The 57,671-nt window shown below is 70.6% G+C and carries 51 protein-coding genes (1 of these 51 running past the window's edge); 18 read left to right on the top strand and 33 right to left on the bottom strand.

The genetic code is table 11. From position 1 onward, the window contains the following. The 7 genes from KSO98_RS17000 to KSO98_RS16970 form a co-directional block, all read right to left on the bottom strand. Window positions 1–2,014, bottom strand: partial view of an ATP-dependent helicase gene (locus tag KSO98_RS17000; protein ID WP_225286914.1) — the 5' portion only. 1,202 nt of this gene lie to the left of the window's left edge; 2,014 of the gene's 3,216 nt are visible here — the first part of the coding sequence; it begins with the start codon at window positions 2,012–2,014; its stop codon lies off the left edge, out of view. Beyond that, window positions 2,011–5,217 (bottom strand): ATP-dependent helicase, encoded by a 3,207-nt coding sequence (locus KSO98_RS16995; protein ID WP_225286912.1) that lies wholly within the window; start codon window positions 5,215–5,217, stop codon window positions 2,011–2,013. Before KSO98_RS16995 ends, KSO98_RS17000 begins: the two co-directional genes overlap by 4 nt. A gap of 30 nt (window positions 5,218–5,247) precedes the next feature. Further along, on the bottom strand, window positions 5,248–5,895 hold the full coding sequence (locus KSO98_RS16990; RefSeq protein ID WP_225286910.1) for a hypothetical protein: 648 nt from the start codon (window positions 5,893–5,895) through the stop codon (window positions 5,248–5,250). Window positions 5,896–5,967: 72 nt separating this feature from the next. After that, window positions 5,968–6,636 carry a lysophospholipid acyltransferase family protein gene (locus tag KSO98_RS16985; RefSeq protein ID WP_225286908.1) on the bottom strand — a complete coding sequence of 223 codons (669 nt, stop codon included), beginning with the start codon at window positions 6,634–6,636 and terminating at the stop codon, window positions 5,968–5,970. A gap of 97 nt (window positions 6,637–6,733) precedes the next feature. Continuing rightward, window positions 6,734–7,744 (bottom strand): ABC transporter substrate-binding protein, encoded by a 1,011-nt coding sequence (locus tag KSO98_RS16980; protein WP_225286906.1) that lies wholly within the window; start codon window positions 7,742–7,744, stop codon window positions 6,734–6,736. Between the two features lie 47 nt (window positions 7,745–7,791). After that, window positions 7,792–8,679 carry an ABC transporter permease gene (locus KSO98_RS16975; RefSeq protein ID WP_225286904.1) on the bottom strand — a complete coding sequence of 296 codons (888 nt, stop codon included), beginning with the start codon at window positions 8,677–8,679 and terminating at the stop codon, window positions 7,792–7,794. Further along, window positions 8,669–9,475: an ABC transporter ATP-binding protein gene (locus KSO98_RS16970; RefSeq protein ID WP_225286902.1), complete on the bottom strand. Its 807-nt coding sequence runs from the start codon at window positions 9,473–9,475 to the stop codon at window positions 8,669–8,671. The genes KSO98_RS16975 and KSO98_RS16970 overlap by 11 nt, the downstream gene beginning before the upstream one ends. Window positions 9,476–9,597: 122 nt before the next feature. Here KSO98_RS16970 and KSO98_RS16965 point away from each other — a divergent pair, with 122 nt between their 5' ends. Together KSO98_RS16965 and KSO98_RS16960 are read left to right on the top strand one after the other, a co-directional pair. Further along, a complete protein-coding gene (locus KSO98_RS16965; protein ID WP_225286901.1) occupies window positions 9,598–11,220 on the top strand; it encodes a sensor histidine kinase in 1,623 nt (540 codons plus the stop codon). Beyond that, on the top strand, window positions 11,217–11,879 hold the full coding sequence (locus KSO98_RS16960) for a response regulator (protein ID WP_225286899.1): 663 nt from the start codon (window positions 11,217–11,219) through the stop codon (window positions 11,877–11,879). The genes KSO98_RS16965 and KSO98_RS16960 overlap by 4 nt, the downstream gene beginning before the upstream one ends. A gap of 7 nt (window positions 11,880–11,886) precedes the next feature. Here the strand turns inward: KSO98_RS16960 and KSO98_RS16955 are convergent, their stop codons facing one another. Both KSO98_RS16955 and moeZ read right to left on the bottom strand, forming a co-directional pair. Beyond that, entirely contained in the window at window positions 11,887–12,213 is a 327-nt protein-coding gene (locus tag KSO98_RS16955; RefSeq protein WP_225286898.1) for an MGMT family protein, read from the bottom strand. 25 nt (window positions 12,214–12,238) lie between these two features. After that, a complete protein-coding gene (moeZ, locus tag KSO98_RS16950) occupies window positions 12,239–13,474 on the bottom strand; it encodes an adenylyltransferase/sulfurtransferase MoeZ (RefSeq protein ID WP_225286897.1) in 1,236 nt (411 codons plus the stop codon). A gap of 259 nt (window positions 13,475–13,733) precedes the next feature. On the opposite strand from moeZ, the gene KSO98_RS16945 reads away from it, so the two are divergent. The 3 genes from KSO98_RS16945 to KSO98_RS16935 all read left to right on the top strand — a co-directional run bounded on the left by KSO98_RS16945 (window position 13,734) and on the right by KSO98_RS16935 (window position 15,041). Further along, on the top strand, window positions 13,734–14,324 hold the full coding sequence (locus KSO98_RS16945; protein WP_263642929.1) for a TetR/AcrR family transcriptional regulator: 591 nt from the start codon (window positions 13,734–13,736) through the stop codon (window positions 14,322–14,324). An 11-nt stretch (window positions 14,325–14,335) separates the two neighbouring features. Beyond that, window positions 14,336–14,557, top strand: a complete 222-nt coding sequence (locus KSO98_RS16940) for a DUF3107 domain-containing protein (protein WP_225286895.1) — start codon at window positions 14,336–14,338, stop codon at window positions 14,555–14,557. Between the two features lie 148 nt (window positions 14,558–14,705). Further along, window positions 14,706–15,041, top strand: a complete 336-nt coding sequence (locus KSO98_RS16935; RefSeq protein ID WP_225286894.1) for a hypothetical protein — start codon at window positions 14,706–14,708, stop codon at window positions 15,039–15,041. 58 nt (window positions 15,042–15,099) lie between these two features. Here the strand turns inward: KSO98_RS16935 and KSO98_RS16930 are convergent, their stop codons facing one another. Beyond that, a complete protein-coding gene (locus KSO98_RS16930) occupies window positions 15,100–15,783 on the bottom strand; it encodes a ferritin-like fold-containing protein (RefSeq protein WP_225286893.1) in 684 nt (227 codons plus the stop codon). 128 nt (window positions 15,784–15,911) lie between these two features. On the opposite strand from KSO98_RS16930, the gene KSO98_RS16925 reads away from it, so the two are divergent. Then, window positions 15,912–17,402: a DEAD/DEAH box helicase gene (locus tag KSO98_RS16925; protein ID WP_225286892.1), complete on the top strand. Its 1,491-nt coding sequence runs from the start codon at window positions 15,912–15,914 to the stop codon at window positions 17,400–17,402. A 232-nt stretch (window positions 17,403–17,634) separates the two neighbouring features. On the opposite strand, the gene KSO98_RS16920 is transcribed toward KSO98_RS16925, so the two are convergent. Then, complete coding sequence (locus KSO98_RS16920; protein ID WP_225286891.1) at window positions 17,635–18,342, bottom strand: L,D-transpeptidase; 708 nt, start codon at window positions 18,340–18,342, stop codon at window positions 17,635–17,637. Window positions 18,343–18,355: 13 nt separating this feature from the next. Then, window positions 18,356–19,144 carry a ParA family protein gene (locus tag KSO98_RS16915; RefSeq protein ID WP_225286890.1) on the bottom strand — a complete coding sequence of 263 codons (789 nt, stop codon included), beginning with the start codon at window positions 19,142–19,144 and terminating at the stop codon, window positions 18,356–18,358. Window positions 19,145–19,194: 50 nt separating this feature from the next. Between KSO98_RS16915 and KSO98_RS16910 the strand changes: the two genes are divergently transcribed. Further along, entirely contained in the window at window positions 19,195–19,992 is a 798-nt protein-coding gene (locus KSO98_RS16910) for an SDR family NAD(P)-dependent oxidoreductase (RefSeq protein WP_225286888.1), read from the top strand. A 4-nt stretch (window positions 19,993–19,996) separates the two neighbouring features. Here KSO98_RS16910 and KSO98_RS16905 read toward each other — a convergent pair whose 3' ends face one another. The 4 genes from KSO98_RS16905 to KSO98_RS16890 are packed head-to-tail and all read right to left on the bottom strand — an operon-like array spanning window position 19,997 to window position 22,686. Continuing rightward, complete coding sequence (locus tag KSO98_RS16905) at window positions 19,997–20,602, bottom strand: MarC family protein (RefSeq protein WP_225286887.1); 606 nt, start codon at window positions 20,600–20,602, stop codon at window positions 19,997–19,999. Beyond that, complete coding sequence (locus tag KSO98_RS16900) at window positions 20,599–21,489, bottom strand: PHP domain-containing protein (RefSeq protein ID WP_225286886.1); 891 nt, start codon at window positions 21,487–21,489, stop codon at window positions 20,599–20,601. Before KSO98_RS16900 ends, KSO98_RS16905 begins: the two co-directional genes overlap by 4 nt. A gap of 38 nt (window positions 21,490–21,527) precedes the next feature. Then, entirely contained in the window at window positions 21,528–22,079 is a 552-nt protein-coding gene (locus tag KSO98_RS16895) for a DUF6758 family protein (RefSeq protein ID WP_225286885.1), read from the bottom strand. A gap of 52 nt (window positions 22,080–22,131) precedes the next feature. After that, entirely contained in the window at window positions 22,132–22,686 is a 555-nt protein-coding gene (locus KSO98_RS16890) for a histidine phosphatase family protein (protein WP_225286884.1), read from the bottom strand. A 27-nt stretch (window positions 22,687–22,713) separates the two neighbouring features. Here KSO98_RS16890 and KSO98_RS16885 point away from each other — a divergent pair, with 27 nt between their 5' ends. Further along, window positions 22,714–23,841: an MFS transporter gene (locus KSO98_RS16885; protein ID WP_225286883.1), complete on the top strand. Its 1,128-nt coding sequence runs from the start codon at window positions 22,714–22,716 to the stop codon at window positions 23,839–23,841. Here the strand turns inward: KSO98_RS16885 and KSO98_RS16880 are convergent. Continuing rightward, a complete protein-coding gene (locus KSO98_RS16880) occupies window positions 23,828–24,640 on the bottom strand; it encodes an SDR family oxidoreductase (protein WP_225286882.1) in 813 nt (270 codons plus the stop codon). The two genes, KSO98_RS16885 and KSO98_RS16880, sit on opposite strands and share 14 nt — an antisense overlap. Beyond that, window positions 24,637–25,680 (bottom strand): MaoC family dehydratase, encoded by a 1,044-nt coding sequence (locus tag KSO98_RS16875; protein ID WP_225286881.1) that lies wholly within the window; start codon window positions 25,678–25,680, stop codon window positions 24,637–24,639. The genes KSO98_RS16880 and KSO98_RS16875 overlap by 4 nt, the downstream gene beginning before the upstream one ends. Before the next feature lie 175 nt (window positions 25,681–25,855). On the opposite strand from KSO98_RS16875, the gene KSO98_RS16870 reads away from it, so the two are divergent. Both KSO98_RS16870 and KSO98_RS16865 read left to right on the top strand, forming a co-directional pair. Next, window positions 25,856–26,758 carry a capsular polysaccharide synthesis protein gene (locus tag KSO98_RS16870; RefSeq protein ID WP_225286880.1) on the top strand — a complete coding sequence of 301 codons (903 nt, stop codon included), beginning with the start codon at window positions 25,856–25,858 and terminating at the stop codon, window positions 26,756–26,758. Window positions 26,759–26,793: 35 nt separating this feature from the next. Continuing rightward, window positions 26,794–27,921, top strand: coding sequence for an endonuclease/exonuclease/phosphatase family protein (locus tag KSO98_RS16865; RefSeq protein ID WP_225286879.1), 1,128 nt, complete (start codon window positions 26,794–26,796; stop codon window positions 27,919–27,921). A gap of 79 nt (window positions 27,922–28,000) precedes the next feature. Here KSO98_RS16865 and KSO98_RS16860 read toward each other — a convergent pair whose 3' ends face one another. The 3 genes from KSO98_RS16860 to KSO98_RS16850 all read right to left on the bottom strand — a co-directional run bounded on the left by KSO98_RS16860 (window position 28,001) and on the right by KSO98_RS16850 (window position 32,421). Further along, complete coding sequence (locus tag KSO98_RS16860) at window positions 28,001–29,194, bottom strand: acyl-CoA dehydrogenase family protein (RefSeq protein WP_225286877.1); 1,194 nt, start codon at window positions 29,192–29,194, stop codon at window positions 28,001–28,003. 101 nt (window positions 29,195–29,295) lie between these two features. Beyond that, window positions 29,296–30,339, bottom strand: a complete 1,044-nt coding sequence (locus KSO98_RS16855; protein WP_225286876.1) for a hypothetical protein — start codon at window positions 30,337–30,339, stop codon at window positions 29,296–29,298. Window positions 30,340–30,369: 30 nt separating this feature from the next. Continuing rightward, window positions 30,370–32,421 (bottom strand): RCC1 domain-containing protein, encoded by a 2,052-nt coding sequence (locus KSO98_RS16850; RefSeq protein ID WP_225286875.1) that lies wholly within the window; start codon window positions 32,419–32,421, stop codon window positions 30,370–30,372. 117 nt (window positions 32,422–32,538) lie between these two features. On the opposite strand from KSO98_RS16850, the gene KSO98_RS16845 reads away from it, so the two are divergent. From KSO98_RS16845 to KSO98_RS16830, 4 genes are read left to right on the top strand one after another with little or no spacing between them, the layout of a single operon-like run. Beyond that, on the top strand, window positions 32,539–33,819 hold the full coding sequence (locus KSO98_RS16845; RefSeq protein ID WP_225286874.1) for a magnesium transporter MgtE N-terminal domain-containing protein: 1,281 nt from the start codon (window positions 32,539–32,541) through the stop codon (window positions 33,817–33,819). Continuing rightward, window positions 33,812–34,327 (top strand): DUF1003 domain-containing protein, encoded by a 516-nt coding sequence (locus KSO98_RS16840; RefSeq protein WP_225286873.1) that lies wholly within the window; start codon window positions 33,812–33,814, stop codon window positions 34,325–34,327. The genes KSO98_RS16845 and KSO98_RS16840 overlap by 8 nt, the downstream gene beginning before the upstream one ends. 35 nt (window positions 34,328–34,362) lie before the next feature. Next, a complete protein-coding gene (locus KSO98_RS16835) occupies window positions 34,363–35,523 on the top strand; it encodes an Mrp/NBP35 family ATP-binding protein (RefSeq protein ID WP_225286872.1) in 1,161 nt (386 codons plus the stop codon). A 7-nt stretch (window positions 35,524–35,530) separates the two neighbouring features. Beyond that, window positions 35,531–35,860: a sec-independent translocase gene (locus KSO98_RS16830; protein WP_225286871.1), complete on the top strand. Its 330-nt coding sequence runs from the start codon at window positions 35,531–35,533 to the stop codon at window positions 35,858–35,860. 33 nt (window positions 35,861–35,893) lie between these two features. Here KSO98_RS16830 and KSO98_RS16825 read toward each other — a convergent pair whose 3' ends face one another. Then, the gene (locus KSO98_RS16825) at window positions 35,894–36,433 is read right to left on the bottom strand and encodes a hypothetical protein (protein WP_225286870.1); all 540 of its coding nucleotides are present in this window, start codon (window positions 36,431–36,433) and stop codon (window positions 35,894–35,896) included. Between the two features lie 114 nt (window positions 36,434–36,547). Here KSO98_RS16825 and KSO98_RS16820 point away from each other — a divergent pair, with 114 nt between their 5' ends. Both KSO98_RS16820 and KSO98_RS16815 read left to right on the top strand, forming a co-directional pair. Beyond that, the gene (locus KSO98_RS16820; RefSeq protein WP_225286869.1) at window positions 36,548–37,183 is read left to right on the top strand and encodes a LysM peptidoglycan-binding domain-containing protein; all 636 of its coding nucleotides are present in this window, start codon (window positions 36,548–36,550) and stop codon (window positions 37,181–37,183) included. Window positions 37,184–37,188: 5 nt separating this feature from the next. Then, window positions 37,189–37,698 carry an Rv3235 family protein gene (locus tag KSO98_RS16815; RefSeq protein WP_225286930.1) on the top strand — a complete coding sequence of 170 codons (510 nt, stop codon included), beginning with the start codon at window positions 37,189–37,191 and terminating at the stop codon, window positions 37,696–37,698. A 63-nt stretch (window positions 37,699–37,761) separates the two neighbouring features. On the opposite strand, the gene secA is transcribed toward KSO98_RS16815, so the two are convergent. Continuing rightward, a complete protein-coding gene (gene secA / locus KSO98_RS16810) occupies window positions 37,762–40,623 on the bottom strand; it encodes a preprotein translocase subunit SecA (protein ID WP_225286868.1) in 2,862 nt (953 codons plus the stop codon). 63 nt (window positions 40,624–40,686) lie between these two features. Beyond that, on the bottom strand, window positions 40,687–41,901 hold the full coding sequence (locus KSO98_RS16805; protein ID WP_225286866.1) for a winged helix-turn-helix domain-containing protein: 1,215 nt from the start codon (window positions 41,899–41,901) through the stop codon (window positions 40,687–40,689). A gap of 183 nt (window positions 41,902–42,084) precedes the next feature. On the opposite strand from KSO98_RS16805, the gene KSO98_RS16800 reads away from it, so the two are divergent. Next, window positions 42,085–46,332, top strand: coding sequence for an Ig-like domain-containing protein (locus KSO98_RS16800; protein WP_225286865.1), 4,248 nt, complete (start codon window positions 42,085–42,087; stop codon window positions 46,330–46,332). A gap of 66 nt (window positions 46,333–46,398) precedes the next feature. Here the strand turns inward: KSO98_RS16800 and KSO98_RS16795 are convergent, their stop codons facing one another. The 6 genes from KSO98_RS16795 to mtrA form a co-directional block, all read right to left on the bottom strand. After that, a complete protein-coding gene (locus KSO98_RS16795) occupies window positions 46,399–47,076 on the bottom strand; it encodes a response regulator (RefSeq protein ID WP_225286864.1) in 678 nt (225 codons plus the stop codon). Window positions 47,077–47,196: 120 nt separating this feature from the next. Then, complete coding sequence (gene hpf / locus KSO98_RS16790; RefSeq protein WP_225286863.1) at window positions 47,197–47,814, bottom strand: ribosome hibernation-promoting factor, HPF/YfiA family; 618 nt, start codon at window positions 47,812–47,814, stop codon at window positions 47,197–47,199. A gap of 334 nt (window positions 47,815–48,148) precedes the next feature. Next, on the bottom strand, window positions 48,149–48,901 hold the full coding sequence (locus KSO98_RS16785) for a ComF family protein (RefSeq protein WP_225286862.1): 753 nt from the start codon (window positions 48,899–48,901) through the stop codon (window positions 48,149–48,151). Between the two features lie 63 nt (window positions 48,902–48,964). Beyond that, window positions 48,965–50,710: an LpqB family beta-propeller domain-containing protein gene (locus KSO98_RS16780; protein ID WP_225286861.1), complete on the bottom strand. Its 1,746-nt coding sequence runs from the start codon at window positions 50,708–50,710 to the stop codon at window positions 48,965–48,967. After that, entirely contained in the window at window positions 50,707–52,356 is a 1,650-nt protein-coding gene (mtrB, locus tag KSO98_RS16775; RefSeq protein WP_225286860.1) for an MtrAB system histidine kinase MtrB, read from the bottom strand. Before mtrB ends, KSO98_RS16780 begins: the two co-directional genes overlap by 4 nt. A 4-nt stretch (window positions 52,357–52,360) precedes the next feature. Next, the gene (gene mtrA / locus KSO98_RS16770) at window positions 52,361–53,053 is read right to left on the bottom strand and encodes an MtrAB system response regulator MtrA (protein WP_225286859.1); all 693 of its coding nucleotides are present in this window, start codon (window positions 53,051–53,053) and stop codon (window positions 52,361–52,363) included. A gap of 131 nt (window positions 53,054–53,184) precedes the next feature. On the opposite strand from mtrA, the gene KSO98_RS16765 reads away from it, so the two are divergent. Beyond that, entirely contained in the window at window positions 53,185–53,982 is a 798-nt protein-coding gene (locus KSO98_RS16765) for an SGNH/GDSL hydrolase family protein (RefSeq protein ID WP_225286858.1), read from the top strand. A 58-nt stretch (window positions 53,983–54,040) separates the two neighbouring features. On the opposite strand, the gene ahcY is transcribed toward KSO98_RS16765, so the two are convergent. The 3 genes from ahcY to KSO98_RS16750 all read right to left on the bottom strand — a co-directional run bounded on the left by ahcY (window position 54,041) and on the right by KSO98_RS16750 (window position 57,578). Further along, window positions 54,041–55,492, bottom strand: a complete 1,452-nt coding sequence (gene ahcY / locus KSO98_RS16760) for an adenosylhomocysteinase (protein ID WP_225286857.1) — start codon at window positions 55,490–55,492, stop codon at window positions 54,041–54,043. A 104-nt stretch (window positions 55,493–55,596) separates the two neighbouring features. Then, window positions 55,597–56,511, bottom strand: a complete 915-nt coding sequence (locus tag KSO98_RS16755) for a DUF808 domain-containing protein (protein WP_225286856.1) — start codon at window positions 56,509–56,511, stop codon at window positions 55,597–55,599. Beyond that, complete coding sequence (locus KSO98_RS16750; protein ID WP_225286854.1) at window positions 56,508–57,578, bottom strand: acyltransferase family protein; 1,071 nt, start codon at window positions 57,576–57,578, stop codon at window positions 56,508–56,510. Before KSO98_RS16750 ends, KSO98_RS16755 begins: the two co-directional genes overlap by 4 nt. Window positions 57,579–57,671: the final 93 nt, after the last annotated feature.

The following is a 57,671-nucleotide window of genomic DNA, read 5'->3' as shown; positions in this document are numbered from 1 at the left end:
CCCACTCGAGCCCCTTGGAGCGGTGGACCGTCAGGAGCTTGACCGAGTCGGCGGCTGACGGCGTGGCCAGCTCGAGCCCGCTGCCCTCTTCCTCCTCGGCGGTGAGGTAGGAGAGCAGCGCGGCCATCGAGACGTCGCCGTCGATGGCCTGGAAGTCGGCCACGGCCTTGACGAACAGGTCGACGTTGTCGCGGCGGGTGGCCGCGGCCGGCCCGGTCGCCGAGGCCAGTTCGACGTCGGTGCCGATGGTGTCGATGACCCGGCGCACCACGTCGAGCAGCGGGTCCCCGGCGTGGGAGCGCAGCTGTCGCAGCTCGGCCGCGAGTAGACCGAACCGCTCGCGCGCCTCGGTGGAGTAGGCCCAGTCCTCCGGGTCCCCCGGGTCCGCGAGGGCGTCGTCGAGGGCCGGCAGCTCGGCCGGGTCGACGCCGTCGGCGATCGCCACCATCGCCTCGTCGATCGAGCCGGCCTCGGCGCTGCGCCGGCCGCCGGCCAGCTCCTGGGCGCGGGCGGCGAGGAGCTTCTGGTCGCGCGGCCCGATCGCCCAGCGCGGCCCGTTGAGCAGAGTGAGCAGCGCGGCGTTGGCGGTGACGTCGTGGAGCAGATGCAGGACGGCGACGATCTCGGCGACCTCGGGCAGACGCAGCAGGCCCGCGAGCCCGACGATCTCGACCGGGATCTCGGCCGAGGTCAGCACGTCGAAGACCCGCTCGGCCGACGCGTTATCACGGGTCAGGACCGCCAGCCGAGCCCACGGCGCCTCGCCGTCGAGAGCGGCATGGGCGGCCTTGAGCTCCTCGGCCAGCCAGGCGAGCTCGTCGTCCTGGCGCTCGAAGACCCGGGCGGTGACCCGGCCCTCGCCCTTGCGCGGGTCGGCGACCAGCGGCAGGACGCCGGGCGTGGCGTCGTACAGCGGCTGGGCGAGGCGGTTGGCGACCGCCAGGATCTCGCTGCCCGAGCGTCGGTTGACGGTGAGGTGGTAGAGGCCGACCGATCCGCCGTCGCGGCGGGGGAAGGTCTGGGCGAAGCCCAGGATGTTGGAGACCGAGGCACCGCGCCAGCCGTAGATCGCCTGGTTGGGATCGCCGACCGCCATCACCGCGTGGCCGCCCCCGAAGAGCCGGGACAGCATGATGGCCTGCGCGGTGGAGGTGTCCTGGTACTCGTCGAGCATGACGACCTTGAAGCGCTCCCGCTCCGCCGCGCCGACCTCCGGCTGCTCGGCGGCCAGCCGCGCCGCGAGCGCGATCTGGTCGGAGAAGTCCATCAGTCGCAGGTCCGACTTCACCCGGCGGTAGGTCTCGACGAGCTGGAGCAGCTCCTCGCGGCGCTCGATCGCGTCCAGGGCCTTCGCGACCGGCTCGAGCCACGTCTTGCGGGCCTTGCCCGCCTCCTCCTCGGCGAGCGCCCGCTCGAACCCGGCGCGGACGTCGGCGTCGTGCTCGCGGACGTCGGCCGGCACCCGCAGGTGCTCGTTGAGGGAGCTGTCGAGGGCGAGCAGCCACTGGATCACCGTCGGCGGGTGATCGGAAAGCAGCCGGACCTCGCCGGTGTGGCGGTCGATGGCCCGTGCCCCGAGCTGATAGCGGGCGGCGTCGGTGATGACGCGGGTGTCGGGCTCGTGCCCGATCCGCAGGCCGTGGTCGTTGAGCAGGCCGGCGGCGTAGGCGTTGTACGTGGCCACCGTCGGCTCGAGGACCTCGCCCTCCTCGTCCTCGACGAGGACACCGGCGTTGTCGAGGGCCTGGCGGATCTTGGCGCGCAGCTGGGCGGTCGCCTTGGTGGTGAAGGTCAGGCCGAGGACCTCGTCGGGTCGGACCTGGCCGGTGACGACCAGGTAGACGACGCGCGCGGCCATGAGTGTGGTCTTGCCGGAGCCGGCGCCGGCGATGACCACGACCGGCTCGAGGGGCGCGGTGATGGCGGCCCACTGCTCCGGGGAGGCGGGGTGCTTCTCCCCCATCACGGCCTGCAGGTCCTCGGGCGTACGGATCTCCCGGGTCACGCTGCTCATGCCGTCACCGCCCCGGCGCCCTTGATCGGACAGAGGCTGATGTAGTCGCACCTCTTGCAGTGCTCCCCCGAGATGGCGGGGAGCTGCTCGGAGCGCAACCGCTTGGCCGCGACGGACAGCTGGCTGCGCAGCTCGATCCGCACGTCACTGGCGTCGTTGTGGGCCTCCTGGCGCTGCACCTTCACCGGCAGAGCCGGATCCGGCATGCCGAGCTGGACCAGCTCACCGCCACCGCTGGTGGCGCCGGGCACGAGCTCGGCGGTGGCGCCGCTGTCGACGGCCAGCTGGTAGACCGCCAGCTGGGCGTTGGACTCGACCGACCTGTCGCTGGGCGGGTTCTTGCCGGTCTTCAGGTCGACCACGACGACCCGGCCGTCGTGGTCGAGCTCGAGCCGGTCGGCGCGGCCGGTGAGGGTGACGGTCTCGCCGTCGGCCAGGACCACGTCGGCACGGAAGGGCACCTCGACGTCGACGAACCGGCGCGGGTTGCTGGTGTGCCACGCGACGTAGCGCTCGAGTGCGGAGCGGATCCGCGCCCGCTCGCGCTCGGCGGCCCACTGCACCCGGAAGCTGAGCCGGCCCCATACGGCGTCGACGTGCTCCATCAGCACCTCGACGTCGGGCGGCAGATCCTCGGTGGCCACCCGCTGGGCGAGCGCATGGACGATCTCGCCGACGTTGGCGGCCTGGCGTGAGGCGGCGATCCCGCCGGCCTCACGCGAGAGGAACCACTGCGCCGGGCACTGCAGCAGGCCGTCGAGCACGCTCGGCGAGATCGGCACCGGCTTGCCGGGGTCGCGCAGCGGGGCGACGGCCCGGGAGCTCGACCGGGTGCCCCACCAGGTGGACGGGTCGGCGGCCGGCACCAGCGGGCGCTCGCCGCGGGTCTCGGCCGCGAGCCGGGCGAGCCGGCGCGCAGCGGCGAGCCGCAGTGGCTCCTCGGTCTCGGGGTCGGCGACGACGCGACGCAGCTCGGCGACCAGACCGCCGAGGGACAGCGGTCGGCGGGGACGCCCGACCGTACGCTCGATGGTGACCCCGAGCTCGTCGAGGAAGCGGCTCGGCTGCTCGCCCTCGTCGTCGTCGGAGTGGACCGCGGTGACGATGAGCCGCTCGCGGGCGCGGGTGCACGCGACGTAGAAGAGCCGGCGCTCCTCGGCGAGCAGCTCGCGCGCGGTCAGCGGCGGGGTGAGGCCGTGCTCGCCGATCCGGTCGGGCTGGAGCAGGCTGCTGCGCCGGCGCAGGTCGGGCCAGGCCTCGGCCTGCACGTGGGCGACGACGACCAGGCGCCATTCGAGACCCTTGGAGCGGTGCGCGGTCAGGAGCCGCACCGCGGCCCCGCGGGCTCCCCGGTCGGCGAGGGTGTCGGCGGGGATCTGCTGGGCACCGAGCAGCTCGAGGAACGCCCGGGCACCGGCATGGTCGCGCTGCGCCTCGAGCCGCGCGGCCGCCTCGAAGAGCGCGAGCACGGCGTCGAGGTCGCGGTGCGCGCGACGGGCGGCCGCCCCGCCGAGCTCGACCGAGCGCTGCAATCGGGCCGGCCAGCGCGTCGAGGACCACAGCTCCCAGAGCAGCTCCTCGGGACTGGCGCCGTCGGACTCCATCGCGGCGACGCGATGGAGCAGGGCGACGGTCTCGCGGGCGCGGGTCACGTCGGTGCCGGCCGGGACGCCGGCGAGGAACCCGGGGTCGACGAGCGCGTCGCGCAGCAGCTCGTGCGAGGACCGCACGGGACGCTCCTCCGCGGCGGCCCGCAGCTTCTCGGTGGCGCGCAGCGCCCGCGCCAGGCGGCGTACATCCGGGGCGGTCAGGCCTCCGAGGGGGCCGGTGAGCAGGCTCTCCACCTGGGCGTGGTCGACGTAGTCGGCGTGCAGCGGGTCGTCGTTGGTGAGGTTGAGGGCTGCGCGCAGCGCCGCGAGCAGGGGCTCGACGGCCGGGTCGCGGACCAGCGGCACCTCGTCTCCGGCGACCTCGACCGGGACGCCGAGCGCACCGAGGGCACGGCGCAGCGGCGGGATGGTGTTGCGCCCGGAGCGGACCAGGACGGCCATCTCGTCCCATCCGATGCCGCCCTCGAGGTGGGCGCGGCGAAGCAGGTCGGCGAGGTGCTCGGCCTCGGCCCGCTCGCTGTCGAACGTCATCACCTGGACCTTGCCGGCCGGTCCCTCGGCGCGCGGGGCGAGGAACGCCTCGCGCGCGGCCTCGTCGATCGTGCCGGGCAGGCCGATGCGTCCGGCGACCCGCTGGGCGGCGGTCAGCACCCGGGGACCGAACCGGCGGGTGGTGCGCAGCGCGACCACCGGCGCCGGCGCGCCGCCGGCCTGCGGGAACTCGGTGGGGAACTCGAGGATCCCGCGGACCTCCGCGCCGCGGAAGCCGTAGATCGACTGGTGCGGGTCGCCGACCACGACCAGATCACGGCCGTCGCCGGCCAGCGCGCGCAGCAGCGCGACCTGGCCCGGGTCGGTGTCCTGGTACTCGTCCACGAAGATGTGCCGGTAGCGGGCGCGCAGCTCGTCGCGGTGGTACTCGGCCTCGATGGTCGCCCGCCGGATCAGGTCGGCGTAGTCGGTCGCGCCCTGGCTGTCGAGGTTGGTGAGGTAGGCGTCGAGGAAGAGGCCCGCGGCCGCGAACTCCGGGATGCCCTCACGCTCGCCGAGCAGCCGCAGCTCCTCGCCCTCGAGCCCCTTCTCACGGGCCCGGGAGAGCACCGCCTGCACCTCCCGCGCGAAGCCGCGGGTGCCCAGCGCGTGGCGCAGACCCTCGGGCCAGCGCACCGACTCGGGGTGGTCACTGAGCAGCTCACGCAGCACGACGTCGGCCTCCGGGGCGCTCAGCAGCCGCAGCGGCGCCTCGTAGAGCTCCTGGGGGGCGTAGGCGCGGATCAGGCCGTAGGCGAAGGAGTGGAACGTCGAGCAGGGCGTGCCGCTCATGGTCCGGCCGAGGCGCGCGGTGATCCGGTCGCGCAGCTCGTCAGCGGCCTTGCGGGAGAAGGTCAGCGCCAGCACCTCGTCGGGGCGCGCACCGCGCTGCTCGATCCGGTCGACGACCGCCTCGACGAGCGTGGTGGTCTTGCCCGTGCCGGGACCGGCGAGCACCAGCAGCGGCCCGCCGGGATGCTCGACGACGCGCCGCTGGTGCTCGTCGAGCGGCGGCACGCCGACACGCGCGGCCGGTTCCTCCAGTCGGTACGTCGTGGTCACGGGACCACTGAATCAGACCCCGCCGACAGTTCACTCCTCGTCGTCGAAACGCGGGTTGCCCATGAGGTACTGCTTGAGCGGCCCCGGCGCCTTGCGCGGTGCTCGCGGCGCGACCGGGACGTAGCGCCCGTCCGCCTCGTCCCAGAACCCGTCGACCACCCGCATCACCCTGCGCATCGCCTGTCCGGCGGCGCCGGTGTGCGGAAGGTACGGGTGCGGGCGGGTCGGCTCGCGCGGCTCGCGACGGGCCAGCTCGTCGGTCATCTTGACCAGCTCGCCATCGTCGAGCACGTCGCACAGCCGCGCGACCAGGGCCTCCTCCTCACGTTGGAGAGCCGTCATCGCGTCGCGCACGTCGTTCCACATGGCCGACCAGGAGAAGGTGTGCTCGTACGTGGATCCGAACTCGTGCGCCTTCACGTGCGCCAGCACCACCTCCACCTCGTGCTGCGCGGCACGGAAGTCATGGGTGTCGCGATGCATCGGCAGGCACGGCAGCAGCACCTCGTCGACGGCGTGCAGGTGCTGGGCGACACACGCGCACAGCATGTCGATCGGGGGGCTCCCCCGGTGGGAGTGCGACGCGCTGCCATGGATCTCGCAGGCAGCCTCGAGCCGGCCGTGCAGATCGTCGTAGGTGTGCTGGACGGATTCCCTCAAGCAGTCGGTCGTGCCCATGGACCTCACCTCGTTCATGACGGGCGTCACTCCCATGGTGCGCCTGTCTGGAGGCCTTCTCAAGAGCGCGCCTCAGGCGTCGGCGGCCCGCTCGTTGTAGATGCCGGCCTCGACCTGCCCCGACAGCTGCTGGATGGCGGTCATGATCTCGTCGGTGAGCAGCCGTCGGGCCTTGCCCAGCGGCATCCCGTCGAAGCGACCCGCGACCTGGATCGGCTCGCCGAAGGCGACCTCGACGCGGACCAGTCGCGGCAGGTTGGAGCCGACCGGCTGGAGCTGCTCGGTGCCCTTGAGCCCGACCGGCACCACCGGGACGCCGGCGGTCAGCGCCAGATGGGCGACGCCGGTGCGGCCCCGATACAGGAGGCCGTCGCGCGAGCGCGTGCCCTCGGGGTAGATCCCGAACGCCTCCCCGCGACGCAGCACCTCCAGCGCGGTGTCGAGCGAGCCGAGCGCGGCCTGCGGGTCGTCGCGGTCGACCGGCAGCATGCCGAGGCCCTTGAACCACAGCCGCATCACGGTGCCCTTGATCCCGGTGCCCGTGAAGTAGTCCGACTTGGCCAGGAAGCGCACCGGGCGCGGCGAGGTCGACGGGATCACGACCGAGTCGACGAAGCTGAGGTGGTTGCTGGCGATGAGCACCCCGCCCGTACGAGGCACGCGCTCGCGCCCGGTCACGCGCGGACGCCAGATCAGGCGGAGCAGCGGCGGGATGATCGCGTGCAGCAGTCGGTAGAGCACGCACCGATCATCGCGGTGACCGGTCAGTAAGGCGAACGAGGGCGGTCCGCGCTGGACCGCCCTCGTACCGCCGTGCCGCCCTCATCGGGCAGCGGACCTACTTCGCCGCGTCGACGAACGTCGTGGTGTAGGTCTTGGACAGGTCGAGCGAGTCCTTCTTGGGCTTGACCACCGGCGAGAAGGTCCCCAGGACGTCGAGCACCGTCTGCGGGCCGCCGTCGGGCATCACGCCGTCGGCGGTGAAGATCCCCTTCGAGCCGTCGATCGACTTGGTGTACGTCGCCATGTCGCCGCCCGCGTAGCCGGCCGGCATCTTCGCCGCGATGTCGGCGGCCGAGTGGCCGCCGATCCAGCCGAGGGTCTTCACGAAGGCGTTCGCGATCTTCTGCACCGTCTGCGGGTTCTTCTCGACGTAGTCGCAGTTCATGTACAGCGAGGCCGCGGGGTAGAGCCCGCCCAGCGCCTGCGTGGTGCCCTCCTCGGTGCGCATGTCGAGCAGGATCTTGCCTGCCCCCTGGTTGAGCACCGTCTCCACCGTCGGGTCGGTGGTCATGCCCGCGTCGATGCTGCCCTGCTGCAGACCGGCGAGGAAGGTCGAGCCGGCGCCGACCGCGACGGTGGTGTAGTCCTTGGTTTCCACTCCGGCCTTGGTGGCGAGGTACTGGGTCAGATAGTCGGTCGAGGAGCCGGCCGAGGTGACGCCGAGCTTCTTGCCCTGGAAGTCCGCGGGACCCGAGAGGCCGGAGGCCTTGGTCGAGACCATCTCGACCTCACCCGGCACCTTGGCCAGCTGGACCACGCTCTCCACGCACTTGCCCTGCGCCTGCAGGGTGACCGTGTGGTCGTAGAAGCCCACCACACCGTTGACCTTGTTGGCCACCAGCTCGGTCTCGGCGCTGGCGCCCGACGGCTCCGTCATCAGCTTGACGTCGAGGCCCTCGTCCTTGAAGTAGCCGAGCTGCTGGGTGAGCATCGCGGGCAGATAGATCACCTTGTCGATGCCGCCGACCATGATGGTGACCTCGCCGCCGGCGTCGCCGCCCGAGCTGTTGCCGCATGCGGCGAGCGTGGATGCGACCAGGGCGAGACCGGCTGCCGCGGCAGCCATGCGGGACGTACGGATCATTGTTCTTCCTGCTTTCGTGAGGGTCGGGCTCAGACGCCGGAGGCGTGGGTCGAGGTGGCCTGGGGGCGCCACGCGGTGAGGCGCTTCTCCAGGCGGGTGATGAGGGTCTCGGCGATCAGCGCGACAGCGGTGATGACGACCATCCCGGCGTAGACGCCGGCGGAGTCGAAGTTGCCCTGGGACTGCTGGATCAGCAGGCCCATGCCGCGGGAGGCGCCGATGACCTCACCGACGACGGCGCCGATGAGCGCGAACCCGAAGGCCACGTGCATCGAGGCGAGGATCCAGCTGGTGGCGCTGGGAAGGACGATCGTGCGCATCAGGGACCAGCGGCCGGCGCCCAGGATGCGGGCGTTGTCGATCAGCGTCTTGTCGACCTCGCGGGCGCCTTGGAATGCGTTGAAGAAGACGGCGAAGAAGACCAGCACGAAGGCGGTGGCGATCTTGGACTCCATGCCCAGGCCGAACCAGATCACGAAGAGCGACGCCAGCACGATGCGCGGGATCGCGTTGGCCGCCTTGATGAACGGCGCCAGCACATCCGCGGCGAACCGGGCCCGACCCAGGACGACACCGAGGACGACACCGCCGAGGACGCCGAGCACGAAGCCGCCCGCCGCCTCCTCGAGGGTCACCCAGATGTTCTCCCAGATGCTGCCCTGGGAGGTGCCGTCGGTGAACCAGGTCACCAGTCGCTGCCAGATCTGGCTCGGCATGGAGATCAGGAACGGGTCCATGAACGTACGGGCGGAGAGCTCCCATGCGCCCAGCCACACCGCCACCAGGAGCGTGCGGACGCCGTACACGGCCCAGGGGCCACGTGCCGTGGACCGGGCCCGGCGCTTGCTGGTGATCGCCGTGGGCGCGACCTCGGTCTCCAGGCCGACCCCGACGGGGACGGGGATCTCATGCGACATTGCCTGCTCCTCGGGCTCGGGTGATCTCGACCTCTTCGCGCAGCGAGTCCCAGACCCGGCGGTAGAGCTCGGTGAACTCCGGCGTCAGCCGGATCTCCTCGACCTTGCGCGGACGCGGCAGGTCGACGGTGACCACGTCCTTGACCGTCGCGGGACCGGCGGTCATCACGACCACGCGGTCGGCCAGCGCGATGGCCTCGGTGAGGTCATGGGTGACGAACACGACCGCGGCGCCGGTGCCCGACCACAGCCGCAACAGCTCGTCCTGCATCAGCTCGCGGGTCTGGACGTCGAGGGCGCCGAACGGCTCGTCCATCAGGAGCACGTTCGGCTCGGTGATGAGGGTCTGCGCCATGGCGACGCGCTTGCGCATGCCGCCGGACAGCTGGTGGGGATAGCGATCCTCGAAGCCGGCCAGGCCGACGCGCTCGATCCAGTCGCGCGCCTTGGCGTTGGCCTCGGCCTTGCCGATGCCTCGATAGCGCAGGCCGAGGGCCACGTTGTCGAGCACGTTCTTCCACGGCAGGGTCGCGTCCGTCTGGAACATGTAGCCGACACCGTCGGGGATGCCCTGCACCGGCCGGCCGTTGACGGTGACGGTGCCGTGGGTCGCCGGCTCGAGGCCGGACACGAGGGACAGCGTGGTGGACTTGCCGCAACCGGTCGGGCCGACGACGGTGACGAACTCGCCGGAGGCCACCTCGATGTCGACGTCGCGGATGGCGGTGAAGGTCCCACCCGCTCGGTGGGGGAACTGCTTGGTGGCGCCGCGTAAGGCGATGGCGTGATCACTCATGCCGCCGGACGCTAGGCAACGGGTGACCGCCGTCACAGTCTTGTGATCGATGCGGTCGTTGAACGCACAAGTGCCGTTGTGCTCATACTGCTCAACGGCATCCGGGCGCCTACACTCAGCGGGTGTTACCGACGCCACGCCCGCGGTGGACGTTCAGCACGAAGAACGTCCTGCTTCTGGTCGGGCTCCTGCTCGCGGTCGTGCTGCTGCTCCTGTCCGGGGCGGCCTACGTCCTGCGCCACGACCTCTCGCGGGAGTACGAGCAGCGAGCGCTCGCCATCGCCCGCAGCGTCGCCCAGCAACCCGGCCTGGCAGCCCAGGTGACCGGAGGCGCGCCGACGCCCGATGGGCCGGTCCAGCGCACCGCCGAGGACGTACGGCGCTCGACCGGTGCGCTCTACGTCGTCATCACCGACAAGCGCGGCATCCGGTACAGCCATCCCCGTCCGGCGAGCATCGGCGCCGTCGTCAGCACGAGCCCCGACGCGGTGCTGGCCGGGCGGCAGGTCGTCACCGTGGAGCGCGGGACGCTGGGACTCTCCGCCCGCGGCAAGGTGCCCCTGCGCGACGACACCGGAGCGGTGGTCGGCGAGGTGAGCGTCGGCATCTCGATGAACACGGTGAACGCCCGCACCTGGCAGCTGGTGCTCGTCCTGGGGCTGATCGCGGCCGGCGCGCTCGCGGTCGGCATCTCCGGGGCCGTCACGTTGGGCCGACGCCTGCGACGCACCACGCTGGGTCTGGAGCCGGAGGAGATGGCGGACCTGGTGCGCGAGCACGCCGCCGTCCTCGGCGGCGTGCGGGACGGGATCATCGCGGTCGACTCGCGCGACCGGGTCACGGTGGTCAATCGAGCGGCCCAGCTGCTCCTCGGCCGCTCCCCCGCGCGTGGCACCCGCCTGGCCGAGGCCGATCTGCCGGAGGAGATCAAGGAGATGCTCACCGCGGAGCCTGCACCGGTCGGCGCCGTGTGCGCCCTGGAAGGACGCGTCGTGGTGGCCGACCGGATCGCGGTCACCCGCGAGGGCCGCGACCTCGGGCGGGTGCTGACGCTGCGCGACCGCACCGACCTCGACGCCGCCTCTCGCGAGCTGGAGGCCACGCGCGCGCTCACCGACGCGCTGCGGGCGCAGTCGCACGAGTACCGCAACCGGATCCACGCACTCGGCGGCCTCCTGCATCTGGGTCACATCGAGCAGGCGCAGCACTACCTGGACGAGCTGAGCATCGATCTGAGCCCCGTCGCGGGTCTGGGCGACCCGTATCTCAGCGGGCTGGTCGCGGCGAAGCGCGCGATCGCCTCGGAGTCGGGCGTACGGCTCGACGTCGAGGCGTCCACCTACGTGGACGGCACCGTGGTCGCACCGCTCGACGTCGTCACCGTGCTGGGCAACCTGCTGGACAACGCGATCCGCGCCGCCGCCGGCGGCGAGCGGCGTCCCGCGTACGTCGAGCTCACCGTCGCCTCCGACGGTCCGGACCTCGTCATGCACGTCCTGGACAGCGGGCCCGGCGTCGCGCCGCTCGACGTGTCCCGCATCTTCGAGCGCGGCTTCACCACCCGGAGCCACGGTGCCACCGAGCACGGCTACGGGCTGGCCGTGGCCCGGCTGACCGCCCGCTCGCACCGCGGGGACGTCAGCCTGGCCGACCCCGGCGGCGGGGAGGTGGGCGCGACGTTCACCGCCCGGATGTGCGACGTCGTCGAGCCGCCGGCGGTCGCCGCGGGGGTGGAGACGCGATGATCCGCACGCTCGTCGTCGACGACGACTTCCGCGTGGCGCGCATCCATGCCGCCATCATCGGTCAGGTGCCCGGCTTCGAGGTGGTGGGACTCAGCCACACGGCGGCGGACGCGCTGGCGGCGGTCCGCGACCTGGCCCCCGACCTGGTGCTGCTCGACGAGTACCTGCCCGATCGACGCGGCACCGACATCGTCGGCGAGCTCGGCACCGCGGTGATCATGGTGACCGCGGCCGACGACGCGGCGACGCTGCGCCGTGCCCTGGCCGGGGGCGTGCTCAACCTGGTCGTCAAGCCCTTCTCGCCGGCCGTGCTGGCAGCCAAGCTGACCGCATTCGCACGGTGCTGGACCCTGTTGACCGGCGTGGGGCCGCTGAGCCAGGCCGACGTCGACCGTGCTCTCGCGACCCTGCGGGAGGGCGACGCCGCCGGCGCGCCGCTGCCGAAGGGACGCTCCGCGGTCACCGCCGAGGCGGTCGCCGACGCCCTGCGCCGAGCGGGCGAGCCGCTGACCGCGATCGCCGTGGCCGAGCTGACCGGCGTCTCGCGCGCGACCGCCCAGCGCTATCTGTCCGACCTGGCCCGCGCGGGGCGGGTGGAGCTGCGGCTGCGCTACGGCAGCACCGGGCGACCCGAACACGAGTACGCCTGGCGCGACTGACCCCGCGTCAGTCCACGACGGGCGGCAGCCACAGGGCGGCGCGCAGGTCGACCGCCCCCGAGGACCGCAGCGGTGTGCCCTCCTCGAGGTAGGCCTGCCGGGCCTCGTCGGCGAGGTGCGGCGGCAGGGTGCCGTCGGAGCGGACGATCCGCCACCAGGTGACGCCGTGGGCATGCCGGGCCATCACGGCCGCCGGCTGACGCGGGCCGCCGCCGTACTCGTCGAAGAGCGCGTCGGCGATCGCGCCGTACGTCGTGGCCCTCCCGCGCGGGACCTGGTCCACCAACGCAAGGACCGCCTCGACGTAGTCGTCGAGGCGGTCCTTGTCTGTCATGCGTCAGAGCGTAGAGACCCGGGGATCAGTACGCCGGCTGCGACGGGTCGATCTGGCTGACCCACGCCACCACGCCACCGCCGACGTGCACGGCGTCGGAGTAGCCGGCGCCCTTGGCGACCAGGAGGCACTCGGCCGAGCGCACGCCCGACTTGCAGTGCAGCACCAGCTGCTTGGAGCCGTTGTCGGTGAGCTTGCCGAGCTCCTCGAGGGCGTTGCCGTTGAGGAACTCGCCCTTCGGGATCAGCACGGAGCCCGGGATCTTGTTGATCTCGTACTCGTTGGGCTCGCGGACGTCGACGAGCACGAAGTCGTCGCGGTCCTTGATCCACTGGTCGAGCTGGTTCACCGAGATCGTCGAGCCGGCGGCGGCGTCGGCGGCCTCGTCGGAGATGTTGCCGCAGAAGTAGTCGTAGTCGATGAGACCCGTGACCTCCGGGTTCTCACCGCACAGCCGGCAGTTCGGGTCCTTGCGGACCTTCAGCTTGCGGTACTCCATCTCGAGCGCGTCGTAGACCATGAGCTTGCCGACCAGCGGCTCACCGATGCCCGCGAGGAGCTTGATGGCCTCGTTGACCTGGATGGAGCCGATGCTCGCGCACAGCACACCCAGGACGCCGCCCTCGGCGCAGGAGGGGACCATGCCCGGCGGCGGCGGCTCGGGGTAGAGGCAGCGGTAGCAGGGCGCGTCCGCGGCGGCCGCGGCCAGCTCCTCGTTCTTGCTGTTGCGCAGGCCGGCGGCGAAGACGGACGCCTGGCCGTCGAAGCGGTAGATCGAGCCCCAGACGTACGGGATGCCGAGGAAGTACGCGGCGTCGTTGACCAGGTAGCGGGTTGCGAAGTTGTCGGTGCCGTCGACGATGAGGTCGTAACCCTCGAAGATCCGGTAGACGTTGTCGTTGTCCAGCCGCTCCTCGTGCAGGACCACGTTCACCAGCGGGTTGACGTCGGCGACGGCCGCGGCGGCCGACTGGGCCTTCGGCTGGCCGATGGTCGACTGCTTGTGGATGATCTGGCGCTGCAGGTTCGACTCGTCGACCTCGTCGAACTCGACGATGCCGAGGGTGCCGACGCCGGCCGCGGCCAGGTAGAGCAGCGCGGGGCTGCCCAGTCCGCCGGCGCCGATGACCAGCACCTTCGCGTTCTTGAGCCGCTTCTGACCCGCCATGCCCACATCGGGGATGATCAGGTGGCGGCTGTAGCGACGGACCTCGTCGATGCTGAGGGACTCAGCAGGCTCCACGAGCGGTGCGAGCGGCACTGGGATGCTCCTTCGGTCTTGCGTGCGGTGTTGCCAGGTGATGCAGGCCCAACGTCGGGCCAGGCCACCATTGTTCCCCGCAGCGCCGGACGCGCCGTACCGGTCCCGGCATCCGAAACCGCCTACCGCCGGGTAGGCTGCGCGTTCAGGCAAAGCGCCAGCACCATCCACTGCCGATCGATCAGCCGGCATGACCAGCGGGAGCCCCGTGAGCACCGACCAGTACGACCTCGATGACCCCCGTCGCCGCGGGGCCCGGATGCCGCGCTCGGAGCGGCGCACCCAGCTGCTGGGCGCTGCCCTCGAGGTCTTCGTCGCCCAGGGCTACCACTCCGCCGCGATGGACGACATCGCCGAGCGTGCCGGCGTCTCCAAGCCGGTGCTCTACCAGCACTTCCCCGGCAAGCTCGAGCTCTACCTCGCGCTCCTGGAGCAGTCCTGCGACGCGATGATCAACAACGTGCGCGAGGCGCTGAACTCCACGCACGACAACAACGAGCGCGTCTCCCGCACGGTCCAGGCCTTCTACGACTACGTCGCCAGCGACTCCGGCGCGTACCGCCTGGTCTTCGAGTCCGACCTCACCAACGAGCCCGCCGTGCGCGAGCAGGTCGACCGCGTCACGAACGAGTGCACCGAGGCGATCGCCGAGGTCATCGCGGCCGACACCGACCTGCCGGAGCCCGCGGCGCTGCTGCTCGCGGTCTCGCTGGTGGGAATGGCGCAGGTCTCGTCCCGGTTCTGGCTGGACAGCCGTCGGCGGATGAGCAAGGACGAGGCGGCTACGTTTGTCGGCAACCTCGCCTGGCGGGGCATCGCCGGCTACCCGAAGATCGACGAGCAGCACTGAAGGAGCAAGACGTGGAGATCAAGATCGGCGTGCAGTACAGCGCCCGCGAGCTGGTCGTGGAGAGCGACGAGAGCGCGGAGGCGGTCCAGAAGCAGGTGGCCGACGCGATCGCCGCCGGCAGCCTGCTGAGCCTGACCGACCGCAAGGGCAAGCACGTCTTCGTCGCGGCCGACAAGATCACGTACGTCGAGATCGGCGCCGGCTCCGACCGCAAGGTCGGCTTCCTGAACTGACCGACCGCCTTTCCTGGCAGCACCACAGCACGCCGTCGCGACACGCGGCGGCGTGCTGCGTCGTCGGAGGGGTACATGCGTGGCCAGATAGGTGCAAGATCAGGACGGGAGCAGGTAGCTCCCGGCTGACAGTCTGAAGGGACCCATCATGCTCTGGACGATCATTGTCATCCTCGTCGGCGGCATCATCATCGGTGCGCTCGGCAAGCTCCTCGCGCCAGGCCACCGCGACAACATCCCGTTCTGGCTGACCATCGTGTGCGGCATCGTCGGCATGATCGTCGGCAGCCTGCTGTACTACGCGATCTTCGGCCTGTCCGGCCCGGCGCAGCGCGTGATGGACGCCAACCCCGACGGCCCGTACGGCTGGGACAACACCACCAAGGGCATCGACTGGTGGCGCCACATCTGGCAGGTCGTGGTGGCGTGCTTCGCCGTCATGGCGGCCTCCTTCATCACCGGTCGCGACACCACCCGCCGCTGACCCGCTCCTCGCACGACGCAGCAGCCCCCGTCCGCGCGGACGGGGGCTGCTCGCGTTCTCAGTGCTCGAGTCCGAGCTTGCCCATCCGCTCGATGTGGTGCTGGGTGATCCGGCCGAACATCTCCGCGATCGAGGCGAGGTCGAGCGTGCCGATCACGTCGCCGGCGAGGACGTCGGAGAGCGACTCGCGCTCGGCGGCGACGTGCTGGGTCTGGGTGAGGGCCTCCCCCATGATCCGGCGGCCCCACAGCGCGAGCCGACCGGCGATCAGGTGGTCGGCCTCGATGCCGGCGCGGACCCGGTCCACGACGAACTCGCTGCGGTCCTCCACCAGCGTCGACTCGATGATGCCGCGGGTCTTGGCGTCGAGGTGGACGGCGAACTCACGGTAGAAGTCGCGCACCAGGTTGTCGCCGACGTACGCCTTGACCAGCGACTCCCACCAGTCGGCGGGCGCGGTGTAGGCGTGGAACGCGTCGATCGGGATCTGGAACGGCGCCATCGCCTCGTCCGGGTCGGCGCCCAGAGCGCGCAGCGCGTCCATGATCGGGTCGACCTTCTTGAACTGGGCGTGGGCGAGCTGCAGCAGCTCTACCTTGTCGCCGAGCGAGGGCGCGCGACCGGCGTCCTCGGAGAGTCGCTCAGCAGCGGAGATCTCGCCGTACGCGATCGCACCGAGCAGATCGATGATCGCGGCGCGATAGCGCGGGTCGGTCAGGTCGGGAGCCACGGATGCAACCACGGCTGCACACTACCGATAAACTCGCGTGCGTATGTGCGCGGCACTGTGCTTTCCCTGACGGTTGAGACAAGACCCACGGTCGAGACGACAGAGCCGCTCCGGCCAAGTGAAAGCGACATCTGAACACCATGACAACCTTCCGTGACCTCGGCGTCATGCCCGAGATCTGCGACGCGCTCGAGTCCAAGGGCATCAGCAAGCCGTTCGCCATCCAGGAGATGACCCTCTCCGTCGCCCTCCAGGGCACCGACCTCATCGGCCAGGCCCGTACGGGCACCGGCAAGACCCTCGCCTTCGGCATCCCGGTCGTGCAGCGCACCGTCGCGCCGACCGACCCGGACTACCCGGAGATCCCGCAGGGCAAGCCGCAGGCCCTGATCGTCGCCCCGACCCGCGAGCTCGCGCTCCAGGTTTACGGCGACATCACCCTCGCCGGCTCCACCCGCGGCGTGCGCACCCTCGCCATCTACGGCGGCACCCCGTACGAGTCCCAGATCGAGGCGCTCGAGTCCGGCGTCGACATCGTCATCGGCACCCCGGGCCGACTGATCGACCTCGCGAACCGCAAGGTCCTCGACCTCTCCCACGTGCACGCGCTCGTGCTCGACGAGGCCGACGAGATGCTCGACCTGGGCTTCCTCGAGGACATCCAGAAGCTCATCAAGCTCACCCCCGAGACGCGCCAGACGATGCTGTTCTCGGCCACCATGCCGGGCCCGATCGTGGCCCTGGCGCGCACCTACATGCGCACCCCGATGAACATCCGCGCCGAGTCCTCGTACGACACCACGATGGTGCCGGCGACCGCGCAGTACGTGTACCAGGCCCACGACCTCGACAAGCCGGAGATGATCGGCCGCATCCTGGTCGGTTCCCCCGACGTCGACAAGGTCGTCGTCTTCGCCCGCACCAAGCGCCAGGCCCAGCGCGTCGCCGACGACCTCGTCGACCGCGGCTTCAACGCCGGCGCCCTGCACGGCGACATGGCGCAGGTCGCCCGCGAGAAGACCATGCAGCGCTTCCGCGACGGCAAGGTCCAGATCCTGGTCTGCACCGACGTCGCCGCCCGCGGCATCGACGTCACCGGCGTCTCCCACGTCATCAACTACACGACCCCGGACGACGAGAAGACCTACGTCCACCGCATCGGTCGTACGGGCCGCGCGGGTGCCTCCGGCATCGCCGTCACCCTGGTCGACTGGGCCGACCTGGTGAAGTGGAAGCTCATCAACAAGGCTCTCGACCTGCCGTTCGACGAGATCGTGGAGACCTACTCCTCCTCGGAGAACTTCCTGCACGACATGGGCATCGCCAAGGGCACCAAGGGCCGGCTGAAGAAGTCCGAGCCCACCCCGCGCGCCGAGCGCTCCGACCGCCCGGCCTCTAAGGACGGCGAGCGCTCCGAGCGCGCCCCGCGCAACCGCGACCGTACGCGTACCCGCTCGCGCGGCGGCGAGGTCGTCGCCGGTGCCGAGGGCACTGAGGCTCCCGCCGCCGTCGCGTCCGCTCCGGCGGCCGAGGGCGGCACGGACGGTGACGCCAAGAAGCCGGCCCGCCGTCGCCGTCGTCGCTCGTCGGGCTCCAAGCCGGCCGGCGAGGGCGCTCCCGCCGCCGAGTGACTCGGCCCTCAAGCACCGCCGACTCGGCCGTTAGACACGGCTGACCTGGCCCTGAGGCATCGCTGAGAGGCCGCTCCGTCACCGACGGAGCGGCCTTTCGCGTACCGGAGGGCCGACTCAGCGGTGCACGAGGGCCGAGTCGAGCGTGCCGGAGGGCCGAGTCAGCGGTGCGCGAGGGCCGAGTCGAGCGTGCCGGAGGGCCGAGTCAGCGGTGCGCGAGGGCCGAGTCGCGTCAGGCGACGACGACCACTTCGGTGCCGATGTCGGCGAAGTCCCACATCGCGATGGCATCCTCGGTCTTCTGCCGGATGCAGCCGTGCGAGAGCGGGGTGCCGAGCTGGGCGATGGTCTCCAGCGGCTTGCCGTCCTTGGTCGGGATCGAGTGGAAGCCGATCGAGGCGCCCGAGTCGGTGCCGTGCGCGAAGCGCACGAAGTACTGCATCACGCCGGAGTCCTCGATGCCCGTGGCCCAGCGCGACTTGCCGTAGACGTGGTAGGTGCCGGGGCGGAGGTTGTCCTCGACGCTCCCCGAGGCGAGGTACGTGCGCTCGACCTTGCCGTCGTCACCGACGATCCAGACGCGCTGCTCGGTCTGGGAGAAGACCGCGCGGCGGCCGGAGCCGGAGTCCGGGGGCAGCGCAGTGCTCTGGGCAGCGGCCGGGCTGTGGCTCGGGGACGCCGACGCTGACGCTGGCGCCGCCGTGCTCGGCGTCGCACTGACCGAGGCACTGGCGGACGGGCTCGTGGACGGCGTGTCCGCCATCACCTGTGCGACCGCGGCGGCCGCGTCGGCGGGGTCGTGCGCGACGGTCGGCCCGCCGCCGGAGCCTGAGATGACGCCGAAGCCGGCGAGCACCGCGACCAGGGTGACCAGCGCGGAGGTGCCGAGGAGCCCGATCCGCCCCCATCGGGGGCGGACGTCAGCGCGATGCCTGCTCACGTGTCTGGACCCACTACTTCCTGGGACCCTGCGCGGCGCGTGCGACCAGGTTGGCCGCGACCTCGCGGTAGGCCTGGGCGCCCTTGCTGGTGCGCGAGGTGACGAGGATCGAGCGTCCGGCGGCCGGGGCCTCGGCGAACTTGATCGTCTTGGGGATCGGCGGCTCGATCACGTCGAGCCCATACGTCTCGGAGATCGTCTCCAGCACGGTGCGCGCATGCGTCGTACGCCCGTCGTACAGGGTCGGAAGGACGCCCCACACGTCGAGCGAGCGGTTGGTGAAGCGGCGCACGTCGTGCACGGTGTCGAGCAGCTGGCCGACGCCACGGTGTGAGAGCGTCTCGCACTGCAGCGGGATCAGCACGCCGTTCGCGGCGGTCAGCGCGGCGACGGTGAGCACGCCGAGTGACGGCGGGCAGTCGAAGAGGACCCAGTCGTAGTCGGGCGCGGCGTCCTCGGCCATCGCCTCCAGCACGGCCTTGAGCACGTGCTCGCGGCCCGTACGGGTCAGCAGGTCGGCCTCGGCGCGCGCCAGCTCGATCGTGGCCGGCAGCAGGTGGACGCCGTCCTCGGTCTCGTAGATGACCTCACGCGGATCGGTGCCCTTGGTGAGCACGTGGTGCACCGAGAGCTCCAGGTCCTCCGGATCGATGCCGAGCGAGAACGTCAGGCAGGCCTGCGGGTCGAGGTCGACGAGCAGCACCGAGTGCCCGAGCTCGGCGAGCGCCGCGCCGAGGGACGCGACGGAGGTGGTCTTGGCGACGCCGCCCTTCTGGTTGGCGATCGCGAGCGTGGTGGTCATCGGGACCATCATGCCCGACGCGGGGTCACGAACAGTGCAAGAGTTGCGGTATGGCAACGACATCCGGCACACCGCGTCCCGCTTCGGGCACCGCTCTCATCACCGGCGCCACCGCCGGCATCGGTCTCACCTTCGCCCGTCAGCTCGCCGCGCAGGGGTACGACCTCGTACTCGTCGCCCGCGACAAGGGCCGGCTGGACGAGGTCGCGGGCGAGCTGAGCGCCCAGCACGGCGTCCGCACCGAGGTGCTCGCCGCCGACCTGAGCGACCGCGCGCAGCTCGCCACCGTCGAGGACCGCGTCGCCTCGGCCGAGCAGCCGATCGACCTGCTGGTCAACAACGCGGGCTTCGGCCTCAAGCACCGCTTCCTCGACAACTCCGCCGACCTCGAGGAGCAGATGCTCTCCGTGCTGGTCACCGCGGTCCTGCGCCTGTCCCACGCCGCGCTCGGCGCGATGACGGCACGGGGCTCGGGCGGCATCATCAACGTCTCCAGCGTGGCCGCGTTCCTGCCGCGCGGCACGTACAGCGCCGCGAAGGCGTGGGTGAACAGCTTCAGCGAGTGGGCGGCGACCGAGTACGGTCCGCGCGGTGTGCACGTGATGGCGCTGTGTCCGGGCTTCACCAAGACCGAGTTCCACGAGCGGATGGGCCTGGACGCCGAGCACGGGTCCGCGCCCGCCTGGATGTGGCTCGACGTCGAGGACCTGGTCTCCACCGCGCTCAAGGACTTCGGCAGGAAGAAGATCTACTCGGTGCCGTCCGCGCAGTACAAGGCGATCGTCGGCGTCACCCGCGCCATCCCGCGCGGCGTGCTGCAGCGCTTCCAGTCGCTCGGCCGCAAGTAGGCGGCTACGCGGACTCGATGAACGCGATCACGGCGTTCTCGATCATCTGCACCGCGATCGCGGCCAGCAGCAGACCGGAGATGCGCGTGACGAGCATGACGCCGCTCTCGTGGATCACCTTGAGGATCGGCAGCGAGAACCGCATCATCAGCCACAGGATCACGTGGACCCCGACGAAGCCGATCGAGACCGCGAGGAAGTCGTCCAGGCCGTGCACCTGGCGCGCGAAGACCATCGTCGCCGCGATCGCACCCGGCCCGGCGAGCAGCGGCGTGCCGAGGGGCACCAAGGCGATGTTGGTGTCGCCGACCGCCTTCTGCTCGCCGTGGGTGCCGGTCAGCAGCTGGAGCGCGACCAGCAGGAGCAGCAGCCCGCCGGCGCACTGGAGCGATGCGAGGGTGATGCCGAGGTAGTGCAGGATCGCCTGACCGAAGAAGGCGAAGACCGAGATCACGCCGAAGGAGACCAGCACCGACTGCCAGGCGGCCTTGCGGGTCGTCTCGACGGAGCGACCCGAGGTCAGGGACAGGAAGATCGGCACGGTGCCGACCGGGTCCATGATGACGAAGAGCGTCACGAACGAGGACGCCAGCAAGGCTCCGTTGATCACCGGAGCACCACCGGCGGCAGGCTCACCGGAGCGGGGCGACCACTGGCAGCGGACGCCGCTGCGGCCCGCTCCAGAAGTCGGTGCAGCTCGACGGCTGCGGTCGTGTTCACTCCGAGAGGGTGCCCGGTCTTCCCGGTCCCGTGGTAATCGCTGGACCCGGTCGCGACCAGGTCGAGCTCGGCGGCGACGGCGCGCAGCTCCGCACGGGTGGCGGCGTCGTGGTCCTGGTGATCCACCTCGACGCCCGCCAGACCGCGCGCCGCGAAGGTGGCGAGCTGCTCGACGGACGGCGTACGACGGGTGGTGCGACCCCACGGATGGGCGATCACGCTGACGCCCCCCGCACGGGCGATGAGGTCGATCATCCGCTCCAGCGGTGCCGCGTAGCGATCCACGTACGCCGGGCGACCCCACGCGAGGAACCGGTCGAAGGCCTCGTCGCGGTGGCCGACCACGCCGAGCGCGACCAGCGCGTCCGCGACGTGCGGACGCCCGGTGGCGGCCGCGTCCGTGGACTGGGCGTAGACGTCGGCCTCGGTGATCGCGATCCCCTCGGCCTGCAGCTGCGCGACCATCAACGGCACCCGGGCCGAGCGACCCGCGAGGATCTGCCCGAGCTCCTCGACCAGCGGCTCGTACGTCGGGTCGATGAGGTAGCCGAGCAGATGGACGCTGCGGCCGCCGTGCTCGGTGCTGATCTCGATCCCGGGGATGACGGTGACGCCGTGCTCCTCGCCGGCGGCGAGGGCCTCGTCCCAGCCGGCGGTGGTGTCGTGGTCGGTCAGGGCCACCACATCGAGCCCCGTCGCCGCGGCCGCGGCGACCAGCTCGGCCGGCGTATCGGTCCCGTCGCTCACCCGCGAGTGGGTGTGGAGGTCGATGCGCACGCGCCGAGACTATCGACGTGCGGCGGGCGGCGCGTATTTCACCAGCGCGGATGCGAGTCGTCGAAGGGCAGCTCGACCAGCGACGGTCCCAGGCCGGAGACGTCGCGCAGCTCCCAGCCGTCCTGGAACAGCAGCAGTGCCGCCGCGGGGCGCACCACCAGCCACAGCCAGCGTCCGCCCGCCTCGCCGGCGAGCACCGAGCGGTCCCACTCTCCTACGGCCGCGTGGATCGAGACCGGCCACAGCGAGACCAGCTGGCTGCCGATCCGGATCCTGGTCGCGGGCGGGCCGTCGCCGAGTCCGGGACCCGGGTCCGCGCCGGGGGTCCCGGCGAACCGCGCTCCGAGACCGACCCCGGCCTCCTCGGCGACCAGCAGCAGATCTACCGGGCCGTCGATCTCACTGGGCCCCGAGACGACGGACAGCGTCGCCCCAGGACCGATCCCGCTGCTGGCGACGCCGAAGTCCACCACCGACCAGCCGGGGCGCAGCGGCCAGGGCAGGTACGTCGGCAGCCCGTCGGCCAGCTCCAGATGACTGACGAAGCTGTCGTAGGACACCGCGTCGGGGCGCCACAGCTCGTGCGACATGCTCCCCACGGTGACCCGCGGGGGCCTACGGGTCAAGGGTTGCGGAGCGACCTCAGCTGTTCCAGGTGAGCACGGCCGCCTGGCCGCGGTCGTCGCCGAGGATCGAGAGCGTCGCGGTGCCGAGCATCAGGAAGCGGCCGAAGGAGACCGGCTCCTCGACCCAGCGAGCCGCGAGCGCGCGCAGGCAGTGGCCGTGGGCGAAGGCGAGGACGTCGCCGTCGCAGGCCCGCGCTCGGGCGATCACCCGATCCAGGCGCGCGGCGATCTCGTCTGCGGTCTCGCCACCGGGCGTGTAGCCCGTCCAGATCGACCAGCCCGGGTCGGTCTCGCGGATCTGCACCGTCGAGATGCCCTCGTACTCGCCGTAGCCCCACTCGACGAGGTCCTCGTCGACGACCGCGTCCGGGAAGCCGGCCAGCTCTGCCGTACGCCGGGCCCGCTGCCGCGGCGAGGTGATCACGGAGGCGAACTCGTGCCCGGCCAGGCGGCTCGCCATCCGGCGGGCGTCGTCCTCACCCTCGGGGAGCAGCGGGAGATCGGTGACGCCGGTATGGCGCCCGTTCTTGCTCCATTCGGTAGCGCCGTGTCGCACGAGATAAAGGACCATGGGGCCGGAGTCTGCCAGCATGCGTGCATGAGCCCACTCGCCCGGTCCCGTCGGGCGGCGCAGGTGGCGTTCGCGACCCAGGGGCTGATCTACATCAGCCTGACCGCGCGCCTGCCCCGCTTCCAGGACCACTGGGGGATCTCCGACCTGATCCTGTCGCTCCTCCTCCTGATGATGGTGGTGCTCGCCGGCGCGGGCTCCGTCCTCGCGGAGCGGCTGGCCGAGCGGCACCCCAGCGCGCGCCTGCTCCGGGCGGGGCTGCTGCTGATCGCGGTCGCGGTCCCGGTGATCACCACCGCGCCGCAGCTGTGGATCTTCGTGGCCGGGATGGCGGTGTACGGCATCGGGCTCGGCAGCGTCGACGCCGGCACCAACATGCAGGCGGTCGCTCTGGAGCACGTGTACGGGCGCACGATCCTGCCCTCGTTCTTCGGCGCCTGGACGCTCGGTGGCGTCATCGGCGGCGCGCTGGCCCTGGCGCTCGGCGACACCCCGCTGTGGACCGACGCCTTCCTGGTGGTCGTCCCGCTGACCGCGGCCACGCTGCCGCTGCTGCCGCGTGCGGGCGCCGTGGCCACCGCCGACCTGAGCGACGTGCCCTGGCGCCCGATCGTGCTGGTCGGGCTCGGGATGGTGCTCTTCTACATGGTCGACACGGCCGCACAGACCTGGGGCCCGACCTTCCTCGACGAGGTCTTCCCCACTCCGCACCACCTGGTCGCGCTGGCGACGTTCCCCTACCTGATCTCCTCACTGATCGTGCGGATGGCCGGGGACCGGCTGGTCGCGCGGTACGGCGCGGTGCCCGTCCTGCGGATCGGCGCGCTGGTGGCCTGCGCCGCGCTCGCGGTGGTCGTCTTCGCCCCCACCTGGCCGATCGCGGTGCTCGGGTTCACCGTCCTCGGCGCCGGCGTCGCCGTGATCGCACCGCTGAGCTTCTCCGCGGCGGCGCGGATCGCCGGCGGGGACCAGGCCAGGATCGACACCGTCATCGCCCGGTTCAACCAGTTCAATTACGTCGGCGCGCTCTTCGGTGCTGTCCTGACCGGCGTCGTCGGCTCGGGCAACCTGCGGATCGGGTTCGCCGTGCCGATGGTGCTGATCCTGGCGATGCTCCCCCTCGCGCGCGCCTTCGCGCCCGTCAGGACCGGGTGATCCGGCGGTTGACCTCGCGGGAGATGAAGGACGGCACCAGGTCGGCCGCGGTCGCCAGGGTCTTGGCCGGGAGACCGACCGCCGTGTGGACCTTGCGCGGCAGCGCCTTGCCGAGCAGGCCGCGGACGCCGCTCGGGCGGGCCGCCGCGTAGATCGCCTCCGCGACGTCGTCGACGGTGAGGTTGACGCCCAGGGTGTCGAGGCTGGAGGCCTCGGCACCGTCGAGCAGGCCGGTGTTGACCCACAGCGGCCAGACCGCCTGGACGCGGATGCCCTCCTTGCGCCATTCGAGCTCGAGCGCCTCGGTCAGCCCGCGGACGGCGAACTTCGAGGCGGAGTACGAGGCGATCTCCGCCTGCCCGTAGATCGCGGAGGCGCTGCACAGGTTGATCACGCCCGAGCCGGCGGTCGCCTTGAGGTACGGGTACGCAGCATGGCAGCCGTTGATGACGCCCTTGACGTTCACGTCGATGGTCAGGTGGTGCGCCGCGATCGGGACATCGGCGAGACGGCCCGAGCGCAGGATGCCGGCGTTGTTGATCAGCAGGTCGAGCCGGCCGCCGCTGGCCCGGGTGAACTCGGCGAGCACACGAGCCCAGTCGTCGGGCCGGGTGACGTCGAGGCTGCCGCCGATCGCGTCGCCCTCGCCCAGCTCGGCTGCGGTCCGCTCGGCGCCGGCGGCGTCGAGGTCGTACACCCCGACGAGCCAGCCCTCCCGTGCGAACCGGGCCGCGGTGGCGCGACCGATGCCGCCGGCGGCGCCGGAGATGAGGACCGAGGGCCTGGTGCCGGCGCTCATCGCGGGATCAGCGCCCAGACGTCGAGGTCGAGCAGCACGCCGGGGGCGTACTTCTGCTTGCCGTCCTCGTCGACCTTGAGCGTCATCGACTCGTCGCGGCCCTTGGTGGCCACGAGCCGCAGCCGGATCGCCCCGACGCCGGGCGCGGAGGTCTCGGCCTTGTCGAGGACCTCGCTCCAGGCGTAGATCGTGTCGCCGGCGAAGGCCGGCGCGACGTGGGAGCCGGCGTTGACCGCGGCGATGAGCTGGGCGTTCGCGAGGCCGTTGAAGGACAGCGCCCGCGCCAGCGAGATCACGTGGCCGCCGTAGACCAGGCGGTTGCCGTCGGGGCGGGCCTCAGAGTTGAAGTGCACCTTGGCGGTGTTCTGCCACAGGCGGGTGGCCATCATGTGCTCGGCGTCGGTGAGCGTGACGCCGTCGACGTGGTCGATCTTCTCGCCGACCACGTAGTCGTCGAAGCGGTGCGGCTCACCGGCCGCGCCGAAGTCGTAGGAGGAGAAGTCGAGCCCGGCGGGGATCACCAGGTCACCCGCGTCGACCGCGGGAGCGAGCGACGGCACGACGGCCTCCGGCGCGGGGGCATCGGCGTCCCGCTTGTGCACCATCACCCAGCGGCACCAGTCGATGGCGACCTCGCCGCGCTGGTTGGTGGCGGTCGAGCGGACGTAGACGACGCCGGACCTGCCGTTGGAGTTCTGCTTGAGGCCGATCACCTCGGAGCGGGTGGAGAGCGTGTCGCCCGGCACGACCGGGGCGTGGAAGCGGCACTCGGCGTACCCGAGGTTCGCGACCGCGTTGAGCGAGATGTCGGGCACGGTCTTGCCGAACGCGATGTGGAAGCCGATCAGCTCCTCGACCGGATGCGCACTGAGTCCCACCGAGGCGGCGAAGGCCGCCGAGGACGGGATGGCGAAGCGGGTCGGGTAGATCGCGCCGTACAACGCGCGGTCGCCCTCGGTGACCGTGCGCGGGGTGGCGTGCTCGATGACCTGGCCGATGGAGAAGTCCTCGAAGAAGTTGCCTGCGTTCGTCTTGCTCACGCCGGTCAGATTACCGGTCGGTAACTCACGCGGCCAGGGCGCTGGGCCGACGCGACGCAGGTCACATCGTCGGCTGCCCCCTAGGCGACCAGGCGAACGGCAATGCGAGCGAGGTACGAGCTCGGGCATTGGCCGCGAGCGCGGGAGCGAGACGCGGAGTGTCTAGGCTTGCGCCGTGCTCCCCCGGCAGATGTACGCGTACTGGCACCAGGGTGCCGACCAGGTCCCCGACCTGGTCGCGATGAACCTCGAGCGCTGGCGCACCCTCAACCCCGGCTGGCAGCTGACGCTGCTCGACGAGTCGGACGCCCGTCGCGTCCTGGCCGACAGTCCGATGGACCTGGGCTCGGTGCCGATCACGACGGTCGCCGACCTCCTGCGGGCGCACCTGCTCCGCGACCACGGCGGCGTCTGGCTCGACACCACGCTCTACCCCGTGATCCCCCTCGACCAGTGGCTGCCGCAGGTGACCGAGCCGGCCGGGTTCTTCACCTTCGACGGACCACAGCCCGACCGGCCGATCGTGAACTGGTTCCTCGCGGCCCACGCCGACAGCAGCGTGATGCGCCGGCTGTGCGAGGAGTTCGAGCGCTACTGGACGCGGCCCCATCACGTGGTGAAGCGGGTCGGGCTGTGGCCCGGCGACTCGATCGCGGCCGTCTCGCCCGGCACCGAGGCCGACCCGGCCCCGTACTTCTGGTTCCACTTCCTCTTCGGCCGCCTCATCGAGGTCGACGCCGACTTCGCCGCGTCGTGGGAGCGGATGCCCAAGTTCAGCGCCGGCCCGTGCTTCAAGGTGTGGCGCACGCTGCGCACCGAGGGCACCGTCGGACCCCAGCGGCTCCAGCGCCTCGCCGGGCGCGCGCCGGTGCAGAAGCTGACCCTGACCCAGGTCGAGTACCCGGTCGAGGCGCTGCGCGACCTGGTCTTCACCGAGGCGCCGCTCGTCCCCAGCGAGCGGGGCTGGACGCCCGCGATGGCGCACGCCGTCGTCGCCCTGCAGGAGACCGGGACGAGCCGCCCCGGCGGCCGGTGGGGCGCGCTGGCACAGCGCCTGCGGGGCGGACGCACGAAGTGAGCCGGCGCCCGTCCGGTCGTTAGACTTCCGGGACCATGACCGAGCCCGCCCCCCATCGCCCCGACGACACCGGGCGCGACTGGGCGACGATCCTCATCACCGCGGCGATCGTGCTGGTGTTCGTCGGCACCGGCGCCGCCCTGGTCCTGGCGCGGCAGGCGAGCCCGCGGACGGCGAGCGACCCGAGCAGCACCGGGCCCGCTCCGGTCTGGACCGACGAGGCGAGTCCGACCCTGTCGCCGACCGCCGCCCCGCCCTCGAGCACCGCGGCCCCCACGGTCGGCCCCACCGTCGGCCCTACCATCGGACCGGGCGGCGTCTCCGCGTCGGCGGTCGTCCCGCCGCAGCCGGCCTGCACGGCGCGCCCCGTCGTCCACCCGTTCCGGGTGGTCAGCTTCAACATCCACTCCGCGCTGCACGGCAACACGGTCATGATCGGCCAGATCGAGTCCGAGATCGCCGCCCTCACACCGGACATCGTGCTCCTCCAGGAGGTCGACGCCCACCGCGGCTACAGCGACTACGTCGACATGCCGACGGTGCTGTCGAATGCGCTGCACATGTACTACGCGTACGGGGTCAACAAGATCTGGGGCGTCGGCCGGGAGGGTCCCCAGCAGTACGGCACGCTGATCCTCACCCGCTTCCCGATCGTGGCGAAGTCGAACACGCCGCTGGTCAACGAGGGACGCCTCGAGCAGCGCGGGCTGCTGCACACGGTCCTCGACGTCGACGGGACGACGCTCAGCGTCTACAACACCCACCTGGAGAACAACACCCCCGGCCCGCACGGCGACCACCTCGCCCTGCGCGGCCGGCAGGCGGCGCAGGCGGCGGCGATCATCGCCAAGGACCCGTACCCGACGATCCTCGGCGGCGACATGAACTCCGGCCCCGGATCGGCGGCGATGAACTCCTTCGAGAGCGTGCTCTCCGACCCATGGAGCCAGGTCGGCGTCGGCAGCCCCAACTCGCACGGCAACCCGCCGAACGCGCGGATCGACTACCTGCTCCACCGTGGCACGAGCCTGACCCCGGTCCGGGCCCAGGTCGGACGGACGGCGGTCTCGGACCACTCCCCCGTCATCACCGACTATCAGCTCGCCGGCACCAAGCTGGTCGGCGCCTGCGCGACCGACCGCCGCGGGTCGAAGCACGGCTGACCCCGGCACGCCCTGGACGCAGAAGCGCCGGGCCCGCCTTCGCGGACCCGGCGCCTTCACGAGCGCGTGAGGACGAGCCTCAGATCTTGTACTCCTTGAGCAGCTGGCGACCGATGATCATCTTCTGGATGTCGGAGGTGCCCTCGCCGATCAGCATGAACTTGACCTCGCGCATGAGGCGCTCGATCTCGTACTCCTTGGAGTAGCCGTAGCCGCCGTGGATCCGGAAGGAGTCCTCGACGACCTCGTTGGCGTACTCGGAGGCGAGCATCTTGGCCATGCCGGCCTCGACGTCCATCCGCTTGCCGGTGTCCTTGAGGCGGGCCGCGCGGACCATCATGTTGTGGATGGTCTCGACCTTCGTCGCCATCTCCGCGAGGCGGAACAGGACGGCCTGGTGGTCGGCGATGATCTTGCCGAAGGTCTTCCGCTGCTGGGCGTAGTTGATGCCGAGCTCGAAGCCACGGATCGCGAGACCGCAGGCGCGGGCGGCGACGTTGACGCGGCCGACCTCGACGCCGTCCATCATCTGGAAGAAGCCCTTGCCCGGCTCGCCGCCGAGGATCTGCTCGGCGCCGATCTGGTGGCCCTCGAGGATGAGCTCGGTCGTCTCGACGCCCTTGTAGCCCATCTTGTCGATCTTGCCGGGGACGGTGACGCCCTGGGCGGTCTCCCCGAAGCCGGCCTCCTTCTCCACGAGGAAGGTGGTCATGTTCTTGTAGACCGAATCCGAGCCCTCGTCGGTCTTGGTGAGCAGAGCGACCAGGGTCGAGGAGGCGCCGTTGGTCAGCCACATCTTCTGGCCGGTGATCGAGTACGAGCCGTCGGACTGCTTGGTGGCCTTGGTCGAGACAGCAGAGACGTCGGAGCCGAGGCCCGGCTCGGACATCGAGAACGCGCCACGGACCTCACCGGTCGCCATCCGCGGCAGGTACTTCTGCTTCTGCTCCTCGGTGCCGTGCTGCATGAGCAGGTAGGCGACGATGAAGTGGGTGTTGATGACACCCGAGACGCTCATCCAGCCGCGGGCGATCTCCTCGACCACGAGCGCGTACGTCAGGAGCGACTCGCCCAGGCCACCGAACTCCTCGGGGATCGTCAGACCGAAGACGCCGAGCTCCTTGAGCCCGTCGACGATCTCCTGGGGGTAGGTGTCGGAGTGCTCGAGGTCCTGCGCCACCGGGATGATCTTGTCCTCGACGAACTGGTGCACCGCAGCCAGGATGTCCTGCTGGATGTCGGTGAGACCTTCGGTCTGGGCCAAGCGCGTCATGCTGTGTCCTCCTGGGCTGGATCGTTCCGGGCGATCCTACCCATCAGTACGGTCCCCGCTCCCGCGACGAACGTCACACTGCGGACCCGCGGGAGGCGCGGTCAGGACTGTTGCCGCCCGCGCCGGCGGGCGGAGCGCTCGGAGAGATCTCCGACGAGGAAGAGCAGACCGTCGAGCGCTGCCTCGAGCTGGTCCTGGCCGCTGACCTGCTTGGGCTGCACGCCTGCCACCCGCTGCGGGATGAGCTCGTCGAGGTCGCCGACGACGCGATAGCCCGCTGCGCGCAGGGCCTTGATCTGCTGCTCGCCCATCTTGCGTCCCCATCGCGTGTCGAAGCCGAGCTTCGGCTCACCCTCGCGGTGGACCAGGCCACCCTTGGCGAGCCGATGCTTGACCAGGCGCAGGTAGTCGCGGCCGGGGTCCCCCGGCGTCGCCGTGCCCTGGGTCGCGAGGTACTTCTCGTTGAACCGGCGCAGCACCAGGGCGCTGGCCAGTCCGAGGCCGAGGTTGGCCCGCACCTCGAGGTCGGCCTGCGAGCCGTCGATGCCCAGCACCGAGGTGAACCGCTCCCACAGCACGCGCGGGGAGGCGCCCGGCTGGGGCACGGTGACGATGACGAAGTTGTCCTTGCCGACGACCGCGGACCAGCGCTCGGCCAGGGCCGGGAGGTCCTGGTGGCGGTGGAAGTCGCGTCCCGCGCGGCCCTCCGCGCGGCGGACCTGGTCGAGGAACTCCTCCCAGGTCTCGATGGCTCCGTTCTGGGTGCTCTCCAGCCACATCGCGGGCACGGTGCGCCCCAGGTCGCGAGCCGTGACGATCACCGTGATCTCGGCGTCGCCGAAAGACGAGCAGATCAACGCGATCTCCTCCGGCGTGCGGGCGGCGAGGAACTCCATCGAGATCAGCGCCGTCTGGTCCCACGCCGCGATCTCGCGGACCAGGGTGTTCCACGGGCCGTCCTCGGCCAGCCCCCGCCCGGAGCTCTGCGCGACGTCGCGGACCGCCTCGACCTGGTCACGCCACCGCGTACCGGCGAACAGCACCCCCTGCTCGAGGAGTGCCTCCCTGTTCGCGCTGGCGACGTTCTGGATGAAGCTGGTCCCGGATTTCATCGCACCGATGTGCAGGACGACCCGTCGAGCCAAGATCGATTCCTTCGTGTGGGGAAGCGCCGATTATGGCAGATGGACGTGCGCGCGCTGGAGGAAGTGATCGGTGGCGTTCGCGACCAGCGGGGTGCGGGTCTTCTCGTAGCCGGACCACACCGTGCCGTTGGAGCCGAAGAGGTGGTCGAGGCGCTGGTCGTGCGGCGGCTTGCAGACGCCGTTGCGTCCGATCTTGCCGCCCTCCGGAGTGCGCAGCGAGGTCTTGGTCAGCACCGTGCAGAACGCCTTGGTCTTCTCGTTGAAGTCACCGATGTAGAAGACCGGGTAGCCCTTGGCCGTCAGCTTCTGCACCTTCGCGACCTGGATCGCCATCGCCTTGTTGCGCTTCTTCTGCTGCGCCTTGGTGCTCCACGGGGCGTTGTGGATGGCGAGCACCCACATCTGGCGGCCGGTCGCGCGGTTCTGCAGGAGGACCAGTGGGCGCGGCATCAGGGTCGCGATGTAGGGCGTCCAGAGCTGCTTGGTCTGGACCGCGGTGAAGGCGGACGTACGCCACAGCAGCGCCGCCTCGGTCCAGCGGCTGCCCTTGTCCGGCGTCGCGTACGAGGCGAGCTGGCCATGACTGGCCTTGAGGATCCAGGCGAGCTGCTGGGCCTGGGCCTCCTGGGTCGCGACGACGTCGAGGCCGAGGTAGTCGATCGCTTGGGCCGTCCACTCGGCGCGGATCCGCGCCGGGGCGCGGTAGTCCTCGTCGGTGCCGGGGGTGGTGTGCTGGTTGCCCAGGATGTTGAAGGTGCCGAGCTCGAAGTCGGTCGGTGCCCCGGGGGCCATCGTGTACGACGTGGGGTTGGGCGCCGTCGGCACCGGGGACGGCGCCACGGTCGGAGGCGTGCTCGTACTCGGAGCCGCCGTCGGGTCGGCGTCCGCACGGGCGCCGATGACGGCGCCGGGCGCCAGCGGGTAGGCGGTGTCGGTGACCGTGCCGTTGCCGAGCTGGCCGGCCTCGTTGTCGCCGTAGCAGGTCACGCTGCCGCCGGTCTTGAGGTCGCAGGTGTAGAGCCAGCCGGCGGAGATCGCGGCGACGCCGGTGCTGCGCACGACGGGGGCGGTGTGCACCAGGGTGGAGCGGTCACCGATCTGGCCGTAGCCGTTGTAACCCCAGCACAGCACCCGGCTGGCGGTGTCGAGCAGGCAGGACGTGCCCTCGCCGACGGCGACCTGGCGGGCGCGGGCGGTGGTGGCCACCCGGACCGGCAGGGCGCTGGAGGTGCGCCCGCCGTTGCCGAGTTGGCTCTCGTTGTTGTTGCCCCAGCACCAGACCTCGCCCGTACGGGTCACGGCGCAGGTGTGGCTCCAGGTGGCCGCGACCTGTGCCCAGTCGGAGCGGACGCCGACCCGGACGGGGTGGTTGGCACTGGTGTACGAGCCGTTGCCGAGCTGGCCCCACTGGTTGCCACCCCAGCACCACAGGGAGCCGTCGAGCTTCACGCCACAGGTGTTCCAGCCGCCGGCGGCCACCTGCGACCAGCCCTGGCTGCCCTTGACAGCGTGCGGCTTGGCGTAGCGCTTGGTGTTGCCGGTGCCGAGCTCGCCGGCGCGGTTGTCGCCCCAGCAGCGCATCTTGTGGTCGAGACGGATCGCGCACGTCTGGTACCACCCGGCGGCCACGGAGGCGTAGTGCTTGCCCTTCTTGACCTTCACCCGGGAGCTGGTCGCCTTGGTCTTGCCGTTGCCGAGCGCGCCGAAGTGGTTGAGGCCCCAGCACCGCAGCCGGTGCGTCGTGCTGACGCCGCACGTGTGCGAGCCACCGGCCGAGACCTGCGACCAGGTGGTGGTGCCGCCGGCCGCCACCGGCGTGGTGCGCGCCGATCCCCTCGGACCGTTGAGCTGGCCGTACGCGCCGTCGCCCCAGCAGCTCAGCCGGCCGCCGGTGAGCACGGCACAGCCGTGCTGGCCACCGGCGGAGAGCTGGCGGACCGGCGCGGAGACGACAACCCGGTGCTTCTGCGCCACCGTGATCCGGGTCTGGACATCGGCACCCGAGGAGGCGCTCTCGACGGCTACCAGCAGCCCGAGAGCGACCAGAAGACTCATCAGCATTGCGGCCGCGCGCTTGTTCACCAGTAGATCCTCATCCGAGGGGAGAAAGGGACAGCCACCATAACAGCAGTCACTCCTGTACCAGCCTGATGTGTGACCTGGCCATTCGCTATGGCAGGGAACCGATAGCGTGTCGCCGTGAGCACCACCCCCGCCCGCGTCTACGTCGCCCGCCTCGTCGGGCTGCCGATCTTCGACCCGCAAGGCGACCAGGTCGGCAAGGTCCGCGACGTCGTCGTCACGATGCGCGGCGATCGGTCCCAGCCGCGCGCGCTCGGGCTGGTCGCGGAGGTCTTCGGCCGGCGTCGGATCTTCGTGCCGATGACCCGGGTGACCACCATCGACAGCGGCCAGGTGTACACCACCGGGCTGCTCAACCTGCGCCGCTTCGAGCAGCGCGCGACCGAGACCCTCGTGATCGGGCAGATGATCGACCGGCAGGTCACCATCACCGCCTCCGGCCCGCTGAACGGCATCACGGGCACCGTCTACGACGTCGCCATGGAGCAGGGGCGCACCCGCGACTGGATGTTGTCGCGGGTCGCGATCCAGGAGGGCAGCAAGCGGGGCCCGGCCGCCCTGCGCCGTCGTGGGCAGACCCATGTCGTCGAGTGGCGCGACGTCGCCGGTCTGGGCGAGCGCTCCGCCACCCAGGGCGCCACCCACCTGCTCCAGGCCATCGCGGAGATGAAGGCCGCCGACGCGGCCACGATGATCCAGGACCTGCCCCCGGAGCGACGCGGCCAGGTGATCGCCGCGCTCGACGACGAGCGCCTCGCCGAGCTGCTCGAGGAGCTGCCCGAGGACTATCAGGTCGAGATCATGGCGCTGCTCGACTCCGAGCGCGCCGCGGACGTCCTGGAGGAGATGTCCCCCGAGGACGCCGCGGACCTGATCAACGACCTCCCGCCGGAGACCGCCGCCCAGCTGCTCGAGTTGATGGAGCCGGAGGAGGCCGAGGACGTGCGGCGCCTCATGTCGTACGCCGAGAACACCGCCGGCGCCATGATGACGCCCGAGCCGGTGATCCTCGGGCCCGATGCGACCGTGGCCGATGCTCTGGCGCACGTCCGCAACCCCGATCTCACCCCCGCCCAGGCCGCGGTGGTCTACGTCTGTCGTCCCCCGCTGGAGACGCCGACCGGCAAGTTCCTCGGCATCGCGCATATCCAGCGGCTGCTGCGCGAGCCGCCGTCGTCGCTGGTCGCCGGCTCGATCGACGACAGTCTCGAGCCGCTCAAGCCGACCTCGAGCCGTGATCAGGTGGCGGCCCTGATGGCGACGTACAACTTCGTGGCGCTGCCCGTGGTGGACGAGGACGGTCATCTCGTGGGCGCCGTCACCGTCGATGACCTGTTGGACCACATGCTGCCGGAGAACTGGCGCGACCGGGCGAAGGAGGAGGAGCGCGATGAGTGAGCCCCGTACCCGGCTGGACGTCCCGCAGGAGCAGCGCCGCAAGCTGATCCGCTGGCCGCAGTTCTCCAACGACGCCTTCGGCCGGTTCGCCGAGCAGTTCGCCCGCTACATGGGCACCGCCAGCTTCCTGCTCTTCATGACGATCTTCGTCGTGATCTGGGTCGTCGAGAACCTCACGCCGTGGCGGTTCGACGAGTACCCGTTCATCTTCCTGACGCTGATCCTGTCGCTGCAGGCCTCGTATGCCGCCCCCCTGATCCTGTTGGCCCAGAACCGGCAGGAGGCCCGTGACCGGGTCCTCGCCGAGCAGGATCGACGCGTCGCCTCGCAGGCCCAGGCGGACATGGAGTTCCTCGCCCGCGAGATCGCGGCGCTGCGGATGGCCCTCGGCGAGGTCGCCACCCGTGACTACCTGCGCTCCGAGCTGCGCTCGCTGCTCTCCGAGCTCGACGAGCGAGGCGGTACGAACGCTCAGTCCGCCGCGCTGTCCGAGGACGAGGCCGGGTAACGGCGGGGCTCGTACCGCCGCGTACCCTTGGCGCCGTGAGCACCCTTCTCGACCAGGTCAACGCCGCGCTGGCGACCGTCAACGACCCGGAGATCAAGCGTCCGATCACCGAGCTCGGCATGGTCGAGTCCGTCACCGTCTCCGACACCGGCGTCGTCGACACGAAGGTGCTGCTCACGGTCGCGGGCTGCCCGCTCAAGGACACCATCAACCGCGACGTCACCGCCGCGGTCTCCGCGGTCCCCGGCGTCACCGACGTGAGGCTCGAGCTCGGCGTGATGAGCGACGAGCAGCGCACCGAGATGCGGACCATGCTCACCGGCGGGGCGGCACAGCGCGAGATCCCGTTCGCCCAGCCCGGGTCCCTGACCAAGGTCTTCGCGATCGCCTCGGGCAAGGGCGGCGTCGGCAAGTCCTCGACCACCGTCAACCTCGCCGTCGCGATGGCCAAGCAGGGCCTCAAGGTCGGCCTGGTCGACGCCGACATCTACGGCCACTCCGTCCCGGCGATGCTGGGTGTGGCGGACTCCCGCCCGACGCAGGTCGACGACCTGATCATGCCTGTGCCGACCCCGTCGGGCGTCTCCGTGATCTCGATCGGCATGCTCAAGCCGCGCCGCGACCAGGTCGTCGCCTGGCGTGGCCCGATGCTCGACCGGGCGATCCGCCAGATGCTCGCCGACGTCTACTGGGGCGACCTCGACGTCCTGCTCCTCGACCTGCCGCCGGGCACCGGCGACGTGGCGATCTCGCTGGGCCAGTACCTCCCCAACGCCGAGTTCGTCGTCATCACCACCCCGCAGGAGGCCGCCGCCGAGGTCGCCGAGCGCGCCGGCACGATGGCAGAGATGATGCACCAGCGCGTCGTCGGCGTGGTCGAGAACATGTCGTACCTGCCGTGCCCGCACTGCACCGCCGAGGGCAAGGAGCACCGACTCGAGATCTTCGGGTCCGGCGGTGGCGAGCGGGTCGCCGAGACGCTCTCGCAGCGCTTCGGCACCACCATCCCGCTGCTGGGTCAGATCCCCCTCGACATCTCGCTGCGCGAGGGCGGTGACGCCGGCAAGCCGATCGTCGAGTCCGACCCGACCGCCCCGGCCGCCGTCGTCCTCAACGCGGTCGCGGAGAAGCTGTCCGGTCGCGGCCGTGGCCTGGCCGGCCTGCAGCTCGGCCTGACGCCGTCCAACAAGTTCTGAGCCTCCCGTGTTCGGGATCGGGTTCGCCGAGCTGATGGTGGTCGCCTTCGTGGCGATCCTCGTCTTCGGCCCGGACAGGCTGCCGGACGTGGCGCGGCAGGCCGCCGTCCTCGTCCGGCGCGGCCGAGCCCTGGCGAACAACGTCCGCGACGAGTTGCGCAGCGAGCTCGGCCCGGAGTACGCCGATCTCGAGCTGACCGATCTCGACCCGCGCCGGTTCGTGGCGCGGCAGGTGCGCGAGGCGATGCTGGAGGCCGACGCCGCCGAGTCCGCCCGGGAGCCCTCCCCGCGCCTCGGCGCCGGCGAGCTCCCCCCGTACGACCTGGATGCGACCTGACCCTCGAGAGGTCACTTCTCGCGGGTCGAGTGGTCAGTCCTCGCGGCTCTGCACCGCGGCGAGGGCGCTGAAGGCGACCAGCCACAGCCGGCCCGCGTCGTCGACGACCTCGACGAAGTCGGCACCCACCCGGCGCAGCACGCCGTCGTAGCGACTGCGATCGAGCAGGTGCAGCAGGCAGCGCTCACCGCTCTCAGCCAGCCGCCGCAGCGCCGAGCCGATCCCCAGCCTGGCGACCGCCTCCCAGGCGACCGCGGGCACCGCCCGCTCCGAGGCTCCGGCGACGGACGCGATCGCGGCCTCACGGACGATCCAGTCCTGGCCACCGGTCGAGGCCAGCAGCAGCCAGCCGCTCGCGACGCGCTCGATGCTCCCCTGGAGGAGCCCGACGCCGCGCACGTCCAGGGCGACCGCGCGGCCCACGCTCGCCATCAGCCGCCCGGCGAGCGCCACCTGCTGATACTCGGCGCGGCTGCGGTCGGCGATCTCGGCCTCGCGGTCGGCGGCGTAGGCGGCCGACGCCTGCGACTCGAGATCGTCGAAGAGCGCGAAGAGCTCCTCCTCCCAGGACATGCGAGCAGCGTAGAGGGGGCGGTGCCGCTTATCCACAGGTGCGATCAGACCGTTGACTCCCTACGCAAACAGGCGTGAACTAAGCAAACCAACGCAAACGCAAGGATACTCGGGATGATCACTTCGCCGCGTCACATCCGTCTCCGCGCCACTGCCCTGGCCCTCGCCGCGACCGGGACGCTCGCCACCCTCGCCGCCGGCCTCGTGCCCACGACCGACCTCGATCCGGGCCAACCGTTCGCCGACCTGCTCGGACAGTGGTGCACGGTCGTCCTCCTCGCCTGCGCTGCCTGGGCGTGGCTGGTCACCCTCGCGGTGCTCCTCGAGGCTGCCCGAGCCGGGGGCCCGGTCGCCGCGCACCGGCGTGGCCTGCCCGCCGCGTACCGGCGTCTCGTGCTCAGCGCCTGCGGGCTCGCCCTCACCGGCGCTGCCTTCTCCCCCGCGCTCGCGACGCCCGGCCCGATCCACCTGGTGCCGCCGCACGTCACGGCCGTCACGGCCGTGCACCCGGCCCCCTCACGGACGCCTGAGCCCGGTTCGACGCCCCCGCCGACGTCCCGGGGCGACATCGTCGTCCGGCCCGGCGACTCCCTGTGGCACCTCGCCGAGGAGCGCCTGCCCCGGCACGCGGACGACGGCACCATCGCCCACACCTGGCGCCGGCTCTACGCCGCCAACCACGATGTCGTCGGCGCCGACCCCGACCTCATCCTGCCCGGACAGCGCCTGACCCGTCCGCAGGCCTGGTGAGCACGATGAGCGTCACCCCGATCAACCCGCGACGTCGTGTCCCGGTCGCCGAGGTGCAGGGCACCCTCGCTCTCGACCTGCAGCCCCGCCGGGAGCCGCCCGCCGCCCTGACGCCAACGCCCGACGAGGGCGGCCCCCACGCGGACGTCGTCCCGATCGAGCGCAGCCAGCGCCGCCAGCTCGACGCGTGGGTCGGGCGCTTCGGCCAGGCCGCGGTCGAGATCGTCGGTGGCGATCGCCCGGTGACCCAGCTGCTGCGCTGGACCTCGGCGGCCGTCTATGCCGACCTCGAGCGTCGCGCCGAGGTCGTCGGCCGCGCCGGTCGGCACCGGGCCGGACAGGCCCGGGTCCAGCCGGTGCGCCCGAAGGTGGTCAGCGTCCACTCCTTCTTCGTGACCCCGCTGATCGTGGAGACCAGCGTCCACGTCCGGTACGGGATGCGCTCGCGCGCACTGGCCGCGCGCTTCGAGGCCAGCGACAACCGCTGGATCTGCACCGCCCTGCAGTTCGCCTGACGGCCCGGAAATGGCACGCGGGCCCCGTCCGGGAGGACGGGGCCCGCGTGGGCGATCAGCTGATCAGCGCTTGCCGGGAGCGCCGTGGCAGTTCTTGAACTTCTTGCCCGAGCCGCACGGGCACGGGTCATTGCGACCGACGCCCGCGTACGGGTCCTCGGCGACCTCGCTGACGACAGCCGCCTGGCCGTCCTCCCCCGGGGCGCTGAAGATGAGCTCCTGCGGCGCGTTGACGCGCTCCAGGCCCTTGGCCCGGAACGCCGGGGTGGCCGGCGTCGTGCCGTGGTCGTGGTCGTGCCCCTCGTGGTCGTGCCCCTCGTGGTCGTGGCCCTCGTGGGCGTCGACCTCGTCGTCCTCGTACTCCTCGTCATCGTCCTCGCCGACCTCGTCGGGCAGGCCGGTGATGGAGAGGTGCTGGTGGTCGCCGTGGTCCTCGACCTCGACCTCGAGGTTGAACAGGAAGCCGACCGCGTCCTCCTTGATGCCGTCCATCATCGTGGCGAACATCTCGAAGCCCTCCTTCTGGTACTCGACCAGCGGGTCGCGCTGGCTGTACGCACGAAGGCCGATGCCCTCGCGGAGGTAGTCCATCTCGTAGAGGTGCTCGCGCCACTTGCGGTCGAGCACGGAGAGCAGCACCTGCCGCTCGAGCTCGCGCATGACCTCCTCGCCGACCTGCTCCTCGCGACGGTCGTACGCGGCCTGGGCGTCGGCCTTGAGCGCGGCGATGATCTCGTCGCGGTCGAGGTTCGCCTTGTCGCCGACCTCGTCGATGAAGCGCTCGGGGCCGAAGGAGACCGGCCACAGCTGGCGCAGGTCGGTCCACAGCTGGTCGAGGTTCCACTCCTCGGCGAAGTCCTGGGTGGCGCCGGTGACGATGCTGGTGACGGTGTCGTCGAGGAACGAGCGGACCTGCTGCTCGATGTCGCGACCCTCGAGGACCTCGCGACGCTCGCCGTAGATCACCTTGCGCTGGCGGTCCATGACGTCGTCGTACTTGAGGACGTTCTTGCGGGACTCGAAGTTCTGTCCCTCGACCTGGGCCTGTGCCGACGCGATGGCGTTGGAGACCCGCTTGTTCTCGATGGGCATGTCGTCCGGGATCTTCAGCATCACCAGGATGCGGTCGACCCAGTCGGACTTGAAGAGCCGCATGAGCTCGTCCTGCAGCGACAGGTAGAAGCGGGACTCGCCCGGGTCACCCTGACGGCCGGAGCGACCACGCAGCTGGTTGTCGATGCGGCGCGACTCGTGGCGCTCGGTGCCGACGACGTACAGGCCGCCGAGCTCCTTGACCTCTTCGTGCTCCGCCGCGACCTGGGCCTTGAAAGAGTCGACGGTCGGCTGCCAGGCCGCCTGGTACTCGTCGGCGGTCTCGCCGATGGGCTCCAGGCCGCGCTTGCGCAGGGCCTGGTCGGCCAGGAACTCGACCGAGCCGCCGAGCATGATGTCGGTGCCTCGACCGGCCATGTTGGTGGCGACGGTGACAGCGCCCTTGTGGCCCGCGAGCGCGACGATCTTGGCCTCGTCGGCGTGGAACTTCGCGTTGAGGACGGTGTGCGCGACGCCGCGCTGCTTGAGCTTGGCGCCGAGGTACTCGGACTTCTCGACCGAGACCGTGCCGATCAGGACCGGCTGGCCCTTGGCGTTGCGCTCGACGATGTCGTCGATGACGGCGTCGTACTTGGCCTCCTCCGTGCGGTAGACCAGGTCGGGCTGGTCGATGCGCAGGGCCGGCTTGTTCGTCGGGATCTGGACGACGCCGAGGCCGTAGATCTTGTCGAACTCGCTCGCCTCGGTCATGGCCGTACCGGTCATGCCGGAGAGCTTCTCGTACAGGCGGAAGTAGTTCTGGAGGGTGATCGTGGCGAGGGTCTGGTACTCCTGCTGGACCTCCACGCCCTCCTTGGCCTCGATCGCCTGGTGCAGGCCGTCGTTGTAGCGACGACCGGCCAGGATGCGGCCGGTGTGCTCGTCGACGATGAGGACCTCGCCGTCCTGGACGACGTACTCCTTGTCGCGGCGGAACAGCTCCTTGGCCTTGATCGAGTTGTTCATGAAGGAGATCAGCGGGGTGTTCACGCTGTCGTACAGGTTCTCGATGCCGAGGTGGTCCTCGACGACGGTGATGCCGTCCTCGAGCACGGAGATGGTGCGCTTCTTCTCGTCCACCTCGTAGTGGACGTCCTTCTGCATGCCGGCGGCGATCCGCGCGAACTCGTCGTACCACTTCACGTCGTCCTCGGTGGGACCACTGATGATGAGCGGCGTACGGGCCTCGTCGATGAGGATCGAGTCGACCTCGTCGACACAGGCGTAGAAGTGACCGCGCTGCACGAGGTCGGCCATCGAGCCGGCCATGTTGTCTCGCAGGTAGTCGAAGCCGAGCTCGTTGTTCGTGCCGTACGTGATGTCGCAGTTGTACATCTCGCGGCGCTGGGCCGGATTGAGGTCGGGGGTGATGACACCGACGCTCATGCCGAGGAAGTGGAAGACACGACCCATCTGCTCGGACTGGTAGGTCGCGAGGTAGTCGTTGACCGTGACGACGTGGACACCCTCGCCGGCGAGTGCGTTGAGGTAGGCCGGCAGCGTCGCGACGAGGGTCTTGCCCTCACCGGTCTTCATCTCGGCGATGTTGCCGAGGTGCAGTGCCGCGCCGCCCATGATCTGGACGTCGAAGTGGCGCATGCCGAGGACGCGACGGGCGGCCTCGCGCACGGTGGCGAACGACTCCGGCATGAGGTCGTCGAGCGACTCGCCGTTGGCGTAGCGCTCCTTGAACTCGGCCGTCATGGCCTGGAGCTCCTCGTCGGTCATCTTCTCGAACTCGGGCTCGAGCGCGTTGACCTGCTTGGCGACCACTTCGAGCTGGCGGAGGATCTTGCCCTCGCCGATACGGAGGATCTTGTCGAGAATGGCCACGAGGGCTAGCTCCTTGAGTTCACGGTACGACCAGCGGCAGCGTCGGGACGTGCTGCAGCGCACTCACTCTACCGGTGGGACAAGTTTCTGTAGCCCCGGCGCCAGGTCTCCGCGCTCTTCGACCACGATCCCGGCGAGCTTCAGCCAGCCGGCGAGCCGGCCCAGCTCGGCCACGAGCTGCTCCGCGGTGTCGCTCGGCGCTCCCGGCTCGGCGTAGGCACCCTTGACGATCAGGCGGCCGGAGCCGCCTCCGTACTGCCGATCGGCCTTGAGATCGACACGCCCCACCACCCGGTCGCCGAGCAGGAACGGGAGCACGTAGTAGCCGTGCACCCGCTTGTGCGCCGGGGTGTAGATCTCGATCCGGTAGTGGAAGTCGAACAGCGCCTCGGTGCGGGCGCGCTCCCACACCACGGGATCGAAGGGACTGAGCAGCGCTCGCGCCCTGATACGCCGCGGGAGACGCGCGTCGCGATGCCGGTACGCGGTCCGGGTCCAGCCCTCGACCCGGACCGGCTCGAGCTCGCCGTCCTCGACCAGGGTGGTGACGGCGGCGACGGTGTCCGCGACGCCCATCCGGTAGTAGTCGGCCAGGTCCTTGACCGTCGCGACGCCGTGCGAGCGGGCGGCACGACGGATCAGCTCGCGATGCGCCTCGGGGAGCGGCGGCGTGGGCAGGTCGAGGATCGGCTTCGGGATGACCCGCTCGGGGACGTCGTACAGCACCTCGAACTGGCTGGTGCGCCCGGCGATCGCCAGGTCGCCCGTCGTGTAGAGCCAGTCGAGCACGCGGCGCGCGTTGGACCAGTTCCAGCCCCAGTGCTCCTTGGCGCGCGGGAGGCCGGCGTCGAGCTCGCGAGCGGTGGCGGCGCCGCGCTCACGGATCTCGGCGAGGAGGCTCTCGGCCAGGCCCGGCTCGGCCTCCACGATCGACCACTTGCCCTTCCGTTCGCGGTAGTGGTCCATCCGGTGGCGCATCACGGGCCACAGCTCGACCGGCATGTACGCCTGCACATGCGCCCAGTACTCGACGAGCCGACGGTCGCGCTGCCCGGTCGAGGCGCGGCGCAGCAGGTCGACGTCGTACGCGCCCATCCGCGAGTAGAGCGGCATGAAGTGTGCGCGCTGCAGGACGTTGACGCTGTCGACCTGGAGGACCCCGGTGCGCTCGATGGTGCGCTGGAGGGTCCGCATCGTCGGCGGGTGGTGCGGCTTGTCCAGGAAGCCCTGGGCGGCCAGCGCGATCCGGCGCGCCTGCGCGAGTGAGAGCGACTCCACGCGAGTGAGGGTAGAGCAGACCTCCGACAACCCCGCGGCGCTCCTGCGTGAGCACTCGTAACGTAAAGGACCAAAAGCACCGCACCGAAGAAACAGTTGAGAGATCTACTAGAAACACCTGACTCCTAGCGTCCTGCGGGCATGGCCGAACCCCACGGCCCTGCCAACAGAACAGGAGAACAGGTGAACCCCACTCCGCACCGCTGGCGCAGACTCGCGCTCGCTCCCGTGGCGGCACTGCTGGCGGCCCCATTGCTGCCCGCCACGGCCCAGGCCATCACCAGCAGCCCCTCACCGACGAGCCAGCTGGCCACCCCCACGGTCACCTCGGACGACCTGCCGGACCCCACCGCCACCGGACCATACGGCTTCCAGGTCGTCCAGGAGGTCAAGCTCGGTCTCGCCGACATCCAGGAGCCCAACTCCGGTGGCGCCGCTCCCACCGCCGGCACGGCCCAGGCCCCCGAGCAGCTCGAGATCCGCGGACAGCTGTACACCCCCGACTACACCAAGCGGACCGATCCGTCGCCGCTGATCTTCCTGGTGCACGGCAACCACGGGTCGTGCGACGTGGCGGCACCCAACGGCACGACTACGCCGACCTGCACCGTCTACAAGCACAACGAGTCGGGCTACGCCTACCTCGCGCAGAACCTCGCCACCTGGGGCTACACCACGTTCTCGCTGTCGCAGGACCAGCTGATGATGCGCCAGGACGGATCCATGGGCAAGGGCATGCACGCCCGCCGCATGTTGATGGCTGCCGCGCTGGACGCGCTCGGCAAGGCCGGCAAGCCCGGCGGCCTGCCGGACGACGCCCACACCACGGTCGGCACGCTCCTCTCCGGGCACCTCGACATGTCCCGGATCGGCATGATGGGCCACTCCCGGGGCGGTGACGCGGTGGCCAACTTCCTCGACTACAACCGCATTCGCACCGACGGTCCGCGCTACCCCATCCGGGGCGTCATCTCACTGGCGCCGGTCGACTACGAGCGCAAGGCACCGTACGGGATGCCGTTCATGTCGATCCTGCCCATGTGTGACGGTGACGTCTCCAACCTGCAGGGCGCCCGGCTCTTCGAGCGCAGCCAGTACATCAACCCGAACGACCCGTTCCCGCGCATCCAGGTCGAGCACCTCGGTGCGATCCACAACTGGTACAACTCGGTCTGGTACGCCGACGGCGGTGCCGACGGGCAGGCGAACAACGACGCGGCCTGCGGCAACTCGTACCCCTTCGCGGCGAACAACGTGCACCCGCACAACCTGCGCCTCAGCGGAGCGGCGTACTCCACCGCCGACCAGAGGAACGCGGTCGGCACCGCGAACCCCGACCCGTCGCTGACGGACGCCACCAAGAACTACCTCATCGACGACGCCAACCTGCTCGACCCCACCAAGGACACCAAGATCTCCGGCGACCCCGGTCTGATGGGTGACCAGGAGAAGCTCGGCCTCGCCACGATGGCCGCGTTCTTCCGCCGCTATGTCGGCGGCGAGGGCGCCTTCCAGCCGTACATGACCGGCGAGCTGTCTGATAGCTCCACCGGCCTCCAGGTGCCCTCCAGCGCCTGCCCCACCAGCACGAGCGGCACGGCGATCCCGTGCAGCGAGCGCGTCAACACCACCTACTTCGGTGCACCCGGCGAGCGTGTGGACGTGATCCGGCCCGACATCCAGAACCCGCTGACCGAGAATGCACTGGGCGGTTCGCTCACCGGGAGCGGCTTCAGCCGCTACGACTGGTGCAACCCCGAGCCGACCGACTTCGCGCCGGCGCAGCTCGGTATGGGTGGTCTGCCCACCGCCGCCAAGCCCTGTCCCCTTCCCGACCCCAACGCGCTGGGCGGCCAGAGCAACGGGATGCGGGAGAACTCCCCGGTCAACGAGTCCTACGGACGTCAGCTGACCCTGGGGTGGGACAACGGCAAGCCGGCGACCCTCGACGCCCAGCTCCCGTCGACCTCGCAGGACATGAGCGGCTACAAGGCGCTCGCCATGGACGCCTCCGTCAACTTCTTCGACCGCGCGAACCCCGGCGCGGACAACCGCGGCGACGGCACCAAGGACACCACCTCGTCCGGCTGCTCCACGGCGCTGCCCTGCTGGCCGAACGAGAAGCCCACCTCATACGATCCGGCCGCGACGACGCAGGACTTCAAGATCGTCCTGACCGACACGGCCGGTCACACCGGCTCGGTGGACGCCAGCGACCCGCGCTGGGACAACGCCCTGCACATGTCGACGGGCACCAACACGCCGAACACGCACATCGTGCTCGACCAGATCCGGGTGCCCCTCACCGCGTTCGCCGCCCAGGGTGTCGACCTCAGCAAGATCGAGGGCCTGTCCCTGCGGTTCGGTGTCGACGGCACCCCGTCGTCCGGCTCGATCGAGCTGGCCGACGTTCGGTTCCAGGAGACCGACGCGGGTGCGCAGCTGCTCTCCGACGGTCCCGCCAAGGCAGACGGCGCCGGCTATGGCACGGATAAGCACACCGACCCGGCGACGTACCTCAACGCGTACGACGCCGCGCCCGGCCACGAGACGCTGATCGACGTGGTCGGCAACCCGCAGGGCAACACCACCTGGACTGTCGACGACGACCGTCAGCAGTGCCCGAACGCCCAGTTCACGCACATCCAGGACGCGGTGAATCACGCCCAGCCCTGGGACACGATCGTGGTCTGCGCCGGCATCTACCAGGAGTCCTCGACGCCCAGCTCCAGCACCGCGAGCCCCTCGGCCACCGGTGCGACCAACGGTCTGACGATCAACAAGCCGCTGAAGATCAAGGGCGCCGGAGCCGACAAGGTGACCATCGAGCCCGATCAGTCGATCGACTCGCTGGCCGGGCAGGTTCCGGACCTGCGCGACGGTGGCGGCAACGTCATCACGATCTCGCGGCAGTCGCTCGGTTCGACCGACACCAACGAGCTCTTCGTCGACATCTCCGGCGTGACGGTCACCGCGGGCGACACCTGGGCCGAGGCCGGCATCGCCTACTTCGGTGCCGCCGGTCGCGTCTCCAACTCGGTCGTCGGCCCGATGAAGGTCGCGACCACCGCCGATGAGCTGGCGGACCACCCGCACGGCTGGGGCATCGTCAAGACCGGCTGGGTCCAGGGCGCCGGTCCGGGCACCGTGGAGAGCGAGCTCACCGTCGCGAACAGCGTCGTCAAGGGCTACCAGTCCGGCGGCGTCCTGTTCGACGGCGCACGCGGCAAGGACGGCAGCCCGGACAACCTGGTCCGCACGGGCATCCGCAACCACGGCTACGTCAGCTCGACGGTGGTCAAGGGCAGCTCGAGCAGGCTGTTCCCGCAGGTCGGCGTGCAGTACACCTCCGGGGTCACCGGCTACGTCAACGGCTCCCAGATCACCGGGAACTTCTACAAGACCGACCCGTCGAAGTCGGTTGGCCTGCTGCTGACCGACGCCGGTACCGACGTCACCGGAGCGCTCACCGGATCGGGTGACTCGATCACCAACAACGGGTTCGCGGTCTACAACGCCACCGCCGACAGGAGCGCCGTGCGATCGGGCGCACCGTTCGTCCTCAGCGGCAGCTTCCTCGGCACTGCGGCCCCGGTGTCGGGCGGTCCCGCCGACCCGACGACGGGCGCGGAGGCGATCTCCGGCACGGGTACGGACAACAAGGCGTCCGTCACCCTGAGCAGCCGCTCCTCGCTGCCGCTCCCGACGGTGCCGACGACGTACGGCCCGACCAGTGACCAGGCTCCGACGGCGATCCTCGCCGACGTGACCGACGGCGCGCACGTCCCGGTCGGCGGGGCTCTCGCCCCGCTGGCGATCGCCTCGGACGACTTCGCCGTCTCCTCGGCCACGCTGGTGGTCGACGGCAAGGTCGTCGGGACCGCGAAGGTCGCGCCGTACGCGTTCGGATGGACGCCCGATGCGACGTACGCGGGCCGGACCGTCACGCTGGCCGCGGTGGTGACCGACTCCTCAGGGCAGGCCACCACCTCGCTCCCGGTCACGCTGCGGGTCGACGCCGGGGCCACCTCGCCGGGCGGCACCCCGACCGGTACGCCCACCGGCGCACCCACGGGTACGCCGACCGGCACCCCGACCGGCACTCCGACGGGGGCGCCGACCACCGGCACCACCCCGCCGGTCCCGACCGTGCACATCGGCGGGATCACCCGGCACACCAAGCGGGGCACGGCGAGCATCGTGGTGGCCGTGAACGGCCCGGGCACCGTGGTCGTGCGGGGCCGACACGTGGTCAGCCAGACCGTCGCCGCGACGGGCACCGTGTCGGTCCCGGTCAGGCTCAAGGGCAAGCTGCGGGCCAGCCTCGCCACGCACCACCGGGTGACGGTGACGGTGACGGTCACCTTCATCGCCGCAGACGGCACCCGGGTGACCACGAAGCAGGTGATCCACCTGAAGCGTCGGAAGTAGCGGTCAGCACGACGTGAGAAGGGCCCCCGCCGGGTGGCGGGGGCCCTTCTTCAGGTCTGGTGTCGCTCAGGGGATGTCGAGCAGCTTCTCGCGGACGGCGTACATGACGGCCTCCATCCGGGAGTGCAGCTGCAGCTTCTCCAAGATGTTGCGCACGTGGTTCTTCACCGTGTTCTCGGAGATGAAGAGCTGCTTGGCGACCTCGCGGTTGTTGAGGCCCTTGGCCACCAGGCGCAGCACCTCCAGCTCGCGCTCGGTGAGGCGCAGGCCGCCGGGCGCCTCGCGCTCAGGGCGCGACATCTGCTTGAACTCGTCGATCAGCTTGACCGCCATCGACGGGCTGATCAGCGACTGGCCGTCGGCGACGACGCGTACGGCCTGCGCGACCTCCTCGATCGAGGAGTCCTTGAGAAGGTAGCCCGATGCGCCCGACTTCACCGCCTCGTACAGGTCGGCCTCCTCGTCGGAGACGGTGAGCATGATGATCTTGGCCGACGGGACGGCCTCCTTGATGGCGGTGCAGGCCTCCAGGCCGGTGCGCTTCGGCATCCGGATGTCGAGCAGCACCACGTCCGGCGCGCAGGCCGCGGCCAGCGCCGCTCCCTCGTCACCGTCGCCGGCCTCACCGACGACCTCGATGCCCGACTCGACGCCGAGCAGCATCGTCAGACCACGACGGAAGAGCTCCTGATCGTCTACGACCAGGACGCGGACGGGTTCGCCGGAGGAAGTGGTGGGAGGCACCCCCGCATCATGACACGTTCCGGCCGGTCGGGACCCCCCGACTGTGCCGTGTGGACAGCGAGACGGGGTGGCCCACCAGGGCCACCCCGCTCCCACATGTCTACCCTGTTCGGACTAGGACTACTTCCCCAGGTCCAGGGTGATCACGCCGTAGTCGTAGCCGCGGCGTCGGTAGACGACCGAGGGTCGCTCGGTCTCCTTGTCCACGAACAAGAAGAAGTCATGACCGACCAGTTCCATCTCGTACAGAGCCTGGTCGAGGGTCATCGGCTCGGCGGAGTGCGACTTCTCGCGCACCACGAGGGGGCCATCGCCGAGGACGGAGATCGGTCCGACCATCCGCTCCTGCGGCTCGTCCTCCTCCGAGGTCGCATCGATGTCGACGGGGACGTCGGCGAGGGCCTGGCCGACGGAGACCGGCGCGTGCCGGCCGCGGTGGACTCGGCGACGATCGGCCGCCTTGCGCATCTGTGAGGCCATCTTGTCGAGCGCCAGGTCGAGGGCGCCCATCTTGTCCTCCGCGCAGGCCTCGGCGCGGATCACCGGACCCTTGGAGAAAGCCGTCAGCTCAACGTGCACCGCGCCCTTGTTCTGACGCGGATTGGGTTCGCAGTCGACCTCCACGTGCACCCGGATGATGCGGTGGTCGTGCTTCTCCAATCGCGCCAGCTTGTCGGTGACGTGTTCCCGATAACGGTCGTTGATCTCGCAGTTGCGAGCCGTGATGACAACTTCCATGTGAACCTCCTGTAGCCCGGCATCAGGCCGGATTGGGATCGAGGTCTCGCAGACCTCGAAGGAGAGGAGTCCGCCCGGCCGACCTGGTCTTCGACCCCACACTCGCCTGCAGCGGTTTGGCGGCTTGGTGCCACGCCACCGTCTCCCGGGGCCTCGCCGTATCTGACGACGAGGCCGGGGCAGGACTTACGACTAAGCCGCACCGTGCTCCCCCATCACTGGGGTTACGTGGACCGTTTCGCCTGCGACTGGCATCGGCTTGCCGCTCACGCGCCCGGAACCCGGGCGTCTGAGCGACGCAACCACGGACCCGGACGGACTCCATACACAGACGTTAGTGCGCAACGTCGGTGAACGAAAGACAAACACGGCGAGTGTCCAGATGTCGGCGCCGCTCGGTCGCCGCGACGGCCGCGATGCCGGCGATCGGCAGCCCGGCGACGGCGAGCGCGCGCTGCGCCTCGCGGGCGGTCGCACCCGTGGTGATGACGTCGTCGCACACGATCACGACCGCCTCGCGGTGCCGCCGGGCGAGCCGTCGCAGGGCGGGCGCCGGGCAGGTCAGGGCGCCGGCGAGGTTGGCAGCACGCTGCATCGCGTCGAGTCCCGCCTGGTCCTGCAGACCGGGCCGGGTGCGGAGCAGGGCGGCGACCGTGACGTCGGCGCCGCGCGACGCCCCGGTGGCGCGCAGCGAGACCGCGGCACGGCTCGCCAGTGCACGGGTGCTGTCGAGGCCACGGCTGCGCACGCTGGCGGCGCGCGACGGCACCGGGACCAGGACCACGGCCGCCGGAGGCAGCGCGTCCACGTGACGCGCCACCGCGAGCGCGAGCAGGTCGCCCAACGGTCGGGCCAGGGCGAGCAGCTGCCGCTCCTTGAGGCCGATCACCATCTCCTTGACCAGCCCGTCGTACGCGGCGGCCGCCGTGCTCGGCGCGAGCCCCGGCGGGCACGGCACCGGGCGCACCTCCCGTGCGCTGTCGGGCAGCATGCCGCGGCAGGCAGCGCACAGCATCCGTCCGGGCACGCCGCACCCCAGGCACGACGAGCCGAGCACCAGATCCGCGTACGCGTCGCGCAGGCTCATCCCCCGATCAGAGCAGCCCCGGGCGAGCCGGGCAACCGCCGTCCGCGGGCCTGTGGAGAAGCGTCAGCCGACGTATCCGAAGGTCTCCACCGGCGACGACAGGACGGTGTCCTGCGCGTTGCCGGAGAGGTTGACGAGCGCGTTCGGGGTGACGCCGAAGAGTGCCTGGCGGGCCACCGGCGAGGACGCGAGGGACAGGAGCCGGTCGCCGACCGTCAGCGTCACCGCCGGGAACCCGGCGATGGCGCCGTCCACCGAGACCGTACGGATGAGCGCGGTCCCGGAGAGCTGCTGCAGCGTCACCACCGAGGTGGGCGTGTGCCAGCCGATGTCGCGGATCCGCGCACCGTCGCCGAGATCGGAGATCACCTGCGAGCCGACCGCGCCCAGGACCCGGCCCTGGTCGCTGCTCACGATCCGGCTGGCGACGACCCGGTCGCCCTCCGGGCGCCGCACGAGCGCCACCAGTCGCGAGCCGTCGCGTGCGACGAGGAAGCGCCGGACGTCCTGCCCGGTCACGCCCGGGACGACCACGCGGCGCATCGGAGCACCGGTGCCCGCCTCGCCGACGTGGACGACCGCGCCCCGCGAGGTGCGGTCGATCTCCCAGAGCCGGTCGGCGAAGTCCCAGGCGGGCTGGAGCAGGTCCGTGCCGGTCATCCGGGAGTGACTGGGCTCGCCGGGCTGCAGCTTCACCTCGTGCAGCTCGTGGCCGTCGGCGGTGACCGCGGCGCCGATGGTCGCCGTGAAGTTCACGGCCACGCTGCGGATCGGCGGGACGCCCTTGCCCAGCTCGCTCGGGAGCGGGTCGACATGGGCCGCGCCCCGGCTCGGATCGATGATCGTCTCGACGCCGGCGCCGTCGGCGACCCCGAAGAGGTGGTCGCTGGTGGCGTAGCCGGCCGGGTCGTACTGGCTGCCCGCGCCGATCTGGATGGTGCCGTTGGACAGCTCCTCGACGGGCCGCCCGTCGACGACGAGCCGGATCGCCCGGATGTCCGCGTCCTGACGCAGGGTCCAGGTGAGCTGGGCCGTCATCAGCCGCAGCGCATGCTCGCTCTGCTGGCCGACATCGCCCTTGAGGTCCACCGAGGCGACGCCGTCGGCGTCGACCGGGACGGAGAGCCCCGCACTGACGCCCGAGGGGAGGAAGGTACGCACCACCCCGGCCAGCAGGTCGCTGGGGCCGGCCACGAGCGCGCGGACGAGCGCGGTGGGCAGCTGGGTGCCCAGCGGCACGAAGACCGGCTCGGGCACGAGGATGCGGCCGGTCGGATCGAAGTAGTAGAGCGAGACCTGGGTGAAGCGGTCGTCGAACCAGGACTGCGGCACGATCAGCGCGTTGGGAGCCGAGGAGATCCGCCACTGACCCTGCTCGCGCACCATCGCGAAGTGGAGCTGCGAGTCCGGGACGCCGACCTCGCCCTGCCAGCTCCCCTGGGCGTCGAGCCGGTTGGCGCCCTGGAGGTCGACGGCCACGACCGAGGAGCCGTGCGGCGGGCTCACGTCGCCGTACGTGATGGTCTGACGCTGAGGATCCCAGGACTCCGCGAGATCGGCGGAGAGGAACTTCCGGGCCGTCGTCGTCTGGATCGGGGTCGCCTGCATCGCGTCCAGGAAGCCCTGCACGACCTCGGCCGGCGAGGCGCCCTTCTGCGGCGCCCGCGGAGCGATCGCGAAGCCGGTGTCGGGGGTCGCGCCGTTGATCTGGCCGATCTCCACGACCGGGCCGGCGGTCGGCATCGAGGGGCCGCAGCCGGTGAGCAGCAGGGCCACGAGGGTGAGCCCCACGAGGAGGAGGCGTCTCATCGCTCCCCCTCGCTCGCTCCGGTGGCGGCCTCGCGTCGCGCGTCGGGGCCCGCGTCGCGCGGGACCAGTGGGATCGGGCTGCGGCGCAGCGGAGCGCCGGTACGACGCGGGAGGGTCAGGCGGAACTGTGCGCCCTCGCCGGGCTTGCCCCACGCCTGCAGCCAGCCGCCGTGCAGCTGGCTGTCCTCCAGCGAGATCGAGAGGCCCAGTCCGGTGCCGCCGGTAGTCCGGGCGCGGGCCGGGTCGGCCCGCCAGAAGCGGTTGAAGACCATCGCCGACTCCCCCGGCGCGAGGCCCACGCCGTGGTCGCGGACCGCGACGGCGGCGCTGTGCTCGTCGCCGTCGACGTAGATGTCGATGTGGTCGGAGGTGCCGGCGTGGTCGATCGCGTTGCCGACCAGGTTGCGCACGATCCGCTCCACGCGGCGTACGTCCGCCTCGGCCAGGCAGGGATGCCCAGGCTCGTGGATGCGCAGCGCCACCTGCCGCTGCTCGGCGAGCCGGACGGAGTCCTCGATGACGCGGCGCACGACGGTGACCAGGTCGACACTGTCGGTCTCGAGCCGGGCCGCGCCGGCGTCGAAGCGGCTGATCTCGAGCAGGTCGACCAGCAACCGCTCGAACCGGTCCAGCTCGCTCTGCAGCAGTTCGGCGGCACGTGCGGTGGCGGGGTCGAAGGTGTCACGCGCGTCGTAGAGCACCTCGCTCGCCATCCGCACCGTCGTGAGCGGCGTGCGCAGCTCGTGGGAGACGTCGGAGGTGAAGCGCCGCTGGACGCCGGAGAGCTCCTCGAGCTGGCGGATCTGCGTCTGCAGCGAGGTCGCCATCTGGTTGAAGGAGACCGCCAGGCGGGCGAGGTCGTCCTCGCCGGTGACGCGGAGCCGCTCGGTGAGCTGCCCGGCCGCGAGGCGCTCCGCGACCTGACGAGCCAGCCGGATCGGGGTGACGACCTGGCGAGCGACCAGCCAGGCGACCCCGGCGACGAGCAGGACGAGCAGCACGGCCGCGAACGCCATCGCGCGCAGCACCAGCTGCAGGGTGTCCTGCTCGTTCTGCAGCGGGAAGAGGAAGTAGAGCGTGTACGTGTGGCCGTCGGCCGGCAGCACGACCTGGGAGCCGACCGCGATCCCCGGCACCGCCGAGGTGATCTGCCCGAAGGACTCGCTGCGGATCTGGGCGTAGGTCCACGCGGTCGCCGCCCCGGGGTCGGCGAAGTGCCTCTCGAGGCTCAGCGGGATGCTGCTGATGTCGAGCGACGGGGTGAACTCCGCGCCACCGTCGACGATGCGGCCGTCGCTGCTCGGCTCGATCGGGCCGGCGAGCACGACGTCGAAGCCGCGGGTGAGGCCGCGCTGGATGATCGGGCCGACCAGGTCTCGCCGCTCCCCCGAGGCGTCCACGTCGATGCCCGGTGTCGCACTGAGCCGGCTGCGGGCGTCGCGGACCTCGTTGGCGGCTTCGGCGGTGACCAGGGAGACCCGGTGCTCGAGCAGGCCGGAGCGGACCTGCTGGCTGAGGAACCAGCCGACCGCACCGACCGCGAGGATCGACAGCAGCACCGTCGCGACGACGACGCGGGCCTGGATGGAGCGGCGCCAGAAGGTCCAGGTGTGTCGCAGGGCGCCTCGTCCGCGGGAGCGGAACATGGGCCTAGACGCTGCCGGCCTTGTAGCCGACGCCGCGCACGGTCACGACGATCTCCGGCGCCTCGGGGTCGTGCTCCACCTTCGAGCGCAGGCGCTGGACATGGACGTTGACGAGCCGGGTGTCGGCCGCGTGCCGGTAGCCCCAGACCTGCTCCAGGAGCACGTCACGGGAGAAGACCTGGTTCGGCTTGCGGGCCAGGCAGACCAGCAGGTCGAACTCGAGCGGGGTCAGGTTGATCGCCACCCCGCCGCGGGAGACGGTATGGCCGGTGACGTCGATGGTGAGGTCGCCGATGGTGAGCGGCTCGGTGTCCACGGCGTCGAACCGGCGTACGCGCGCCTTGATCCGGGCGATGAGCTCCTTGGGCTTGAACGGCTTGACGACGTAGTCGTCGGCGCCGGCCTCGAGCCCGACCACGACGTCGCCGGTGTCGCCCTTCGCGGTGAGCATCACGATCGGGACACCGGACTCGCGCCGGATCTGGCGGCACACCTCGATGCCGTCGATGCCGGGCAGCATGAGGTCGAGCAGCACCACGTCCGGCTTGTAGCGGTGGAACGCCTCGAGCGCCTGGTCGCCGCGGTGGACGACCGTGGAGTCGAAGCCCTCCTGCCCCAGGACGATCGAGAGCATCTCGGCGAGCGAGGCATCGTCGTCGACGACGAGGATGCGTCCTCGGGTGTTCTCGTTCGGCACGGTCCGATTGTGCCTCAGGGATCGCTCCAGGACCGCACTACGCCGCAATGCCGTACGTTGTAGGCCGATCTGCCGAAAAGTTGGACTGTGATCCTTCCCACACGGCCGTCCGCCCTGCCATCGTTCGAGCCATGACCCGCCTGCGCCTCGGAGCGCCTCTCGTCATCACCGCCGTCATCGCGTTGCTCATGGGGCTCCTCGCCTCCCCGGCCTCGGCCGCCACCATCAACTACGTCGCGCTCGGCGACTCGTACTCCGCCGGCGTGGGCGCCGGCTCGGAGAGCGGGTCATGTGATCGCAGCCCCAACGCCTACCCGCAGCTGTGGGCGAACGCGCATGCGCCGTCGTCGTTCTCCTTCGTCGCCTGCTCAGGCGCGACCACGGCGAGCGTGAACTCCTCCCAGCTCTCCTCGCTCACCTCGTCGACGACGCTGGTCTCGATCTCGGTCGGCGGCAACGACGCCGGCTTCGCCAGCACCATGGAGGACTGCATCCTCGGCTCGACCGCGACCTGCGTGAGCGAGCTGAGCGCCGCCGAGACGTACATGCGCAACACCCTGCCCGGCCTGCTGAACACGACGTACAACAACATCCGGGCGAAGGCCCCGAACGCGCACGTGGTGGTGCTCGGCTACCCGCGGTTCTACGACCTCGCGAAGTCGTCGACCTGCGTCGGCCTCTCGACCGATGACCGGACGAAGATCAACGAGGCGGCCGACGTGCTCGACAGCGTCATCTCGACCGCGGTCGGCGCGCACAGCAACTTCAGGTTCGCCGATGTGCGCGCGGCCTTCGCCAATGCGCACGAGATCTGCGACAGCGACTCCTGGCTGCACTCGACGAACTTCCTGACCCCGCACGTCAGCTACCACCCGTTCGCCGCCGGCCAGTCGGGCGCCTACCTGCCCGCGATGACCGCCGCCGCCTGAGCCTCCACCGACGCAGAACGGCCCCGACGCATCGCGTCGGGGCCGTTCTCGCGATCGCTCAGTAGCGGTAGTGGTCCGACTTGAACGGGCCCTCCACGGGCACGCCGAGGTAGTCGGCCTGCGCCTGGGTGAGCGTGGTCAGCTCGACACCGATCGCGTCGAGGTGCAGACGGGCGACCTCCTCGTCGAGGTGCTTGGGCAGCACGTAGACGCCGATCGGGTACTCCTCGAGCTTGGTGAAGAGCTCGATCTGCGCCAGCACCTGGTTGGTGAACGAGTTCGACATGACGAAGCTCGGGTGACCGGTGGCGTTGCCCAGGTTGAGCAGGCGGCCCTCGGACAGCACGATGACCTTCTTGCCGTCCGGGAAGATCCACTGGTGGACCTGCGGCTTGATCTCGTCCTTGACGATGCCCGGGATCTTGGCCAGGCCGGCCATGTCGATCTCGTTGTCGAAGTGGCCGATGTTGCCGACGATGGCCTGGTTCTTCATCCGCTCGAAGTGCTCGACGCGGATGATGTTGAAGTTGCCGGTCGTGGTGATGAAGATGTCGGCGAAGTCGACCACGGACTCGAGGCGCTTGACCTCGAAGCCGTCCATCGCAGCCTGCAGCGCACAGATCGGGTCGATCTCGGTGATGATCACCCGAGCACCCTGGCCGCGCAGCGACTCCGCGGAGCCCTTGCCGACGTCACCGTAGCCACAGATGACCGCGGTCTTACCGGCGATCATCACGTCGGTGCCGCGGTTGATGCCATCGATCAGCGAGTGGCGGCAGCCGTACTTGTTGTCGAACTTCGACTTGGTGACCGAGTCGTTGACGTTGATCGCCGGGAAGAGGAGCGAGCCCTCCTTGAAGCGGTCGTAGAGGCGGAGCACACCAGTGGTGGTCTCCTCCGTGACGCCCTTGATCCCGTTGGCGATGTTGGTCCACTTCTGGGGGTCGGCCTGCAGCGACCGGTCGAGGACCCGCAGGACCTCCTTGAACTCCTCGTTGTCGGTGGAGTCCTGGCCCGGCACGGCACCGGCCTTCTCGAACTCCACACCCTTGTGGACGAGCAGCGTGATGTCGCCGCCGTCATCGAGGAGCATGTTCGGTCCGACCCGGTTGCCGTCCTCGTCGGTGAAGTCGAAGACCTTCTCGGCCTCGTCCCAGTACTCCGCCAGCGTCTCGCCCTTCCAGGCGAAGACCGGCGTGCCCTTGGGGTCCTCCGGGGTGCCGCCGGTCTCCGGGCGGCCGACGACGATCGCGGCAGCGGCGTGGTCCTGGGTGGAGAAGATGTTGCAGGTGGCCCAGCGCACGTCGGCGCCGAGCGCGACCAGCGTCTCGATGAGCACGCCGGTCTGGATCGTCATGTGCAGCGAGCCGGCGACGCGGGCGCCCTTGAGCGGCTGGTCCTTGCCGTAGCGCTCGCGCATGGCCATCAGGCCCGGCATCTCGTGCTCAGCGAGCGTGAGCTCCTTGCGGCCGTACTCGGCCAGGGAAAGGTCAGCGACCTTGAAGTCCATGAGTGTTCTCCTTGGACACGGAGGGCGTCTGCGTCGCGCATCTGCGCTCTGGCGGGATCTCCCACGCGGACCTGCCAAGCGTAGATGCCAGGGTCAGTGGCGTCTCAATCTTCGGAGCCGGCACGCTCGGGGAGCAGGTGCATCGCGCCGAGCACCACCGCGCCCACGACGAGGCCGACGAGCGCGGAGAGGAAGGTCTCGACGAGCCAGCCCTGGATCCCCCCGTGGACGCTGTGCTTGACGTCGTGGATCACGTCGTGCGGCCAGTGCCAGCCGATCTCGTGCACGCTGCTGATCATGATGTGGCCGCCGACCCAGATCATCGCCGCGATGCCGACCACCGAGATCACCTCGAGCAGCTTGGGCATCGCGAGCACCAGACCGCGGCCGACCTTCTGGGTGAGCGCTCCCCCGCGCTCGGCGAGCGCAAGACCGGCATCGTCCATCTTGACGATCAGGCCGACGACGCCGTAGACGCCGATGGTCAGGGCGATCGCCACGACGATGAGGATCGCGAGGCGTGCCCAGAAGGACTCGTCGGCGACCGAGTCGAGCGCGATCAGCATGATCTCGGTCGAGAGGATCAGGTCCGTACGTATCGCGCCGGCGATCAGCTCCTTCTCCGAGGGCTGCTCCTTGACGGCGTGGCCGTGCTCGTCATGGCCGGTGAGACGCTCGGCGACCTTCTCGGCCCCCTCGTATGCGAGGTAGCAGCCACCGACGAGCAGGATCGGGGCGAGCGCCCAATCGGCCCACTGGCTGAGGATCAGCGCCACCGGCAGGATGATGAGCAGCTTGTTGCGCATCGATCCCCAGGCGATCTTCTTCACGATCGGGATCTCACGCGCGGCGGTGACGCCGTGGACGTACTGCGGGGTCACCGCGGTGTCATCGATGACGACACCGGCGGCCTTCGCCGTGGCTCGACCCGCGGCTGCGCCGATGTCGTCCACACTCGCGGCCGCCAGCTTGGCCAGCACGGCGATGTCATCCAATAGGCCGAAGAACCCTGCGCTCACGCAGGGACTCTCTCATAGCCTCCCGCCATGCGCGCAGGCCGCGTGCGCGTCATCTGCGCTGCGCGGAACTGGAGGTCGCGCGCGGCGTCGAAGCGCTGCTCGGCATACGTGAGCGGATCGATCGCGCGCTGGAGGGCGGTCGAGACCGGCGGGGACGCCAGCAACAGACCGACGCCGATCGCGCCCAGCGCGGTCACGAGGAGGCCGAGGGCGCCGTGGTCGTCCGCCCACGCAGGAATGCCCGAGTAGCTGACCGTCTTGATCACGAAGCCGTGGCAGAGGTAGACGACGAGACTCACGCTGCCCATCCGGGTGAACCAGCTCTGCTGAGCGGGAATCAGGGCGAGCACCGCCAGGGCGGCGATGGAACCGGCGGTCAGGAGGAGCAGACGGGTGAGCGGGGCCGGGAGGGCGCTGTCGAGATGCGCATAGGTCCACGAGTAGTAGAGCCAGCGCGTCTGCCCCCACGACCCGATGGCGGCCGTCATGAACCAGCCGCCGACGAGCGCGGCGAGCGGGACGACGCGCGGCAGGGCCCGTAGCCGCTCGATGCTCTGCCGGGTGGCGAGGAGGCCGATCGTGAAGAACGGCAGGAAGCCGAGGATGCGACGCAACGCGAGGTAGTCCCAGTCCAGGTAGCCGCCGGCGACGCTGATCGCGATCGCGACCGGGAGCGCGGCGAGCCCGAGGCTTCGCAGCGCCGGAGTCGCCAGGCGCCAGCAGAAGACGGCCGGGAGATACCAGAGCGGCCAGTGCGGCGACACCCAGAGATGGTGGAACGGCCCCTCGCCGCCGACCGCGACCCGGAACGCGGCCAGCGCGGCCTCCACGATCACGTACGGCACCAGCAGACCGCGGACCAGGCCCCAGACGCGTTGCGGGCTGTACGTGAATCGTTGCGACAGGTAGCCGGTGACCATGACGAAGGCCGGCATGTGCCACAGGTAGAGGAAGTCGTAGAGCTGGTTATGCAGCCCGGTGAACGCGAGGAGCGCCCAGGTGTGACCGACCACCACCAAGGTGACCAGCAACATCTTGGCGTTGTCGAGCCAGGGATCGCGTGACATTGCTGCCCGGTACCCGGGATATCCCTGCACATGCGGGAGAGCCCCATCAGACTCGCGTCTGATGGGGCTCTCGACCTCAATATATGTCCGGCG

Origin of the sequence: Nocardioides nematodiphilus, from assembly GCF_020216525.1 — a bacterium.
Taxonomy (GTDB): Bacteria; Actinomycetota; Actinomycetes; order Propionibacteriales; family Nocardioidaceae; genus Nocardioides; species Nocardioides nematodiphilus.
Note: the sequence above shows the minus strand (reverse complement) of the source record. Positions and strands in the feature narration are given on the sequence as shown.

Bases quoted from the DNA above. Each gene is read 5' to 3' on its own strand.
- KSO98_RS16990 (WP_225286910.1), bottom strand. From the start codon at position 5,895: ATGGGCACGACCGACTGCTTGAGGGAATCCGTCCAGCACACCTACGAC.
- KSO98_RS16980 (WP_225286906.1), bottom strand. From the start codon at position 7,744: ATGGCTGCCGCGGCAGCCGGTCTCGCCCTGGTCGCATCCACGCTCGCC.
- KSO98_RS16975 (WP_225286904.1), bottom strand. From the start codon at position 8,679: ATGTCGCATGAGATCCCCGTCCCCGTCGGGGTCGGCCTGGAGACCGAG.
- KSO98_RS16970 (WP_225286902.1), bottom strand. From the start codon at position 9,475: ATGAGTGATCACGCCATCGCCTTACGCGGCGCCACCAAGCAGTTCCCC.
- KSO98_RS16960 (WP_225286899.1), top strand. From the start codon at position 11,217: ATGATCCGCACGCTCGTCGTCGACGACGACTTCCGCGTGGCGCGCATC.
- KSO98_RS16955 (WP_225286898.1), bottom strand. From the start codon at position 12,213: ATGACAGACAAGGACCGCCTCGACGACTACGTCGAGGCGGTCCTTGCG.
- KSO98_RS16945 (WP_263642929.1), top strand. From the start codon at position 13,734: ATGCCGCGCTCGGAGCGGCGCACCCAGCTGCTGGGCGCTGCCCTCGAG.
- KSO98_RS16935 (WP_225286894.1), top strand. From the start codon at position 14,706: ATGCTCTGGACGATCATTGTCATCCTCGTCGGCGGCATCATCATCGGT.
- KSO98_RS16925 (WP_225286892.1), top strand. From the start codon at position 15,912: ATGACAACCTTCCGTGACCTCGGCGTCATGCCCGAGATCTGCGACGCG.
- KSO98_RS16915 (WP_225286890.1), bottom strand. From the start codon at position 19,144: ATGACCACCACGCTCGCGATCGCCAACCAGAAGGGCGGCGTCGCCAAG.
- KSO98_RS16910 (WP_225286888.1), top strand. From the start codon at position 19,195: ATGGCAACGACATCCGGCACACCGCGTCCCGCTTCGGGCACCGCTCTC.
- KSO98_RS16895 (WP_225286885.1), bottom strand. From the start codon at position 22,079: ATGTCGCACGAGCTGTGGCGCCCCGACGCGGTGTCCTACGACAGCTTC.
- KSO98_RS16890 (WP_225286884.1), bottom strand. From the start codon at position 22,686: ATGGTCCTTTATCTCGTGCGACACGGCGCTACCGAATGGAGCAAGAAC.
- KSO98_RS16885 (WP_225286883.1), top strand. From the start codon at position 22,714: ATGAGCCCACTCGCCCGGTCCCGTCGGGCGGCGCAGGTGGCGTTCGCG.
- KSO98_RS16880 (WP_225286882.1), bottom strand. From the start codon at position 24,640: ATGAGCGCCGGCACCAGGCCCTCGGTCCTCATCTCCGGCGCCGCCGGC.
- KSO98_RS16865 (WP_225286879.1), top strand. From the start codon at position 26,794: ATGACCGAGCCCGCCCCCCATCGCCCCGACGACACCGGGCGCGACTGG.
- KSO98_RS16860 (WP_225286877.1), bottom strand. From the start codon at position 29,194: ATGACGCGCTTGGCCCAGACCGAAGGTCTCACCGACATCCAGCAGGAC.
- KSO98_RS16840 (WP_225286873.1), top strand. From the start codon at position 33,812: ATGAGTGAGCCCCGTACCCGGCTGGACGTCCCGCAGGAGCAGCGCCGC.
- KSO98_RS16825 (WP_225286870.1), bottom strand. From the start codon at position 36,433: ATGTCCTGGGAGGAGGAGCTCTTCGCGCTCTTCGACGATCTCGAGTCG.
- KSO98_RS16820 (WP_225286869.1), top strand. From the start codon at position 36,548: ATGATCACTTCGCCGCGTCACATCCGTCTCCGCGCCACTGCCCTGGCC.
- KSO98_RS16815 (WP_225286930.1), top strand. From the start codon at position 37,189: ATGAGCGTCACCCCGATCAACCCGCGACGTCGTGTCCCGGTCGCCGAG.
- hpf (WP_225286863.1), bottom strand. From the start codon at position 47,814: ATGGAAGTTGTCATCACGGCTCGCAACTGCGAGATCAACGACCGTTAT.
- KSO98_RS16785 (WP_225286862.1), bottom strand. From the start codon at position 48,901: ATGAGCCTGCGCGACGCGTACGCGGATCTGGTGCTCGGCTCGTCGTGC.
- KSO98_RS16780 (WP_225286861.1), bottom strand. From the start codon at position 50,710: ATGAGACGCCTCCTCCTCGTGGGGCTCACCCTCGTGGCCCTGCTGCTC.
- mtrB (WP_225286860.1), bottom strand. From the start codon at position 52,356: ATGTTCCGCTCCCGCGGACGAGGCGCCCTGCGACACACCTGGACCTTC.
- KSO98_RS16765 (WP_225286858.1), top strand. From the start codon at position 53,185: ATGACCCGCCTGCGCCTCGGAGCGCCTCTCGTCATCACCGCCGTCATC.
- ahcY (WP_225286857.1), bottom strand. From the start codon at position 55,492: ATGGACTTCAAGGTCGCTGACCTTTCCCTGGCCGAGTACGGCCGCAAG.
- KSO98_RS16750 (WP_225286854.1), bottom strand. From the start codon at position 57,578: ATGTCACGCGATCCCTGGCTCGACAACGCCAAGATGTTGCTGGTCACC.